This is a genomic window from Rhizobacter sp. SG703 (genome assembly GCF_012275445.1).
Lineage (GTDB): Bacteria > Pseudomonadota > Gammaproteobacteria > Burkholderiales > Burkholderiaceae_C > Rhizobacter.
Genome location: NZ_JAAZQK010000002.1, coordinates 564,279 through 613,912, shown reverse-complemented (window position 1 = coordinate 613,912; position 49,634 = coordinate 564,279). Strand labels below are relative to the sequence as shown.

The 49,634-nt window shown below is 70.1% G+C and carries 42 protein-coding genes (1 of these 42 only partly in view); 19 read left to right on the top strand and 23 right to left on the bottom strand.

Going from position 1 to position 49,634, the window contains the following annotated elements:
* The 4 genes from FHT26_RS05740 to FHT26_RS30285 all read right to left on the bottom strand — a co-directional run.
* Nucleotides 1-2,135 (bottom strand): cadherin repeat domain-containing protein (locus FHT26_RS05740; RefSeq protein WP_168559178.1); only part of this gene is annotated, 2,135 nt, incomplete at its 3' end.
* 52 nt (nucleotides 2,136-2,187) lie between these two features.
* The gene (locus tag FHT26_RS05735; RefSeq protein WP_246867720.1) at nucleotides 2,188-3,036 is read right to left on the bottom strand and encodes an efflux RND transporter periplasmic adaptor subunit; all 849 of its coding nucleotides are present in this window, start codon (nucleotides 3,034-3,036) and stop codon (nucleotides 2,188-2,190) included.
* 11 nt (nucleotides 3,037-3,047) lie between these two features.
* On the bottom strand, nucleotides 3,048-4,526 hold the full coding sequence (locus FHT26_RS05730) for a TolC family protein (RefSeq protein WP_168559177.1): 1,479 nt from the start codon (nucleotides 4,524-4,526) through the stop codon (nucleotides 3,048-3,050).
* Between the two features lie 188 nt (nucleotides 4,527-4,714).
* Nucleotides 4,715-6,580, bottom strand: coding sequence for a methyl-accepting chemotaxis protein (locus FHT26_RS30285; protein ID WP_282597139.1), 1,866 nt, complete (start codon nucleotides 6,578-6,580; stop codon nucleotides 4,715-4,717).
* Between FHT26_RS30285 and FHT26_RS05720 the strand changes: the two genes are divergently transcribed.
* From FHT26_RS05720 to FHT26_RS05705, 4 genes are all read left to right on the top strand, one after another.
* Nucleotides 6,575-7,780 carry a PQQ-dependent sugar dehydrogenase gene (locus FHT26_RS05720; protein WP_210427256.1) on the top strand — a complete coding sequence of 402 codons (1,206 nt, stop codon included), beginning with the start codon at nucleotides 6,575-6,577 and terminating at the stop codon, nucleotides 7,778-7,780. The genes FHT26_RS30285 and FHT26_RS05720 overlap by 6 nt on opposite strands.
* A complete protein-coding gene (locus FHT26_RS05715; protein ID WP_168559176.1) occupies nucleotides 7,767-8,468 on the top strand; it encodes a c-type cytochrome in 702 nt (233 codons plus the stop codon). Before FHT26_RS05720 ends, FHT26_RS05715 begins: the two co-directional genes overlap by 14 nt.
* Before the next feature lie 203 nt (nucleotides 8,469-8,671).
* Complete coding sequence (locus FHT26_RS05710; protein WP_349238094.1) at nucleotides 8,672-9,934, top strand: ATP-binding protein; 1,263 nt, start codon at nucleotides 8,672-8,674, stop codon at nucleotides 9,932-9,934.
* On the top strand, nucleotides 9,931-11,340 hold the full coding sequence (locus FHT26_RS05705; protein WP_168559174.1) for an ATP-binding protein: 1,410 nt from the start codon (nucleotides 9,931-9,933) through the stop codon (nucleotides 11,338-11,340). Before FHT26_RS05710 ends, FHT26_RS05705 begins: the two co-directional genes overlap by 4 nt.
* Nucleotides 11,341-11,395: 55 nt before the next feature.
* On the opposite strand, the gene ylqF is transcribed toward FHT26_RS05705, so the two are convergent.
* Both ylqF and FHT26_RS05695 read right to left on the bottom strand, forming a co-directional pair.
* On the bottom strand, nucleotides 11,396-12,304 hold the full coding sequence (gene ylqF, locus FHT26_RS05700) for a ribosome biogenesis GTPase YlqF (RefSeq protein ID WP_168559173.1): 909 nt from the start codon (nucleotides 12,302-12,304) through the stop codon (nucleotides 11,396-11,398).
* 111 nt (nucleotides 12,305-12,415) lie between these two features.
* Entirely contained in the window at nucleotides 12,416-13,330 is a 915-nt protein-coding gene (locus FHT26_RS05695) for an AraC family transcriptional regulator (protein ID WP_349238093.1), read from the bottom strand.
* Between the two features lie 103 nt (nucleotides 13,331-13,433).
* Here FHT26_RS05695 and FHT26_RS05690 point away from each other — a divergent pair, with 103 nt between their 5' ends.
* Nucleotides 13,434-14,183: an SDR family oxidoreductase gene (locus tag FHT26_RS05690; protein ID WP_168559171.1), complete on the top strand. Its 750-nt coding sequence runs from the start codon at nucleotides 13,434-13,436 to the stop codon at nucleotides 14,181-14,183.
* Between the two features lie 45 nt (nucleotides 14,184-14,228).
* On the opposite strand, the gene FHT26_RS05685 is transcribed toward FHT26_RS05690, so the two are convergent.
* From FHT26_RS05685 to FHT26_RS05660, 6 genes are all read right to left on the bottom strand, one after another.
* On the bottom strand, nucleotides 14,229-14,744 hold the full coding sequence (locus FHT26_RS05685) for a hypothetical protein (protein WP_168559170.1): 516 nt from the start codon (nucleotides 14,742-14,744) through the stop codon (nucleotides 14,229-14,231).
* A gap of 11 nt (nucleotides 14,745-14,755) precedes the next feature.
* Nucleotides 14,756-15,235 (bottom strand): hypothetical protein, encoded by a 480-nt coding sequence (locus FHT26_RS05680; RefSeq protein WP_168559169.1) that lies wholly within the window; start codon nucleotides 15,233-15,235, stop codon nucleotides 14,756-14,758.
* Between the two features lie 74 nt (nucleotides 15,236-15,309).
* Nucleotides 15,310-15,567, bottom strand: a complete 258-nt coding sequence (locus FHT26_RS05675) for a DUF378 domain-containing protein (RefSeq protein WP_168559168.1) — start codon at nucleotides 15,565-15,567, stop codon at nucleotides 15,310-15,312.
* Nucleotides 15,568-15,649: 82 nt separating this feature from the next.
* The gene (locus FHT26_RS05670; RefSeq protein ID WP_210427269.1) at nucleotides 15,650-16,144 is read right to left on the bottom strand and encodes a ZIP family metal transporter; all 495 of its coding nucleotides are present in this window, start codon (nucleotides 16,142-16,144) and stop codon (nucleotides 15,650-15,652) included.
* Nucleotides 16,145-16,149: 5 nt separating this feature from the next.
* Complete coding sequence (locus FHT26_RS05665) at nucleotides 16,150-17,094, bottom strand: manganese catalase family protein (protein WP_168559166.1); 945 nt, start codon at nucleotides 17,092-17,094, stop codon at nucleotides 16,150-16,152.
* A 258-nt stretch (nucleotides 17,095-17,352) separates the two neighbouring features.
* Entirely contained in the window at nucleotides 17,353-18,036 is a 684-nt protein-coding gene (locus FHT26_RS05660) for a glutathione S-transferase family protein (RefSeq protein ID WP_168559165.1), read from the bottom strand.
* 89 nt (nucleotides 18,037-18,125) lie between these two features.
* On the opposite strand from FHT26_RS05660, the gene FHT26_RS05655 reads away from it, so the two are divergent.
* Nucleotides 18,126-18,695: a cysteine dioxygenase family protein gene (locus FHT26_RS05655; RefSeq protein WP_168559164.1), complete on the top strand. Its 570-nt coding sequence runs from the start codon at nucleotides 18,126-18,128 to the stop codon at nucleotides 18,693-18,695.
* A gap of 12 nt (nucleotides 18,696-18,707) precedes the next feature.
* Here the strand turns inward: FHT26_RS05655 and FHT26_RS05650 are convergent, their stop codons facing one another.
* The 4 genes from FHT26_RS05650 to FHT26_RS05630 all read right to left on the bottom strand — a co-directional run bounded on the left by FHT26_RS05650 (nucleotide 18,708) and on the right by FHT26_RS05630 (nucleotide 24,256).
* The gene (locus FHT26_RS05650; RefSeq protein ID WP_168559163.1) at nucleotides 18,708-19,793 is read right to left on the bottom strand and encodes a lactonase family protein; all 1,086 of its coding nucleotides are present in this window, start codon (nucleotides 19,791-19,793) and stop codon (nucleotides 18,708-18,710) included.
* Between the two features lie 74 nt (nucleotides 19,794-19,867).
* On the bottom strand, nucleotides 19,868-21,277 hold the full coding sequence (locus FHT26_RS05645; RefSeq protein WP_210427255.1) for a pectate lyase family protein: 1,410 nt from the start codon (nucleotides 21,275-21,277) through the stop codon (nucleotides 19,868-19,870).
* A gap of 165 nt (nucleotides 21,278-21,442) precedes the next feature.
* Nucleotides 21,443-23,311, bottom strand: a complete 1,869-nt coding sequence (locus tag FHT26_RS05635) for a bifunctional diguanylate cyclase/phosphodiesterase (RefSeq protein ID WP_168559162.1) — start codon at nucleotides 23,309-23,311, stop codon at nucleotides 21,443-21,445.
* A 54-nt stretch (nucleotides 23,312-23,365) separates the two neighbouring features.
* A complete protein-coding gene (locus tag FHT26_RS05630; protein ID WP_168559161.1) occupies nucleotides 23,366-24,256 on the bottom strand; it encodes a LysR family transcriptional regulator in 891 nt (296 codons plus the stop codon).
* Nucleotides 24,257-24,393: 137 nt separating this feature from the next.
* On the opposite strand from FHT26_RS05630, the gene FHT26_RS05625 reads away from it, so the two are divergent.
* The gene (locus FHT26_RS05625) at nucleotides 24,394-25,644 is read left to right on the top strand and encodes an MFS transporter (protein WP_168559160.1); all 1,251 of its coding nucleotides are present in this window, start codon (nucleotides 24,394-24,396) and stop codon (nucleotides 25,642-25,644) included.
* On the opposite strand, the gene FHT26_RS05620 is transcribed toward FHT26_RS05625, so the two are convergent.
* Together FHT26_RS05620 and FHT26_RS05615 are read right to left on the bottom strand one after the other, a co-directional pair.
* Nucleotides 25,623-26,615 (bottom strand): MBL fold metallo-hydrolase, encoded by a 993-nt coding sequence (locus FHT26_RS05620; RefSeq protein ID WP_168559159.1) that lies wholly within the window; start codon nucleotides 26,613-26,615, stop codon nucleotides 25,623-25,625. The two genes, FHT26_RS05625 and FHT26_RS05620, sit on opposite strands and share 22 nt — an antisense overlap.
* Nucleotides 26,616-26,734: 119 nt before the next feature.
* Nucleotides 26,735-27,145, bottom strand: a complete 411-nt coding sequence (locus FHT26_RS05615) for a GlcG/HbpS family heme-binding protein (protein ID WP_246867719.1) — start codon at nucleotides 27,143-27,145, stop codon at nucleotides 26,735-26,737.
* A 106-nt stretch (nucleotides 27,146-27,251) separates the two neighbouring features.
* Between FHT26_RS05615 and FHT26_RS05610 the strand changes: the two genes are divergently transcribed.
* Genes FHT26_RS05610 through FHT26_RS05595 form a run of 4 tightly spaced genes read left to right on the top strand, consistent with a single transcriptional unit; the run spans nucleotide 27,252 to nucleotide 29,982 of the window.
* Nucleotides 27,252-28,208 carry a LysR family transcriptional regulator gene (locus FHT26_RS05610; protein WP_210427254.1) on the top strand — a complete coding sequence of 319 codons (957 nt, stop codon included), beginning with the start codon at nucleotides 27,252-27,254 and terminating at the stop codon, nucleotides 28,206-28,208.
* A gap of 57 nt (nucleotides 28,209-28,265) precedes the next feature.
* Nucleotides 28,266-29,171, top strand: coding sequence for a cysteine synthase CysM (gene cysM / locus FHT26_RS05605; protein ID WP_168559156.1), 906 nt, complete (start codon nucleotides 28,266-28,268; stop codon nucleotides 29,169-29,171).
* Nucleotides 29,172-29,188: 17 nt separating this feature from the next.
* A complete protein-coding gene (locus tag FHT26_RS05600) occupies nucleotides 29,189-29,743 on the top strand; it encodes an NUDIX domain-containing protein (protein ID WP_168559155.1) in 555 nt (184 codons plus the stop codon).
* 11 nt (nucleotides 29,744-29,754) lie between these two features.
* Entirely contained in the window at nucleotides 29,755-29,982 is a 228-nt protein-coding gene (locus FHT26_RS05595; protein ID WP_056810873.1) for a sulfurtransferase TusA family protein, read from the top strand.
* 79 nt (nucleotides 29,983-30,061) lie between these two features.
* On the opposite strand, the gene galU is transcribed toward FHT26_RS05595, so the two are convergent.
* On the bottom strand, nucleotides 30,062-30,928 hold the full coding sequence (gene galU, locus FHT26_RS05590) for a UTP--glucose-1-phosphate uridylyltransferase GalU (protein ID WP_168559154.1): 867 nt from the start codon (nucleotides 30,926-30,928) through the stop codon (nucleotides 30,062-30,064).
* Between the two features lie 100 nt (nucleotides 30,929-31,028).
* On the opposite strand from galU, the gene FHT26_RS05585 reads away from it, so the two are divergent.
* Nucleotides 31,029-32,006 carry an NAD(P)-dependent oxidoreductase gene (locus tag FHT26_RS05585; RefSeq protein ID WP_168559153.1) on the top strand — a complete coding sequence of 326 codons (978 nt, stop codon included), beginning with the start codon at nucleotides 31,029-31,031 and terminating at the stop codon, nucleotides 32,004-32,006.
* Here FHT26_RS05585 and FHT26_RS05580 read toward each other — a convergent pair.
* Complete coding sequence (locus tag FHT26_RS05580) at nucleotides 31,948-34,788, bottom strand: valine--tRNA ligase (protein WP_168559152.1); 2,841 nt, start codon at nucleotides 34,786-34,788, stop codon at nucleotides 31,948-31,950. The two genes, FHT26_RS05585 and FHT26_RS05580, sit on opposite strands and share 59 nt — an antisense overlap.
* A 121-nt stretch (nucleotides 34,789-34,909) precedes the next feature.
* On the opposite strand from FHT26_RS05580, the gene FHT26_RS05575 reads away from it, so the two are divergent.
* From FHT26_RS05575 to FHT26_RS05565, 3 genes are all read left to right on the top strand, one after another.
* The gene (locus FHT26_RS05575) at nucleotides 34,910-36,247 is read left to right on the top strand and encodes a S41 family peptidase (RefSeq protein ID WP_168559151.1); all 1,338 of its coding nucleotides are present in this window, start codon (nucleotides 34,910-34,912) and stop codon (nucleotides 36,245-36,247) included.
* 90 nt (nucleotides 36,248-36,337) lie between these two features.
* Nucleotides 36,338-37,051 (top strand): response regulator, encoded by a 714-nt coding sequence (locus FHT26_RS05570; protein WP_056810890.1) that lies wholly within the window; start codon nucleotides 36,338-36,340, stop codon nucleotides 37,049-37,051.
* On the top strand, nucleotides 37,051-38,385 hold the full coding sequence (locus FHT26_RS05565; RefSeq protein ID WP_168559150.1) for an ATP-binding protein: 1,335 nt from the start codon (nucleotides 37,051-37,053) through the stop codon (nucleotides 38,383-38,385). The genes FHT26_RS05570 and FHT26_RS05565 overlap by 1 nt, the downstream gene beginning before the upstream one ends.
* 1 nt (nucleotide 38,386) lies before the next feature.
* Here FHT26_RS05565 and FHT26_RS05560 read toward each other — a convergent pair whose 3' ends face one another.
* From FHT26_RS05560 to FHT26_RS05550, 3 genes are all read right to left on the bottom strand, one after another.
* Nucleotides 38,387-39,694, bottom strand: coding sequence for a DUF4397 domain-containing protein (locus FHT26_RS05560; RefSeq protein WP_168559149.1), 1,308 nt, complete (start codon nucleotides 39,692-39,694; stop codon nucleotides 38,387-38,389).
* 168 nt (nucleotides 39,695-39,862) lie between these two features.
* On the bottom strand, nucleotides 39,863-40,840 hold the full coding sequence (locus FHT26_RS05555; protein WP_168559148.1) for a GMP reductase: 978 nt from the start codon (nucleotides 40,838-40,840) through the stop codon (nucleotides 39,863-39,865).
* Nucleotides 40,841-40,968: 128 nt separating this feature from the next.
* Nucleotides 40,969-42,141, bottom strand: coding sequence for an acyltransferase family protein (locus FHT26_RS05550; protein ID WP_168559147.1), 1,173 nt, complete (start codon nucleotides 42,139-42,141; stop codon nucleotides 40,969-40,971).
* 68 nt (nucleotides 42,142-42,209) lie between these two features.
* Here FHT26_RS05550 and FHT26_RS05545 point away from each other — a divergent pair, with 68 nt between their 5' ends.
* The 4 genes from FHT26_RS05545 to FHT26_RS05530 form a co-directional block, all read left to right on the top strand.
* Nucleotides 42,210-44,576 carry a UvrD-helicase domain-containing protein gene (locus tag FHT26_RS05545; RefSeq protein ID WP_168559146.1) on the top strand — a complete coding sequence of 789 codons (2,367 nt, stop codon included), beginning with the start codon at nucleotides 42,210-42,212 and terminating at the stop codon, nucleotides 44,574-44,576.
* Nucleotides 44,577-44,810: 234 nt separating this feature from the next.
* Entirely contained in the window at nucleotides 44,811-47,792 is a 2,982-nt protein-coding gene (locus tag FHT26_RS05540) for an alpha-L-rhamnosidase-related protein (RefSeq protein ID WP_168559145.1), read from the top strand.
* Between the two features lie 80 nt (nucleotides 47,793-47,872).
* Nucleotides 47,873-48,358, top strand: coding sequence for a hypothetical protein (locus FHT26_RS05535; RefSeq protein WP_168559144.1), 486 nt, complete (start codon nucleotides 47,873-47,875; stop codon nucleotides 48,356-48,358).
* A protein-coding gene (locus FHT26_RS05530) for an alkaline phosphatase (protein WP_168559143.1) crosses the window boundary here: on the top strand, nucleotides 48,355-49,634 show its 5' portion. The gene runs 718 nt beyond the window's last position; the window shows 1,280 of its 1,998 coding nt (coding positions 1-1,280); it begins with the start codon at nucleotides 48,355-48,357; its stop codon lies beyond the right edge, outside the window. Before FHT26_RS05535 ends, FHT26_RS05530 begins: the two co-directional genes overlap by 4 nt.

Here is a 49,634-nt window from a genome sequence, read left to right as displayed (position 1 = left end):
GACCAGTTGCCCGCGGCATCCCGCGCCTGCACGCCATAGGTGAAGCTGTTCGGCAGCGTCTCGTAGTCGTTGGCGGCCGCCGCGGCGCCCGAGGAGGTCAGGCTGACCTGGCCGCTCGCATTGATGCTGTAGTAGCCGTCAATGCTGGTCGTCGTGCCAGTGCTGCTGAAGCGATATCCGGTCACGCCCACGGCATCGCTTGCCGACACCGTGCCCAGCGTCGTCCCGGCCACCTGGTTCTCGGCGTAGCTGAAGCTCTGGCTCGCTGCAACCACGGGCGCCGTGTCGTCCACGTCGGCGATGTTGAGCGTGACGTTGACCGCGCTCGACCAGTTGCCGGCTGCATCGCCCGCCTGGACGGCATGGGTGAAACCGTTGGGCAACGTCTCGTAGTCGTTGGCCGCCGCCGCCGCGCCGGCAGAGGTCAGGCTGACCTGCCCGCTGGCATTGATGCTGTAGTAGCCGTCGGCGCTGGTGCCCGTGCCGGTGCTGCCGAAGCGGTAGCCGGTGACGCCCACCGCGTCCGTCGCGGCCACGGTGGCGACCGTCGTACCCGCCGATTGGTTCTCCGCATAGCTGAACAACTGCCCCGCGCCGACCACCGGCGCCGTCGTGTCCGGGGCCTGGATCACCAGTTCGTTGACCGAGGCATCGGTGAGGGCGTAGCCCGCGCCGTTGACGATGGTCGCGGTGACCGAATAGGTGGTGCCCGCGGTCAGCGCGTTGCCGTTCGGAATCGTCAGCGACCAGCTGCCGCCGCCGACGCTCAGGCCGTTGCCGGTGTTGTAGGTGACGCCGTTGACCATCACGCTCAGGCTCTCGCCCCCGCCGAGGGTGGCCGAGCCGGTGAGGGTCGGCGTGGTATCGGTCGTCGTCAGCATGTCGACGGTGACCGGGCCGTTCGGATCGTTGGCCTGCACCGTGGCCAGGTAGCTGTTGAGCGCGGTCAGCAGCCCGTTGGTGGCCGCATTGCCGTTGATGCTGCTGTTGTCCGCGGCGCTGTAGTTCACTCCCACCAGTTCGAGTCCGAAATTGCTGGTGCTCGACAGCGTGAAGGTGCTGTTGCTGCCGTAGGTGAACGAGACCGGCGTGGTCGCCGGATCGGGAATGAAGCCGAAGCAGTACAGCGTGCTGCCCTGCGTCACGCGCCAGTTGATGGCCCCGGTCACCGTGATCACGCGGCCGGAGGCGAGCGTCAGGCGCAGGCCGCCCGGGATGTCGTTGCCTTGGGCGGTGAAGGCGTTGCCGCCGGCGTCCTGGTAGAACGAGGCGCGCACGATGCCCAGCGTGCCGAAGTTGAGGATCCCGTCGGCCGCGTTGTTGCTCGATCCGCGCGTGCCGATGAAGCCCTCGGCGAATGGAACCGACAGCTCGGCGAATTCCACGTCGACATGCGAGCCGTCGATCGTCAGCGTGCCCTGGTCGGCGTCGGCCAGCAGCGCCTTGTCGCGCAGATCGCCGACCGTCTCGCCGCGCACCAGCGCGGAGAACCGCTCGCCTTCGTCCCCCGGCGTGTCGACGCCGGCGTTGAGCCGCTGGTCGATCGCATGGCCGACTTCCTCCAGCAGCACGCGCGCGATGTCGGCTTGCGAAGCGCCGCGGGCGATCCAGTCGGCGTTGAGGTAGATGCGCTGGTTGCCGTCCGGCGCATGCGCGGCGTAGGCCGCATAGGCGCCCTGCAGCTCGGCCGGACTGCGCAGCTCGACCTTCAGGTCCAGGCCGCCGGCCGCGAGCGCGTTGGAAAGCTCGGCCAGCCGCTGGTTGAACGTTGCGGTATCGGTACCGGTGTGGCCGAACACGTCGGCGACGAGGCGGCTGAAATCCTGGCCGGCCGGCAGGCGGGCCAGCATGGCATTGACCTGCGCCAGCGCCTGGCCGAGTCCTTGCTGCGCCAGGCTGTCCAATGCCGCGGTGTGGGTGGCGACCAGCGAATCGCGGACGCGGGCGTCGGCGGGCACGTCCGCGGCAACCGCCTGCGGCGGCGGTGCGACGGCGCGCGCCGTGTCGACGACCGGGGTGTCGGTGGGGCGCGTCGCGTCCGCTGCGGCCGCCGCATCGAACATCAGGCGCGCTTCGAGCGGCATCACCCGGTGGGCGGCGCGACGAATGAGCAAGGGGTGCTTCGGATGCTTCATGGAGGTCTCGCGGTTGCCGGGGTGATGACGCGGGGCTGGGAAGGCTGGTCGGCTAGGGCGCGCGCTGCACGAGCACGCGGCCGCTCATGCCGGCCACGAGTTCGGGCGGCCGGCCGTCGATCGTCGCCACCACCTTGACGGACTGGCTCACCGGATCGACCCGCGCGCCCAGGCGCTGCACCTTGGCCGGGTATTCGCGTCCGGTCTCGTCGACCGCGATGCGCACCGCGCTGCCCGCGCGGACCTGCGACATCCAGCGCGACGGCATGATGAATTCCACCTCGAGCACGCTGTCGTCCAGCACTTCCAGCAACGGCTGACCGGGCTGCACGAACTGCTGCTCGCGCACCTTCTGCTCGGCCACGCGGCCGCCGAAAGGAGCGACCACGCGGCACTTGCCGAGCTGCACGCGGATCTGGCTCATCTCGGCGCGCGTCTTGCCGAGTTCGGCCTCGGCCTGGTCCTGCTCCTGGCGGCCGGTCGCGTTGAGTTCGACCAGGCGGCGCTGGATGGCGAGCTGCTTCTCGGCCGCGGTCAGCGTGGCCTGGGCGCGCTCCAGCTGGGCCTGCTGCAGGCTGCAGTCGAACTCGACCAGCAGCTCGCCGCTGCGGATGTTGCTGCCGTCGCGCACCGTCAGGCGCTGCACGCGCGCGCCGATCTCGGCCGCCAGCGTGGTGTAGCGGCGCGGGGTGAGCTGGGCGCGCAGTTCGGGCGCATCGACCAGCGCCGCGGGCCTGTCCGGCGCAGCGGGCTGGGCGGTGGCCGGCACCGGCCGCGGCACGGCGGCGGCGAGGTGTTGCGGAGGCTGGGCCGCGGCGAGCGATGCGGCCAGGCTGGCGAGCACGGCCAGGGCGGCCATACCGGCGGTAGCGGCACGCAGGAACGGGCTGTCGGCGTTCATCGGGCCTCTCCTCAGTTGTCCAGCAGGCGTTGCCGCACCTGCACGCGCACCGCGTCCAGGCTCAGGTCGTCGCTGCTGTCGGGCAGCGCATCGACGCCGATCGTCGCCTGCAGGCGGCCGACCGCCGCATGCCACTGCGCCAGCGCCTGGTAGCGACGCAGGCGGCTGATGATCGCGGTGGTCTGTGCGGCGACGCGGTCCAGCTTGCTGCCGGCGCGGGCTTCCTCGCGCTTCAGGGTCTGCGACAGGATGCGGTCGTCGAGCTGCCACAGGCTGTCGGCACGCTCGAACTGGCGGCGTGCGCCGGCCAGCTGGGCACGCGCCACGTGCACCTGCGTCACCACCGCGACGTGGGCCGCGAGGCGGCGCTGGTCGGCCAGCGCGACGGCGGCTTCGGCGCTGCGCTTCTGGGCCGGCAGCGCCAGCAGGTTGAAGAGGTTGGTGCTGATGTTGACGCCGGCTTCCGACCAGCCGGAATTCAGCAGGTAGCTGTCGGTGTCGTGCAGCCGGCCGTACGAGAACGTGAGGTTCGGGAAGGCGCGCACCAGCACCTTGCGCGCCTCGATGGCCGCGACGCGGCGCTGGTAGAGCTGCTCGCGCAGGTCGGCGTTCTGCGACAGCGCCTGGTCTTCCATGTCTTCGCCCGGCACGGCCAGCGGGTCCCTGGCGGAGGGCATCTCGTCAGCGACAAGCTCGACCTCCCGGTCGACCGGCGCGTTGATCAGGGCGGCCAGCTCGAAGCGGGCGGTGGCCAGGTCCTGCTCGATGTATTCGAGCAGGCGCATGTTCTCGGTCAGCTGGCGCTGGTAGCGCAGGGTGTCGAGCGGCGAGCGGAGCTTCTCCTGCTCGGCGGCGCGCGAGTCGGACATCGCGTCGTCGGCGAGCTTCAGGGCGTCCCGCACATCCTGGCGCAGCTTCTGCGCGCTGGCGGCGCGCCAGTAGGCGGCGCGTACGTCCTGGACCAGCAGGTGGGTGGCCTTGCGGCGGCGCTCGGTGGCGGCCAGCAGGCGGTCGCCGGCCTGGCGTGCGTTGTAGGAGGCGAGGCCGTAGTCGAGCAGGCTCCAGCTCAGCGTGAGCGAACTGAGCGTGTGGCTGCGGTCCTGCGAGATCGACGGGTTGGCCAGCGACGGCGCGCCGGTCACCGAATCGGTGCTGTTGGCGACGCGGTCCTTGTCGCGCGAGGTGTAGCCGGCGGCGGCCACGAGCTTGGGCAGGCGGTCGTGGCCGGCCTCCTCGAACTGGCGCAGCGCGAGGGCTTCCTCGAACTGGCGGGCGCGGCGGTCCAGGTTGTACTTGAGGGCGCGGGCGATGGCCTCGTCGAGTCCCAGGCGCGGACCGAGCGGCTCGACATCCTGTCGGATGGCCAGGCGGTCGGCGCCCGTGGTCTGGGCGAGGTCCAGCGGCTCCAGGCGGGCGGGCGGGGTCGAGCAGGCGCACAGCAGCCCGAGCTGCAGGACGAGGGCGGACAGGGAGCAGGTGCGGATGTTCATGCGGTTCGTGATGGTCGGGGCCCTGGTGGGAGGCCGCCGCACACGATCCCGTACCGCATGCAGCGTGACCGGCGAGGCAAGGCCACGACGTCCCGGCATATCGGCACTATGTCCCTGGGACTGGACACATGACCCGCAGAGGAACCGCGCTAAAGCGGCGCTTTTTCTCGCTGTCCGGCGCGCGGGCTTCAGGCGGCGGCAACCGCCGTCATGTCCAGGCGGAATTCGCCGACGACTTCCGTCAGGCGCCTGGCCTGCGTCCGCAGGCTTTCCGCGGCCGCCGCCGACTGCTCCACCAGCGCCGCGTTCTGCTGCGTCACCTGGTCGAGCTGGCTGACCGCATCGCTCACCTGGCTGATGCCGAGGGATTGCTCTTCGGAGGCGTTGCCGATCTCGTGGATGAGCTGGCTCACCCGCTGCACGTGCGAGACGATGTCCTGCATGGTCGTGCCGGCGTTGCCCACCAGCTGCGAGCCGGCTTCGACGCGCCCGACGCTTTCGCCGATCAAGGCCTTGATCTCCTTCGCCGCGGTCGCCGCGCGCTGGGCCAGCGAGCGGACCTCGCCGGCGACGACGGCGAAACCGCGGCCCTGTTCACCGGCGCGCGCCGCTTCGACCGCCGCGTTGAGCGCCAGGATGTTGGTCTGGAATGCGATGCCGTCGATCACGCCGGTGATGTCGGCGATCTTGCGCGAGCTGGCCGCGATGTCGTCCATCGTCGACACGACCTGCGCGACCACCGTGCCGCCCTTGGTTGCCACCGAGGTGGCAGATGCGACCAGCTCGGTGGCGGCGCGTGCCGCCCCAGCGCTGTTCTTCACCGTGGCAGTGATCTCCTCCATGGACGAGGCCGTCTGCTCCAGGTTGGCAGCCTGCTCCTCGGTGCGCTGCGAGAGGTCGGCGTTGCCGGTGGCAATCTGGCCGGTCCCGGTGGCGATCGAGTCGCTGCTCTGCCGCACCTGGTCGACGATGCGCACCAGGCTCTGGTTCATGGATTTCAGCGCGGTCAGCAGCTGGCCGGTCTCGTCGGTGCTCGTCACCTCGATGACCGAGGTCAGGTCGCCGGCCGCGACGGTCTGGGCGATCTTGACGGCGGTCGCGATCGGGACCGTGATCGAACGGGTCAGCAGGACCGCAACGCCGACCGCCACGAGGACCGCGAGCCCGGACAGGCCCACGGTGAGGATGCGCGCCGTGCTCGCCACTTCGGACGCCTCTGCGCCGAACTGCTCCATGCCGTCGACCTGCGTCTTCGTGAAGGCCTCGATCGACGCCAGGTACGCAGTCTGCAGCGGCAGGATGGCCGCGACCAGCAGGCTGCGTGCCTCTTCGCTCTTGCCCGCCTTGATCAGCTCGACGAGCTCTACCTCGCGCTGCTTGAACTTCGCGCGGTTGTCGATCACGTCGCGCAGCGCCGCGCTGCCTGTCTGGGTGTGCACGGTGGCCGAGAGGCGCTCGATCGCCGCGGCGACCACCGGCACGGAATCCTCGATCTTGCGCAGCTCGGACTGCGCGACGCCGGCGTCCGTGGCGATGATGGCCGTGCGGATGGCCCGCAGCTGCTTGTTGACCTCGTTCTCGACCGTCTGGGCCAGCGCGACCTTGGCGTAGCGGTCGTGAAGGATCGTCTCGGTACTGGCATGGACCGCATCGATCTTCGTGTAGCCGACGGCGGCCACGGCGATCAACAGGCCGATCACGATCGCGAAGGCGGCCGTCAGGCGCGTACCGATCTTCATGTTGGCAACAGTGTTCAAGGATTTCCTCGCTCGGTGAAGCGCAGGACAGCCTCGGGGCCGCCGGAAAGCGCGAATGCGCTTCTCTTCGGAGGCGAAGCCGTCTTCTTGAGCGACCAGTCGGATGCGGGCGGCCCCGACCGTGCAGCAATCCTCAATGGCGGCCTGTGGACAAGGCCGCTGCCATGACTCAAGATGCCCGGTCGCGACACCGATCGCTGCATCGAACTCCAGGCGTCGTCCCGGGCCCGCGAGGCCCAGGTGCTTCGCCACTCGGGTGACTTCCCCCAACAACCACATGAAGGGTGAGACATGCATCAGATTCGATTGCGTTCATTCATCGCCGCGCTGCCGCTGCTGGCCGCGGCCGCCGCGGCCAGCGGCCAGGAAGCCGAACCGGGCTGGGCCAAGGGCCGGCCCAAGACCGACACCGCGATGAAGATGGCGCCGGTGCCGGCCTATCCGATCCCCACCGCAGCCGACCAGCTGCCGATCAGGAAGCTCAAGCTGCCGCCCGGCTTCAAGGTCGAGACCTGGGCTTCGGGCGTGCTCGACGCGCGCGAGATGCGCCAGGGCGCCAAGGGCAACATCTTCGTCAGCACGCTGTTCGTCGGCAACAAGGTCTACGCGCTGCCCGAGAAGGCGGTCGACGGCAAGCGCGAGCCGAAGGTCATCATCGACAAGACCGAGCAGGCGACCGGCATCGAGTTCTACAAGGGCTCGCTGTTCTTCGCGACCCACAAGAAGATCGTCCGCTACGACGACGTCGAGGACAAGCTCGACAACCTCGGCGAACCGACCGCGGTGCTGAACGACAAGCTGCCGGGCGGCAGCGACCACAGCTGGAAGTTCCTGCGCGTCCACAACGACAGGCTCTTCTACAACATCGGCGCGCCCTGCAACATCTGCGACCCCGGCGAGTACGCGAAGATCTACAGCATGAAACTCGACGGCTCGGACATCGAGACGGTGGCCTCGGGCGTGCGCAACACGGTCGGCTTCGACTTCGACCCGAAGACCGGCGACCTCTGGTTCACCGACAACGGCCGCGACTGGCTCAGCGAGGAGATTCCGAACGACGAGCTGAACCACGTCACGCAACCCGGCAAGCAGCACTTCGGCTACCCGTATTGCCACCAGGGCAACATCCCCGACCCCGAATTCGGATGGGGCAAGTCGTGCGACGACTTCGTCAAGCCCGCCGCGTTGCTCGGCCCGCACGCCGGTTCGCTCGGCCTGAAGTTCTACACCGGCAAGATGTTTCCGCCGAAGTACCAGGGGGCGATGTTCATCGCGATCCACGGCCCGTGGAACCGCACCAGGAAGTACAACGGCGTCTACGTCGCGAGGCCGGACGGAAAGGGCGGCGCCAAGGTCGAACCGTTCATGACCGGCTTCGTCGAGAACAACACCTACCTCGGCCGGCCGGTGGACTTCCTCGTGATGAAGGACGGCTCGCTGCTCGTCAGCGACGACCACGCCGGTGCGATCTACCGCATCAGCTATGGCGGCAAGTGAGGTGGCGGCCTGGCGCCGCCACGCGGTGCTGGCGGTGCTGGCGTCGCTCGCGATCGCCGCCTCGCCTGTGCAGGCGCAGGTGCAGTCGAAGACACAGGCCAGGAAGCCCGCCGCCCGCGCGACTGCCGCCTCGCCCGCCGCCTCGGCCGCGTCATCCGTGGCGGCCGACTATTCCGAGCGCTTCCGCACCGTGTGCGCCGCCTGCCACGGCGCCAACGGCCGCAGCGACGTGGCGGGCGTGCCGGTGCTGGCAGGCCAGCAGTCGCTCTACACGGTCACGCAGCTGTTCCTGTTCCGCGAGGGCCGTCGCCGCAACGACGCGATGATCGCGCTGGCCAAGCCGATGAAGGACGCCGACCTGCGGGGCTTCTCCGACTTCATCGGCACGCTGCCGCCGGTGCCCGCGCCGGCGCCCGGCGCACCGCCCGATGCGGCGCGCATGGGCCAGGGGCAGGCGCTCGCGCAGCAGCACAAGTGCCTGTTCTGCCATGGCGACGACCTGGCCGGCGGCCAGGGGGTGCCGCGCATCGGCGGCCAGAAGGAGGACTACGTGCTCGCGACGCTGCAGGGCTTCAAGTCGGGCGAGCGACCGGGCTACACGCGGGCGATGACCGAGGCGCTGAGCCAGGTGCCGGTGCAGGACCTGGACCTGCTCGCCTACTACGTCGCGAACCTCGCGGGCAAATAGCGGTTCGTCGCGGTTCGTCGCGGTGCGTCCTGGAACACCGCCCGGGCGCCTCCGGCCGGGTCCTCAAGGACGGAATTGATCCGGCTTTGCCGCGCTCTTCGGGCGACCGGCGGGGCCGCGTCCGGCAGATCATGGCGGCCACAGAAGGCACTCGCAGTGCCAGGGAGCACTCCATGTCTTGCGTCATCCGTTCCAATCCCCCGGTGGATGTCGACGATCGCGATCTGTTGCGGGCGCTGTTGGACAACTCGCCGGACCACATCTATTTCAAGGACAGGCAGTCGCGCTTCATCAAGTCGAGTGCGGCCCAGGCCCTCCAGTTCGGGATGACGACGCCGGACGGGTTGATCGGCAAGTCGGATTTCGACGTGTTCTCCGAGGCGCACGCCCTGCCGGCTTTCGAGGACGAGCAGGAAATCATCCGCACCGGCCTGCCGATGGTCGGCAAGGTCGAGCGCGAGACCTGGATGGACGGGCGGCCCGACACCTGGGCCCTGACCACGAAGATGCCGCTGCGCAACCGCGACGGCGAGATCATCGGCACCTTCGGCATCACCAAGGACATCTCCGACCTGAAGGAGGCCGAGCGCCGGATCGGCGAGGTGCATCGGCAACTGCTCGAAGCGTCGCGGCTGGCCGGCATGGCCGAGATTGCCACCAACGTGCTGCACAACGTCGGCAACGTGCTCAACAGCGTCAACATCTCCGCCGGCCTGATCGGCGACCGGCTGCGCGCCTCCAAGCTCAAGGGCCTGGAGCGCGCGGTCGGCCTGATGGACGAGCATGCCGGCGACCTGGGCGCCTTCCTCACGCAGGACACCCGCGGCAAGCTGCTGCCGGGCTACCTGCGCGACCTGGCGCAGGTGCTGCTGGCGGAGCAGGCCGCCATCGCCGAAGAACTCGCGTTGCTGGCCAAGAGCGTCGACCACATCAAGGAGGTCGTCGCGACGCAGCAGTCGTATGCCGGCGCCTCGCGCGTCGTCGAGTTCCTGAAGTTCGACGAACTGCTGGACGACGCGCTGCGCATGAACGCGGGCGCGCTGACGCGCCACAAGGTCGAGGTCGTGAAGCAGATTCCCGAGCTGCCCGAGCTCCCGCTGGACCGGCACCGCCTGCTGCAGATCCTGGTGAACCTGATCAGCAATGCGAAGCAGGCGATGAGCGGCGCACCGGCCGGCCGGAGCCCGTGCATCACGCTGGGCGCGGCGCTGCTGACGGCGCCGGACGGACGTGTCTTGCGCATCACGGTGGCCGACAACGGCGAAGGCATCGTGTCGGAGAACCTGGTCCGCGTCTTCGCCCACGGCTTCACCACGCGCAGCAACGGCCACGGCTTCGGGCTGCACAGCTGCGCCATGGCGGCCCAGGAGATGGGTGGCACGCTGAGCGCGCACAGCCAGGGCGCCGGCTGCGGCGCCACCTTCGTGCTGGAGATCCCGCTCGGCGCGCAGGAGGACGCGCGATGACACCGGGGCAGAACCGCCGGATCCTGCTGGTCGACGACATGCCGGCGATCCACGAGGACTTCCGCAAGATCCTGGTGCCGCCGACGGCATGCGGCGCGCTGGGTGCCGTCGAGGCGGCGCTGTTCGGCGACGAACCGCCGGCGGCGGCGAGCGCCTTCGAACTCGACTCCGCCTACCAGGGGCAGGAAGCGCTGGCCCGCGTCGAGGCTTCGCTGGCGGCAGGCCTGCCCTATGCGCTGGCCTTCGTGGACATGCGCATGCCGCCGGGCTGGGACGGCGTGCAGACGATCGAGCGCCTGTGGCAGTCGGACCCGCGGCTGCAGGTCGTCATCTGCACCGCGTATGCCGACACCTCGTGGGACGAGGTGCTGGCCACGCTGGACGTGCGCGACCGGCTGCTGATCCTGAAGAAGCCCTTCGACGCGATCGAGGTGCGCCAGCTCGCGAACATGCTGACCGCCAAGTGGCAGATGACGCAGGACGCCGCGGTGCAACTCACGCGGCTGGAAGACGCGGTGCTCGAGCGCACGCGCGAGATCACCAGCAGCAACGAGGCGCTGCAGGCCGAGGTGGCCGAGCGCAAGCACCTGCAGGGGCAACTGGTGCAGTCGGAGAAGCTCGCCTCGATCGGCCAGCTGGCGGCCGGCGTGGCGCACGAGATCAACAACCCGATCGGCTACATCTTCTCGAACTTCGGCACGCTGGAGGACTACCTCGGCAAGCTGTTCGAGATGCTGGCCGCGTACGAGGCCGCCGAGGGCGGCGTCAGTCCGCCCGACGTCGCCGCGCGGCTGCGCACGCTGCGCGACGAGATCGAGCTGGCGTTCCTGAAGGAGGACATTCCGGTGCTGATGCGCGAGTCCCGGCAGGGCATCGTGCGCGTGCGCCAGATCGTGCAGGACCTCAAGGATTTCTCGCGCGTGGATTCTTCGCAGGATTTCCAGCTGGCAGACCTGCACCAGGGCATCGACTCGACGCTGAACGTGGTGGCCAACGAGGTCAAGTACAAGGCCGACCTGGTCAAGGAGTACGGCGTGATTCCGGATGTCGAGTGCCTGCCGTCGCAGATCAACCAGGTGGTGATGAACCTGGTGGTCAACGCGGCGCAGGCGATGGGCGACGAACGCGGCCGCATCGTGATCCGCACCGGCGTGGCGGCCGACAACACCGACGTCTGGATGGAAGTGGCCGACACCGGATCGGGCATCCCGCCGGACACGCTGAAGCGCATCTTCGAGCCCTTCTTCACCACCAAGCCGGTTGGCAAGGGAACGGGCCTCGGGCTCTCGCTGTCGTACGGGATCGTGCAGAAGCACCACGGCCGCATCGATGTCGACAGTGTCCTGGGCCAGGGCACCACGTTCCGCGTGACGCTGCCGGTGCACCGGCCGGCGACGAACGCCTGACGGCCGCTTCGCGGCAGGCCGACGAACCCCGGCCGTCCATCGAAACGACGTGCCGTCACGCCTTCGCGCGTGCTTCCTTCTTCGCCTTCCGCGCCTCTTCGGCCGCCAGGCCGGCCGCCTGCCAGTGCGCGAACTCATCGGGCGTCTCGAGCGTGACGCGGCCCCAGGCACCGCTGCGGAAATCGTTCAACGTCACCTCGGCAGCTTTCTGCATGTTCACGCGGCCGCCGGGCAGCAGGCCGCCGCGCTTGCGGCCCACCTCGGCCAGCAAGTCCTCGTCGGTCATCGCCGAGATGTCGGCCAGCTTGTAGCGCGCCACCAGCCGGTCCGCGTAGCGATGGCGCACGCGGGCCAGCAGCGCCATCGACACCTCTTCCTCGTCGTAGGCATTGCGGCCGATGCCGCCGCTGGCCGCCAGGTTGTACCCGCCCTGCTCGATGAGGATTCGCGGCCACAGCATGCCCGGTGTGTCGAACAGGTGGAAGTCGTCGGCCAGCAGGATCCTCTGCTCCAGCTTGGTGATGCCCGGTTCATCGCCTGTCTTGGCGGTTCGCTGGCCGTTCAGCGTGTTCACCAGCGTCGACTTGCCCACGTTGGGAATGCCGCAGATCAACGCCCGCACCGGCTTGACCATGCCGCCGCGGTGCGGTGCCAGTTCCCGGCACGCCGCGATCAGCGCGCGTGCCGGCGCGCTGGCGCCGGCGTCCAGCGCGAGCGATCGGGTGCCTGGCAGGGCCTGGTAATGCGCCAGCCACAACGCGGTGATCTCCGGGTCGGCCAGGTCCTGCTTGTTCAATACCTTCAGCGCTGGCTTGCCTGCCGTCAGCAGGGCCAGCAACGGATTGGTGCTCGAGCCCGGCAGCCGCGCGTCGAGCAACTCGATCACCACGTCGATCTCCGGCAGGCGATCGGCGATGGCCTTGCGGGTCGTGTGCATGTGGCCTGGGAACCACTGGATGGCCATGGCGTGCTGCTTTCTGTGTCTCGCGGCGGGCCGCGTCGGAGGGTGTCGGGGCGATCGTTGCCGATCGTTCTGGTGGCATTTTCCGTCGGCAAGCGCCTCGTGGACCCCGTTTCACGCGCCGACGCGCTGAAAGCCCGCTTGCTCGCGCGCATAGTGCGTCGGCGGCCGTCCGACGTGGCGGGTGAAGGCGACGCTGAACGTGCTCGCCGAGCTGTAGCCGACGCGCTCGGCGATGTCGGCGATGCTGCCGTCGTCGCGGCGCAGCAGGTCCTTCGCGAGCGCCATGCGCCACGCGAGCAGGTACGCCATCGGGGCCAGGCCGACCGCGCGCTGGAAGCGTTCGAAGAACGTCGAGCGCGAGAGCGCGGCTTCCCGGGCCAGCTGCGCGACCGTCCACGCCCGCGTCGGCTGCTCGTGCATCGCGCGGATCGCCACCGCCAGGCGCGCATCGGCAAGCCCGCGTGCCAGGCCGGGCGAGGCGGCCGTGCCGGTCGTCGACCGCAGCGCCTCGATCAGCAACACCTCCAGCAGACGCGCGAGCACCAGCTCGCGCGCGGGCCGCTGCTCGATCGATTCCTGGCCCACCCACTGCACGAGCGTCGCGAGCCGCGGCTCGCCGCGCACGTGAACGACTTGCGGCAGCAGCGAGACCAGCAGTGCCGCATCCGGCGAGCCGAAGCTGCAATGGCCGGCCAGGATGCGCAGGTCCGTCGGGCCCTCCTGCGCGCCGATCCGGAACCTGCCCGGTCCCAGGGCGACCGGCATCGAGTCGGCCGCGCCGGCAGGCAATTCGAGGCTGGACATGGCGACCCCGAAGACGGCGGGAACGAGCAGGAAGTCGCCGGCCTGCAGCACGATCGGCGCGTGCCCGTCGAGCGTCAGGCGGCAACCGCCTTCGAGGACGGCGCAGTAGAACGGCTGCCCGGCGTCCGAGCGGCGAATCTGCCACGCGCCCGCACCGACGATGTTCTTGGAGAACCGGGCCGTCGGCTGCAGCAGCGTGACCACCTCGGCGAGCGGATCCACCACGGCCGGACTCTCGCAAATGATTCATGGACTTCGGAGTGTAGCGAGTACGGTTCCGGCGGCCTATCGTGCGGTCATCGCCATCCACGTTGAAAGACCTCCAATGAAGACCGTCCTGATCACCGGCTGCTCCTCCGGCTTCGGCCTCGAGACCGCACGCCATTTCCTCGAGCGCGACTGGCGGGTGATCGCCACGATGCGCACGCCGCGCGAGGACCTGCTGCCGCCGTCCGCCCGCCTGCGCGTGCTGCAGCTCGACGTCACCAACGCGCAGAGCATCCGCCGCGCAGTGGATGCCGCGGGCCCGATCGACGTGCTGGTCAACAACGCCGGCTTCGGCGCGCCGGCGCCGTTCGAGCTCACCCGCATGGAGACGGTGCGCGAGCTGTTCGAGACCAACACCTTCGGCACGGTCGCGGTCACGCAGGCGGTGTTGCCGCAGATGCGCGAGCGCCGGTCCGGCGTCATCGTGAACGTGACGTCGAGCGCGACGCTGAAGCCGCTGCCGCTGGTGGGCCTCTACCGCGCGGCGAAGGCGGCGGTGAACGCGCTGACCGAATCGCTCGCGAGCGAGGTCGAGCCGTTCGGCGTGCGCGTGCGCATCGTGCTGCCCGGATCGTCCGGCGAGACGCGCTTTCGCGACACCGCCCGGGCCCACCTGCGCGGCCTCGACGACGAGGTCTACGGCGAGTTCATGCGGCAGGCGATCGCCCGCATGCAGGCGTCGACGGGTCCGGGAACGCGTTCGGCGGACGTGGCCGAGGCGGTGTGGCGTGCGGCGACCGATCCGTTCGCGCCGATGCGCATTCCGGCCGGCGCCGACGCGGTGCAGTGGGCCGCCGAAGCCAGCTGATGCCGTCCTTCGGCCGGTCGGGCCGTCGGCCGGCGGCCGGGCCGATCACCGGGCCCGGTGCGCCGGCTGATCGACCCGGATGCCGACGCGGGTGTTCTGCAGTTCGAAGAGGTAGGCGGCGCCGCATGCCCTGCCACGCTCGGTCGAGCGGAGGGCGGCATCGGCGTCGATCGCCTGCATCCGGCGCCGCAGCTCGCGTGCCGTCTGCGTCATCGTCCATGACGACGCGGCAGCGCAGATCTTCGGCACCTCGGCCAGCGAGAGAAGCGAGAGGACGTTCTCGGTGCAGGTGCCGACGGCGATGCGAAGTGCTTCTCGGTGGGCCTCGGTGGTCTTGACGCTCTTGCCGCGGCTCAGCTTCACGGTGAGCGCGATGGCCTGGGTGTCGCAGTCCGCGGTTCGTTGGCCCAGGTCAGCCAGCGCGGACGATTGCCCGCCCAGGTAGTTGTTGACACTGTCGACGCCCTCGGTCCGCAGGCGCTGCTCGAGCAGGGCGACCGGCTCGCCGGACGGCATGGCCGCCGCCGGAAGCATCGCCAGGGCGAGGACGATCGCGCGCATGTCGAATGACGCTAGCGTCTGGCATGAGGGCCGTGCCCGGGTCGGCCGGAGCGAGACCGCTCGGTCGCAGCGTGGGCGCGCTGTGGCCCGAAGGCACGGACCATCGCCTGCAGGCTCGCCCGCTCGACCTCGGGAAGACTCTGCCGCAGCGATGGGTCAGCCAGGACCCCCTGGGCCACCGCGGATTCATCGTGGTTGCGAAGGGCCCCGCGCTTCAGCATCGCGGCATACCGGCCCCAGACCCGCGACCGCACGAACGACAGGCTGAGCACGCCTGTGGCGTGCATCTCTGCGTCGAGTGCGATGACCTGCGACAACGGCCAGGGAGACGAGATCTCCAGGCAGTTGTTCACCGCCATGCGCAGCGCCGATTCGGCCCGGCTCGCGGATTCCTGTTCATGCCGTTCGAGCACGACCATCGGTCGATCGTTCGTGGAGTGGCAGCGCTGATCCAGAAAGCGCGAAGAGAAGAAGCGCAGGAACGCCTTCATCTCGGGGTACCCAGGGTTCGATTTCATCGTGGGTACTCTAACGTTTGGATGGCGACCGAGGCCGCCGTGCCCGCTTACTGCGGCCTGCCCGCCTGCACCGCGCGCACCATGGCGTACAGCGCCGAGCAGCCGACGAGGCCGTGCAGCAGGCGCGACGAGAGCCCGTTGCCGCCGAACGCGGCGCCCACCTCCTCGATGCCGAACACGGCATACAGGCCGAGGTTCAAGCCGCCGATCACCAGCAGCAGGAAGGCCACCCAGTCGAGCAGCGTGATCCGTCGTCCGGTCGACGACGACAACTTGGGTTCGTGCAGCGGATTGACGTACGGCATGGAGCTCTCCTTGGTCGACGCCCGAATCGGGCAATCGACGTTCCGCAGAGGAGGCATCGAGCGCGGCGCAGCGGTCCTGGCGTCAGGCGAGCGCGTTGTCCAGCACCATCATCAGCACGAAGCCGACCACCAGCGCCGCGGTGGCACTGGTCGCGTGGCCCTTCTCGTGCGATCCGGGAATGACCTCATGGCTGCCGGCGATCGTCACCGCGACGGCGCCGAGCACCGATGCGGCCGGCTCGACCAGGCCCGAGGCCGCGCCGAGCTCGTGCGCGGCCGCCAGCGCCGGGACGATCAGCGAGAACGACGTGGCCGCGAGCATCACGCCGGCGCCGAAGCCGGGCAGCGCGTTGCTGCAGCGCTGCGAGATGCGCTGCGACAGCAGCACCGGCAGCGTTCCCGCTGCGATGGCCGCGGCGGCCACCGCGCCGCCCAGCAAGGCCCCGGCGATGCGCGCATCGAGCAGCGTGAACTGGCGCGCCGCTGCGAGCGCCAGCACGCACAGCCCGCCGGCTGCGACGGACGCGCCGACGCAGCGGCGCGTCCACCGCCACACCGGCAGGCGCGCGGCGGGCAGCGAACTCACGGCGCGCTGCGGGCGCTGCCCGACGGGTCGCTGCCATCGGCGCCATCGCTGCCGTCGAGCAGGCTGCCGTCGACCTGCCCACCGAGCCGCGCCAGGTCGACGCCGGTGGCCGGGTTCGACGCCGGGTCCGACGCCGTGCGCAGCGCGAGCTGCGAGACGATGCCGGCCTCGTCGTCGGTCAGCCGCGGTTCCGGCAGGCCGGAGCCGCCGTCGACCGCCGCCGTCGCTTCGCGGTACTCGAACACCGGCTCGTTGTTCCACGGGCCGCGCGTGTCGCCGTCGCCCTGCGACATGTTGAAGTAGACGTTGCTGAACGCCTTCATGCCCGGCAGCTTGCCCGGCGGGAAGCTGGCCGACATCGAGTACAGCGCCTTCTCGAACGATTGCTGGTGCGAGATCTCGCGCGTCATCAGGAAGCCGAGCGCCTCCTTGACGCCGGGGTCGTCGGTCAGGTTGATCAGCCGCTCGTAGACGATCTTCGCGCGCGCTTCGGCCGCGATGTTCGAACGCAGGTCGCAGCTCGGGTCGCCGATGCTGTCGACGTACGCCGCGCTCCACGGCACGCCGGCGGAATTGATGAAGGCCGGCCCGCCGCCGTACAGCACCTGCGTCACGTGCGAATCGTTGCCGGCGCCGTGGATGCTGCGGTACAGCTCGGCCTCGTTGTCCATCGCCTCGGCGAGCTTGCCCTTGGCCCCCTTGTTGAGCATCGCGACGATGGTGCCGATCACCTCCAGGTGGCTCAGCTCCTCGGTGGCGATGTCGATCAGCATGTCGCGGCGGCCGGGGTCGTCTTCGGCCAGGTGCTGAGAGAAGTAGCGGCACGCGGCGGCCAGCTCGCCCTGCGGTCCGCCGAACTGTTCCAGCATCAGGTTGGCCAGGCCGGGGTTCGTCTCGTTGACCCGCACGGTGTACTGGAGGCGCTTGTTGTGGGAGAACATGGAATTCCTTTCAGCCGGCATCGCTGCACGGCACTGCGTTGGGTTGAAGAGGGCGGCGGCTTCGAACGGTGCGCGCCTGACGCCCTTGCGGCATACCGCGTTCCCGACCGTCCCGGCGCTGTGCGAGGCCATGCGATGCAGCCGGCGCCGCGTTGCACGTTGCAGCACGGTTTGCCGATGCGCGGCAGCCGGCGGCACGGCCGACGCCGGACATTCGCGGTACGAGGATTGCCGGCGCCAGTCCGGCAAACCGTTGCCTTACGCCGGGTCGTAGAAGCGCCGGGACAGCCCGTCGCGACCGGGGTAGAACTGGAACCAGGGCCGCGCCGCGTCGACGGTGCGTGCCACCGACGGGTGGTCCATCAGGCGTTGGAAGTAGGCCGACAGCCGCGCATGCTGCGGCAGCAGCGGAACGTAGGTGATCGCGTAGAACAAGGACGGCGCAGCCGCGCAGTCGGCCATGCTGAACGCATCGCCGGCCAGCCAGATCCGGCCGTCGAGCTGGTGGTCGATCAACGCATAGGCGGTCAGCAAGGTGTCGCGGGCCCGCGCCACGGCCTGCGCATCGCGTTCGCCCTCGGCCCGCAGGCGGTCGGCGGTGAAGGCCTGCATCGGCGTCATCACGTAGAGGTCGCAGAGGCGATCCCAGCGGCGCACGTCGAGCGCCTGGTCCGGGTCCTGCGGGACCAGCATGCGGCCGGGGCGCGCATGGTGGCGCTGCAGGTGCTCGATGATGATGCTCGTCTCGGGCACCGGCCGGCCCTGGTCCACCAGCAGCGGCATCTTGCCGAGCGGCCACAGCGCCAGGTGGGCGGCGCGTTCCGCCGGGTCGCCCAGGTTCAGCAGGCGCTTGTCGACCTCGGTCTGCAGCACGTCGATCGCGATCAGCACCTTGTGGCAGCAGGAGGACAGCGGGTGGTAGTAGAGGATCGGCGCGTTCATGGGGCGTCCCGTGGGTTCGTCGTGCGAAAGCGTCGGCCCAACCGGGTGGCGAGTCAAGTGCGGTCCGCCGTTGGCGCGACAATCCGCCGATGACCTCTGCCGCCCTCGACGCCTTCATCGCCGAAGCCACCGCCCGCAGCTGCCGCCAGCCGGACCCGGCCGACTGCGTGCTGGCGCTGGCGCCGCTGATGCTCGACCTGATCGACCACGCCGGCAGCTTCCTGGCGCCGCAGCACTACCGCAGCAGTGCGTCGGGCTATGCGCGCAACCTGATCTACGACGCCCCCGACGCGAGCCTGTCGCTGTATTCGATCGTCTGGCTGCCGGGCCAGTGGACGCCGGTGCACGATCACGGCAGCTGGGGCGTCGTCGGCGTGGTCGAAGGCGTGCTGGAAGAGCGCAGCTACGTGCGGCTGTCGCCCGACCGCGGCGCCGACGACGAGATCGACCTCGCGCGCGGCGGCACCATCCTGCTGCGGCACGGCGCCGTCACCAGCTTCGTGCCGAACCCGGACCACATCCACGTGACCGGCGTGCCGGCGGAGCGTCCCCGCGCCGTCAGCCTGCACCTCTACGGCCGGACGATGAGCGACTTCAACATCTACGACGTGCCGGCCCGCAGCCGTCGGCGCATCCAGGTGGCGCACAACGAGAGCTGACGCGCCGGTCGCTCACGGCAGGTCGACGATCTCGACCCAGTTCGGGTTCTTGCCGACCGGCAGCCGCGTGACCTCGCCGAGTGCGCCGCTTCGGGCGTCGATCGCGTGCACCGACAGCGCATGCGATTCCTGCCCCGCGGCGATCAGGTAGCGGCCGGACGAATCGATCGTGAAGCCGCGCGGGGTCTTCTCGGTGGGCGTGCTGCCCGCGGCTTCCAGCGTGCCGGTCCCGGCATCGACACGGAAGTGCGCGATGGTGCTGGACGTGCGCTCCGAGGCATAGAGCTGCCGGCCGTCGGGGCTGAGGTGCAGGTCGGCGGCCCACGGCTTGCCGGTGAAACCCGGCGGCAGCGTGCTGGTGCGCTGCAGTTCGCGCAGCGTGCCGTGCACGCCGTCCCAAGCGAACACCACCAGCGACGCGTCCACCTCGTTAAGCAGGTACAGGTGCTTCTGCGCCTTGTCCCACACGAAGTGGCGGGCGCCGGATTTCGCGTCCAACTGCACGATCGGCGGATCGTTCGGCGTCAGCTGGCCCTTGGCCGCATCGAAGCGCCACACCGACAGGTGGTCGCCGCCGAGGCTGGTGGCCAGCACGAAGCGGTTGGTCGCATCGGCGTGGATCGCATGCGCGTTCGGCGCGGTCGGGACCAGCTGCTGGATCGCCGTGACCGCGCCGTTGCCGTCGATGCTGTTGACGGTGATCTTGTGCCCCGGGTACGAGGCCGCGAACAGCCACTTGCCGCTGGCATCGACGTCGATGTTGGCCATGCTGTCGGCCAGCGGCGCCTCGCCCAGCTTCTTCAGGCGGCCGCTGGCCGGGTCGACGGCGAAGCTGAGCACGCGAAACGGCTGCGAACGCAGCGCGGCGTACAGGAAGCGCTTGTCGGGGCTGAGCGCCAGCGGCATCACCGTGCCGCCGACTGCCACCGTCTCGACCGGGCTCAGCCGGCCCGACGCGCGGTCGAAGGCCAGCACCGACAGCTCCTGGCTGTCCGCGTTGGACACGTAGACGACCGTGCCGGCCATCGCGGTGGCGGCAGCCAGCAGGCTGCCGGCCACCAGGACCGCGCGCAGCGGGATTGCGAAGGGACGTGTCATGCGTGTCTCCTGCCGCGCCGCGGCTTGTCGTTCTGTCGTCCGTGCCGTCGTCCGCTCTGTCGTCCGCTCTGTCGTCAGTTGCAGCTCAGCACCGCCAGCCCCTTGCCTGCCCCTGCCACCGCAGGCAGCTTCTGCTTCACGCAGGCCGGGTCGTGGGCAGTGTAGGCGTACGGGATGCCGACCGGGAAGCTGCTGGTGCTGACCCAGTCGCTTGCATCGCGCGACGGCGACGACTCGCTGGCCACCCAGGTGATGCCGTAGCGGGCGAAGTCGGCCGGGCTCTTCACGTTGTTGTTGCGCAGGTCCCAGTAGCCGACGGCCGAGCTGTCGCGCGAGGTCACCGGGTTCTGCGCGTTCTCGAACCAGTTGGCCTCGATCAGCGAGAAGCCGCCCATGCGGATGTTGGCGCCCGAGGTGTGCACGCCGCTGTACAGGTTGTTGTAGAGGTGGGTGTACCCGCCGCGCTGCAGCGGCAGCCGCGACTTCACGTTTTCGTAGAAGTTGTGGTGGTAGGTGATGAAGCGGTCGCTGGCGTCGCTGTCGCTCGACCCGATCAGCCCGACCTTCTGGTGGTCGTGGAGGTGGTTGTACGAGTAGGTGATGTGGTGCGCGCCGGCCTTGTTGTCGACCAGGCCGTCGAACTCCATGTCGCCGGCGCCGGCGCATTCCTTGAGGCTGCTGAACAGCGTGTTGTGGTCGACCCAGACGTAGCCGGGGAACTTGCCGCCCTGGCCCTCGATGCCGATCGCGTCGATCGAGCCGGGCAGCAGGCCGATCGTCATGTTGCGGATGATCACGTTGGTGGCGCCGCCCTTGACCGCCAGCCCGAAGTTCGCGGACGAGCCGTCGGCGCCTTCGATCGTGACGTTGCTCTTGTTCTTGACCTCGACGATGGCGCCGGCCGGCTTCGTCCGCTGCGCGCACGAGTCGGCGATCGACGCGAAGTCGAAGCTGCCGGTGTAGCGGATCACCAGGCCGCCGGTGCCGCTGTAGGCATCGATGGCGGCCTGCATCGCGGCGGCCGTGCTCACCGTCACCGCGGTCAGCTTGCCGCCGCCGGTCACGGTGCCGGCGAACCCGGCGGTCAGGCCGCTCGGGGCGGGTGCGGGGGCTGGAGCGGGAGCCGGTGCGGGCGAGGGAGCGGGCGCAGGGGCAGGTGCAGGCGAGGGCGACGGTGCGGGAGCCGGAGCGGGCGCAGGCGTCGCCGCCGGTCCGACCGCGCACTTCTCCTTCTTGTCCGCATTCGGGTTCGCGCCGCCGAAGGTCGCGCTGGTGCAGGCGATGGTGCCCGACAGCGTCTTGACCACCCACTTGTTCTTCACGCCGAACGACACCTGGTGCGCCGTCGAGCCGACTTTGCAGTTCTCGCCTTCGTCCGCGCACTTCGAGAAGCCGGCCGGCCAGTCGACGGCGAAGGCGGGCGTCGCGGCAGCGCAGGCGAGCGCGATGAGGGACAGGCGAAGCGGCTTCATTCCGGTTTTCATGGGGAGCTCTCTCGGGGATTTGAATGGCCCGCAGGCTACCCGGTGAGCTGCGAAAACAAGCCGTGTTCGCATACTCTGAAACACTGCTTGCAACGACGAGACTTGCATGTCGGAGCTCTCGCCGATCCATGACCGGCCGTTGACCGCACGCTCAGGCGCCCTGGTCTACGCGGCCCACAGGCAGACGCGGTGCTTGCCGGACCGCTTGGCGACGTACATCGCCTGGTCGGCACGCCCCATCAGCGTGGCCGAATCGTCGCCGTGCTCCGGCCCGATCGCCACGCCGATGCTCGCGCCCACCGTTGCGGTCTCGCCGCCGGCCAGGTGGATCGGCTGCTCGATCGCGTGCAACACGCGCTGCAGCACCCGCTCGACCTCGCGCGCATCCTGGATGTTGCTGAGGATCAACGCGAACTCGTCGCCGCCGAAACGCGCGACCACGTCGTTGGTGCGGATGCAGACCAGCAGCCGCTTCGCGACCTCGCGCAGCGCCGCGTCGCCGGCGTCGTGCCCGAAGGCGTCGTTGACGGCCTTGAAGCCGTCCAGGTCGAGGTAGCACACGCCGGTCAGCTGGTGGCGCCGCTGCGCGTCGGCCAGGATGTAGAGCAGCCGCTCGGCGAACAGCCGGCGGTTGGGCAGCCCGGTCATCGCATCGTGCAGCGCCAGGTGCTGCGCATGCGCCTCGCTGTCCTTCAGCGCGGTGATGTCGGTCAGCGACCACAGCGATTCGTTGGCCGACACCGCCGCGCCGCTCAGCTCGATCCAGATCGCGTGGCCCTGCTTGTGGCGCATGCGCAGCTGCGTGCTGAAGCGGCCGCCGGTCGCGAGGATCGGGTAGGCCACTTTGCCGATCTCGTCGAAGGTCTCGTCGTCGAGGTACAGCGTGCGCACCGGCGCGCCGACCAGTTCGTGCGGCTCGTAGCCGAAGATCCGGTCCAGCGCGCGGTTCTTCCACAGCGAGGTGCGGTTCTTCAGCTTCAGCATGCCGACGACCTCGTTGTCGAGCATCACGCTCTGTTCCTGCGCCAGCCGCGCGATCTCGGCGCGTGCGGTCACCTGGCGCCGCTGCTGCGCGAACAGCAGCGCCGAGAAGCCGGCGATCGTCGCGATCGCGACCGCCAGCAGCGCCGCCATCTGCGCCGCCTCGCGCCGCCAGCCGGCGAGGAAGTCGCTGGTGCCGAGCCCGACGAACACCCGCAGCGTGCAGCCGGGCACGCGCTGGTACGCGGTGTAGCGCTCGATGCCGTCGAGCGCCGTCGGGGTCAGGTAGGAGCCGCGCTCCGGGTCGCCCGCGAGGTGGCGGGTCATCTCGTCGGAGATGGTCGAGGTGCCGATGTTCTTCTCCTGCGCGCCGTCGATCACCGAGTAGCGCGTGATCAGCCGCAATCCACCCGAGCGGAGCGCGACGGCGCCGGCGCTGCCCAGTGCGATGCGCCTGAACCGGTCGAGGAAGTGGTCGCTCGACAGGTTGGTGTACACCACGCCGGCGAACGAACCGTCGGCATGCTGCAGTCGCCGCGCCACCGCGACGCCCCACTTGCGGACGATGCGGCCCTGGATCGGCTCCGACACCACCATGCCCTCGTGCGCCTTCGCATCGTGGAAGTAGGCGCGGTCGGCGATGCTGGTCGTCGCGCCGCCGGCGTCGAGGCCGAAGCGCACGCTGCCGGTCTCGTCGGCAATGCGGATCGCATCGACCTGCGGCAGCAGCGAGCGCTGCTCGGCGAGGCTGCGCTCGATCTGGGCGCGGCCGTCGGGCTGCGTCGCGTCGACCGCATGAACGCGCATCGCGACCGTCGCCAACGCGTTGTCGAGCTGCTTGAGTTCGGCGCCGAGTTCGATCGCCAGGCCGTTCGCCAGGTTCTCGACCGATTCGCGGGCGCGCACTTCCTCGGAGGCGCGGCCGGCCTGCAGGGCCACGCCGGCCGCGAGCAGCAGCACCGCGATGATCGCGACGTTGCCCGCCACCAGCGCGAGCGCCAGGCGGCGAAGCGGCAATGCGGCGGAGCGGGCGAAGAGCGAGTCGTCGGTCATGGGTCGGCTGGGGCGCATCGTAAGGCACGGCGCCCGGTTCACGTCCTCATGTCCTCAGGGGTTGCAGGCTGCGCGCACCAGCTCGCGCAGCCAGCGGTGGGCCGGGTCGGCGTCGAGCCGCGGGTGCCACAGCAGGGCGACCGCGAAGCCGGGCGTGGCCACCGGCAGCGCGAAGCTGTGCAGGCCGGTGCGCAGCGCGGCGGTGTGCCGCTCGGGCACGCAGGCGACCAGGTCGCAGGCGCGGGCCAGCGCGAGCGCGGTCGCGAAGCTGTCGACGACTGCGCCGACCTCGCGCTGCAGCCCGAGCGCGCGCAAGGCCTCGTCGACCGGTCCCTGCTCGCGGCCGCGGCGCGACACGACGACGTGCCGGGCAGCCGCGTAGCGCGCCGGCGTGACCTCGCCCTCGCCGAGCGGATGCCCGTGCCGCACGACACCGATGTGGCGGTCGCGGAACAGCGACTGCGCGCGCAGCTCCGGGCCGGTCTCCGGCCCGACGACGCCGGTCTCGAGGTCGACCGAGCCGTCGCGCAGCGGCGTGCTGTCCTTGTCCGGCTTCTGCACGAAGCGCAGCCGCACGCCGGGCGCCTCGCTGGCGATGCGCGCCAGCAGCGCCGGGGCGAAGCTTTCGGCAAAGCCCTCGCGGGTGCGCAGCGTGAAGCTGCGCGCCAGCCGGGCGAGATCGAGCGTATCCGCCGGGCGCAGCACCGCCTGCGCGTCCTGCACGAGCACGGCGACGCGCTCGCGCAGTTCGAGCGCGCGCGGCGTGGGCACGAGATCGCGGCCGGCGCGCACCAGCAGCGGGTCGCCGGTGGTGTCGCGCAGCCGCGCCAGTGCCCGGCTCATCGCCGACGGGCTGAGCTGCAGCCGCCGGGCGGCGCGCGCGACGCTGCCTTCGGCCAGCAAGGCGTCGAGGGTCAGCAGCAGGTTCAGATCGGGTGTGGCCATGCGCCCACCATAGCCGACGAAGGGGCATGCGTCGCGTGCACGGACTCAGTGCAGGCGGCGCGCCTTCCGCCGGACGGCGCCGGCCCCTACGCTTGCAGGCATCGAGCCGCCCCGCGGCGCCACGACCCGGAGCCCCCATGAAAACCACCGTCGCACTGCCCCACGGCCCGGCCCGCTGGGCCCTCGTCAGCCTGTCGCTGTCGATGCTGCTGGCCTCGCTGGGCATCAGCATCGCCACCGTCGGCCTGCCGGCGATGGCGCAGGCCTTCGACGTGTCGTTCGAGCGGGTGCGGTGGATCGTGCTCGCGTACCTGATCGCCAACACGGCGCTGCTCGTCGTCGTCGGGCGGCTCGGCGACCGCGTCGGCGCGCGCCGCCTGCTGCTGGCAGGCATCGGCGTCGTCACGGTGGCCTCGGCGCTGTGCGGCCTCGCGCCCGGCTTCCGGCTGCTGCTGGCGGCTCGCGTGATGCAGGGGCTGGGCGCGGCGATCCTGGTGGTGCTGGCGCTGGCGCTGGTCGGCGACGCGGTGCCGAAGGCGCGTGCCGGCATGGCGATGGGCGTGCTCGGCACGATGTCCGCGGTCGGCACCGCGCTCGGACCGTCGCTCGGCGGTTTGCTGATCGCGGGGTTCGGCTGGCGCGCGATCTTCCTGGCGCAGGTGCCGCTGGGGGTGGGGGCGTGGCTGCTGGCACGCCGTCACCTGCCGGCGCAACCGACGGCGGCGCGGACGGCGCCGGCATGGATCTCCTCGGCGATGTGGCGCGATCCCGCGCTGCGGGCCGGCCTCGCGATGAGTGCGCTGGTGTCGACGGTGATGATGACGACGCTGGTGGTCGGGCCCTTCCACCTGGCGCGGGCGCTCGGGCTCGATGCCGCGGCGGTCGGGCTGGCGATGTCGGTCGGCCCGGCGGTCGCGGCGCTGGCCGGCGTGCCGGCCGGCCGTCTGGTCGACCGCTTCGACGCATCGCGCATGACGCTCGCCGGGTTGGTCGGGATGGTGCTCGGGGCGCTGGCGTTGTCGCTGCTGCCGCTGTCGCTCGGCGTCGTCGGCTACATCGCTGCACTGGCGGTCGTCACCGCCGGCTATGCGCTGTTCCAGGCGGCCAACAACACCGCGGTGATGGCGGCCGCCGGGGCGTCGGGCCGACGCGGCATGGTCTCCGGGCTGCTGAACCTGTCGCGCAACCTCGGCTTCATCGCCGGGGCCGCGGCGATGGGCGCGTTGTTCGCCCATGCGAGCGCGGCGGTGGATGTCGCGCTGGCCCCGGCGCACGCCGTCGCCCGCGGCATGCACGCCACGTTCGCGGTGGCCACCGCCCTGCTCGGCGTCGCGATCGCCATCGCCGCGGCAGGCCGCGCGAGGCGCTACTTCAGCTGGGTGGTGTAGTCCACCGGCAGCCAGCGGTACGCGCTGCCGGCCTGGCGCAGGCGGCCGAGGCCGGGGAAGGGCAGGTGGGCCGCGCCGATCAGCAGGTTCTCTTTCGCCGCCTGCGCGAACACCGTGCGGCGCGTGGCGGCGGCGGCGGGCTCGTCGCTGTCGTATGCGATCGTGACCCGCGGGTCCTCGAGCTGCACCGCGCCGACGTGGACCAGGTCGCCGATCAGCAGCATCCGCTGCCCCTGGCTCTCCACCGCATAGACGGTGTGCCCGGCACTGTGGCCGCGCGCCGCGATGGCGCGGATGCCGGGCAGCAACTCGGCGCCCGCCGCGAAGGGCTTCAGCCGGCCGGCCTCGGCATACGGGTTCAGCGACGCCATCGCGCCCTGGAAGAAGCCCTTGCCCTGCGCCGGCGCGGCGTCCATCCGCGCGGTCGACAGCCAGTACTGCGCGTCGGCGTCGTCGAGGCGCACCGTGGCGTTCGCGAACGCGACGCCGCCCGGGCCCATCAAGCCGCCGACGTGGTCCGGATGGGGGTGGGTGAGCAGCACCTCGTCGACCTGCTCCGGCTGGTAGCCGGCGGCGCGCAGGCTGGCGTCGAGCTTGCCGAGCGTCGGGCCGAACAGCGCACCGGCGCCGGTGTCGATCAGCACCAGCCTGTCGCCGGTGTTGACCAGGAAGCCGATGACCGAGGTCTCGACCGGGTCGGTCAGGTGCGCGGCCGCGAGCTTCGCCGCGACGCTGCCGGCCGGGGCGTGCAGCAGCGTGGCGGCCGGCACGTCGACCGTGCCGTCGCTCAGCGCGGTCACCTCGAAGGCGCCGAGCATCATGCGGTAGAAGCCGGGCGCCTGGGTCTTGACCATCGGCGCGGCGGCCACCGCGGCCGACGGCATCACGGCGGCACCGAGTGCGGCCAGCGCGAGCGCGGTGGAAGCGAGCACGCCGGCGGTGGCGCGCAGGGAGAACGGGGAGGAAGACATGGGAGGCACTCTTTCGGTCGAGGAATGAGGGAGGGGAACGCCGCGGTGGGCGAAAGTGTTCACTGGAGTACCTTCGTGCTGCGCACTCCGGCATTCGCCCTGGGGGCGGCCCGGCGGGCTCATGCCGACGCGGCGAGGCCCAGCGCAGCCAACGCCCGCTCGGCCACCTGGTGGTCCTGCTCGGCGTCGCCGCCGGAAACGCCGATGCCGCCGACCAGCTGCGCGCCGTCGAAGATCGGGCAGCCGCCGCCGACCGCGACGAAGCGCGGCCGGTGCGCCAGCTGCGCCGCCATCGGGCGCTGCAGGATCGCGGTCCATTGGCGCGTCGAGACGCCGTACGACGTGGCCGTCCAGGCCTTGTCGACCGCGATCGTTGCCGTCAGGAAGCGGGCGCCGTCGTCGCGCTCGAAGGCCTTCAGTTCGCCGGTCGCGTCGGTGACCGCGATGGTCACCTCGATGCCGAGCGAACGGGCGGCGGCCCGGGCGTGGCCGACCAGCGCGGCGGCGGCCTCGCGGGTGATCGAGGCCATCGGGCGGGTGTGGGGTGAAGAAATCGCCGAAGAAGTCATGGGGCAGTGCTCCGTTGAAGGGTGGCCCATGATTCAATCGAAGTCTCCATCACGCAAATCGATTGAAATGATCGGCACTATCAGAGAGCGCGATTTTCGGGGCGTCGACCTCAACCTGCTGGTGACGCTGCTGGTGCTGCTGCGCGAGCGCAGCGTGTCGAAGGCGGCAGGGTGCCTGCACCTCGGGCAGCCGGCGGTCAGCGGGGCATTGGCGCGCCTGCGCGAGCTGTTCCACGACGAGCTGCTGGTGCGCGGCAAGGGCGGCATGCAGCCGACGCAGCGCGGGCTCGAGCTGCAGGCGGCGCTCGCGCCGGCGCTGGCCGAAGTGCAGGCCGTGGTGTCCGATGCGCCGGCCTTCGATCCGGCGCGCAGCGACCGCAGCTTCGTGGTCGGCCTGCCGGACTGGATCGACACCTGGCTGCTGCCCGGTCTGCTCGCACGGCTGGCGGTGGAGGCACCGCAGGCGCGCCTCGCCATCGTCGCGACCGATCGCTTCCGCGTCGCCGACATGCTGCTGCAGGAACAGCTCGACCTCGCGATCGGCGCCTTTCCGGCCGGCCCGGCCTGGCAGCGCAGCCGGCCGCTCGCGACGGTGCCGTACTGCTGCGTCGCGCGGCCCGGCGTGATCGGCGCGCGGGGCCGGCTGACGCTGAAGCAGTTCGTCGCGCTGCCGCACCTGATGGTGACCTACCGCGGCGCCTTCCACGGCACGGTGGACGACGCGCTCGATGCGCTCGGGCTGAAGCGCCGCGTCGTCTGCACCAGCCCGCGTTTCTCGTCGCTGCCGCGGGTGCTGCAGCAGGTGCCGGCGATCGCGACCGTGCCGCAGGTGCTGGCCGCCGGCTGGCAACGAGACTTCGGGCTGGTGCGCGCGCCGGTGCCGCTGCCGCTGCCGGCGAGCCCGGTGGCCATCGTCCACCATGCGAGCCGCGACAAGGACCCGGCGCTGCGCTGGCTGTGCGGGGTGATCGAAGCGCTGGTGGCCGAAGACGGCGCGCACGCCCCCGGCCGGCGCGGCGGCTGAAGCCCTCGCGCGCGCCGCGCCATGCACTCCCCTGCGACAATCGTGCGAGGAGACCCCATGACGCCGTACAAGACCCTCGAAGACGTGATCGGACAGACGCCGCTGGTGCGGCTGCAGCGCCTGCCGGGTGCCGACAACGACCGGCGCGGCAACGTGATCCTCGCCAAGCTCGAAGGCAACAATCCGGCCGGCTCGGTGAAGGACCGGCCCGCCATCAGCATGATCCGTCGCGCCGAAGAACGCGGCGACATCCGCCCCGGCGACACGCTGATCGAGGCCACCTCGGGCAACACCGGCATCGCGCTCGCGATGGCCGCCGCGATCCGCGGCTACCGCATGCTGCTGATCATGCCGGAGGACCTGAGCATCGAGCGGGCGCAGACGATGAAGGCCTTCGGCGCCGAGCTGATCCTGACGCCGCGCAGCGGCGGCATGGAATACGCCCGCGACCTGGCCGAGCAGATGCAGCGCGACGGCAAGGGCCGGGTGCTCGACCAGTTCGCGAATGCCGACAACCCGCGCATCCACTACGAGACCACCGGCCCCGAGATCTGGGCCGACACCGGCGGACACATCACGCACTTCGTCAGCGCGATGGGCACCACCGGCACCATCACCGGCACCTCGCGCTTCCTGAAGGAGAAGAACCCGGCGGTGCGCATCATCGGCGCGCAGCCGGCCGAAGGCTCGCGCATTCCCGGCATCCGCAAGTGGCCCGAGGCCTACCTGCCGAAGATCTACGACCCGCGCTGCATCGACGAGACGGTGAACGTCGGCCAGGATGCGGCCGAAGAGATGGCCCGCCGGCTGGCACGCGAAGAGGGCCTGTTCGGCGGCATCTCGGCGGCCGGCGCCTGCTGGGTGGCGCTCGAGACCGCGAAACGGGTCGAGAACGCGACCATCGTGTTCGTCGTCTGCGACCGCGGCGACCGCTACCTCTCCACCGGCGTCTTCCCCGCCTGAACCGACCGAGCGCGCCCATGACCCACGAGACCCGCTTCTGCACGAACTGCGCGACCGGCCTGCAGCCGGTGACGCTCGATGAAGACGGCGGCCCGAAGACGCGGCTGCGCTGCCCGGCCTGCGGCTGGACGCACTGGAACAACCCGACGCCGGTGCTGGCCGCGGTGATCGAGCTGGCCGACCGCGACGGGCAGCTGCTGCTGGCCCGCAATGCCGCGTGGCCGGGCCGGTACTTCGGGCTGATCACCGGCTTCATGGAAGCGGGCGAGACGCCGCAGGAGGGCATCGCCCGCGAGGTGATGGAAGAAACCTCGCTGACCGTCGACCGACTGCAGATCATCGGCGCCTACGATTTCCAGCGGATGAACCAGGTGATCATCGCGTACCACGCGGTGGCCCGCGGCGAGATCCGCCTGTCGCCCGAGCTCGTCGAGTACAAGCTCTTCGCGCCCGAGGCAGTGCAATGCTGGCCGGCCGGTACCGGCTATGCGCTGGCCGACTGGCTGACCGCGCGCGGCATCACGCCGCAATGGCGCGAGCTGATGCCGCGGCCGGTCGTCGACCCGAACTGAAAGGACACGCGATGGATGTGCAGAAAGAAGTCGACGCCCGCGGCATGAACTGCCCGCTGCCGATCCTGAAGGCGAAGAAGGCGCTGGCCGACATGAACAGCGGCGAGCTGCTGAAGGTGATCGCGACCGACCCGGGGTCGATGCGCGATTTCCAGGCCTTTGCGCGGCAGACCGGCAACGAGCTGGTGCAGCAGCAGGCGGTGAACGAGGAATTCATCCACCTGCTGCGGCGGAGATGACCACCCCTCGGCCCCCGCCAGTCGCGTCCCGCGACTGGCGGGGGCCGGCTTGGGGCGGCCCGGCGCTCGGCCCGCGGCTCTAGAACTCCAGGTTCTTGAGGTATCTGCGGAAATCCGCCCCCAGCACCGGATGCGCCAGCGCCAGCTCCACGTTGGCCTCCAGGAAGCCTTCCTTGCTGCCGCAGTCGTAGCGCCGGCCTTCGTAGCGGTACGCGAACACCTTCTCGCGGCGCAGCAGCCCGGCGATGCCGTCGGTCAGCTGGATCTCGCCGCCGACGCCGCGCTGCTGGTTCGCGATCTCGGTGAACACGCCCGGCGTCAGGATGTAGCGCCCGGCCACGCCGAGCCGCGACGGCGCTTCTTCCGGCGCCGGCTTCTCGACGATGCGGGTGATGTCGATCAGCCGGTCGTTGACTGCTCGGCCGTCGACGATGCCGTAGCGCTTCGTCTGCTCCGGCGGCACTTCCTGCACCGCCAGCATCGACACCCGCCATTCGGCGAACTGCTCGACCATCTGCTGCAGCACCGGCGTCTGGCCGACCATCAGGTCGTCGGCCAGCAGCACCGCGAACGGCTCGTTGCCGATCAGCCGCTGCCCGCACAGCACCGCATGGCCCAGACCCAGTGCCTGCGGCTGGCGCACGTAGACGCACTCCATGTCGTCCGGCTTCACGCTGTGCACGACATCCAGTAACTCTTGCTTACCCGCCTGTTCGAGGGCTACCTCCAACTCGAAGGTCATGTCAAAGTGATCTTCGATGGGGCGCTTGTGCCGGCCGGTCACGAAGATCATTTCGCGCACGCCGGCCGCATAGGCCTCTTCGACCGCGTATTGGATCAGGGGCTTGTCGACCACCGGCAGCATTTCCTTCGGTTGGGCTTTGGTCGCGGGAAGAAAGCGCGTGCCGAGGCCCGCCACCGGAAAGATCGCCTTGTTGACAAACATTTAGTTACAATTCCCTGTGTGAATTAATCGACGAAAAACCATTGTGTCATGGGCTTCCGGAAGGGCTTGTGACACTCGGGCAGAAGCCTCTCGAAGCCGCATGGACTTGCTGATCATCGAACCGCTGGAAGCAGAAGTCATGCAGTGGCTCGATGCGCGCTATTCGCTGCGGCATGCGCCGGAGCTGGCGCGCGACACCCGGGCCTTCCGCCAGGCGCTGTACAACGTGCGGGCGCTGATCCTGCCGCCCACCGTGGCGCTCGATGCGCAGGCGCTGCACTACGCGCCGGTGCTGCGCGCGGTCGGCCGGGTCAGTGCCGGCGCCGAGAACATCGACCTCGACGCCTGTGCGCGCGCCGGCATCGAGGTGGTGCGCAGCCAGACCGCCACCGCGCAGGCCGAGGCCGAGTTCATGATCGGCGCCTTGCTGTCATTGCTGCGCCGCGTGCCGGTGGTCGGCTCCGACGGCATGCTGGTCGGCCGCGAACTGGGGGCGTGCACGGTCGGGCTGATCGGCATGCCGCCGGCCGCGAAGGCGATGGCGCAGATGCTGAGCGGCTTCGGCTCCAAGCTCGTCGGCTACGACCCGTCGCTGCATGCGAGCGACAGCGTCTGGAACCGCTGGCATGTCGCGCCGCTGGGCTTGCGCGAGCTGCTGGAGCAGTCCGATGCGGTGTGCGTGCAGCTGAACTACTTCAGTCGCTACCACGGCCTGCTCGGCGAGCGCTTCCTGCCGTTCTGCAAGCCGAACCAGGTGATCGTCAGCATCGCGCACTCGGGCCTGTTCGACGAGAAGACGCTGGCCGACGTGCTGACCAGCGGCCGCGTCTCGGCCGTCTGGCTCGACAGCCTGGAGCCGGGCGCCACCGAACCGGGCCGCCCGCTGAGCGGCATGGACACGCTGCAGGTCACGCCGCGCGTGGCGAGCACCACGCGCGAATCGCGGCTGCGAAGTTCGTGGGCGGTGGCCCGGCGGATCGACGAGCTGCTCGCGATCACGCCCGGCGCACCGCGCGAGTTCAGGACGACGGACCCAGGCGTGCCGCTTGATGTCGAACCCGATCCAGCTCTGCCGTGAAGTCGGCGACGCGCTGCTTCTCCTGGTCGACCACCGCCTGGGGCGCTCGCGCGACGAAGCTCTCGCTGGACAGCTTGCCCTGGGCCTTCGCGATCTCGGCTGACAGGCGCTTGTCTTCCTTGGCCAGGCGCTCGCGCTCGGCGGCGACGTCGATCTCGACGTGCAGCGCGAGCCGCGACTCGCCCTGCACCGCCACCGGCAGCTGGCCGGTCGCCGCGTGGAACGCGGCTTCATCGTCGAACACCTGCACGGTTTCCAGCTTCGCGAGCGACTGCAGCAGCGGCGCGGCCTCGCGCAGGTAGTCGCTGCCGCCGCAGGCGTACAGCGGCACGCGCTTCGTCAGCTGCATCTCGCTGCGCAGGTTGCGCACCGCGCCGACCATGCCCTTCAGCCGCGCCACCCAGGCATCGGCCTGCGGGTCGACGCGTTCGAGCTGTGCCTTCGGGTAGGGCGCCGTCACGATGCCCTGGTCCGATCCCGCCGGCTTGCGGCCGGCGATCGGCGCGACGGCCTCCCACAGCTCGGCGGTGATGAACGGCATGATCGGGTGCATCAGCCGCAGCACGGTTTCCAGCGTGCGGATCAGCGTGCGACGCGTCGCGCGCTTGACGGCGTCGTCGCCGTTCTGCATCTGCGCCTTCGCGATCTCGATGTACCAGTCGCAGTACTCGTCCCAGACGAACTGGTAGATCGCATTGGCCACGTTGTCGATGCGGTAGTCGTCGAAGCCCTGCCCGACCGCCGCTTCCACGCGCTGCAGCTCGCCGGTGATCCAGCGGTCGGCCTGCGAGAAGCTCAGGTAGCCGGCGAATTCGCCGCCCGGCGCGCACTGCGCCTTCGTGTGCTCGGCAAGGCCGCAGTCCTGGCCCTCGCAGTTCATCAGCACGAACTTGGTCGCGTTCCAGAGCTTGTTGCAGAAGTTGCGGTACCCCTCGCAGCGCTTGGTGTCGAAGTTGATGTTGCGACCCAGGCTGGCGTACGACGCCATCGTGAAGCGCAGCGCATCGGCGCCATAGGCCGGCATGCCGTCGGGGAACTCCTTCTTCACGCGCGCCGCCACCTTGGGTGCGGTCTCGGGCTTGCGCAGGCCGACGGTCGACTTCTGCACCAGCGTGTCGAGGTCGCGGCCTTCGATCAGGTCGACCGGGTCGAGCACGTTCCCTTCGGACTTGCTCATCTTCTTGCCTTCGCTGTCGCGCACCATGCCGTGGATGTAGACGGTGCGGAACGGCACGCGGCCGGTGAAGTGCGTGGTCATCATGATCATGCGCGCCACCCAGAAGAAGATGATCTCGTAGCCGGTCACCAGCACGCTGGACGGCAGGAAGAGATCCATCTCCTTCGTCTTCTCGGGCCAGCCGAGCGTCGAGAACGGCACCAGCGCCGACGAGTACCAGGTGTCGAGCACGTCCTCGTCGCGGCGCAGTTCGCCGGTGTAGCCGGCGGCCTCGGCCTTGGCGCGCGCGCCGGCCTCGCTGCGGGCGACGAAGATCTCGCCGCCGCTGCCGTACCACGCCGGGATCTGGTGGCCCCACCACAGCTGGCGCGAGATGCACCAGTCCTGGATGTTCTTCATCCACTGGTCGTAGGTGTTGACCCAGTTCTCGGGCACGAACCTGACCTCGCCCGACGCCACCGCATCGACCGCCTTCTGCGCGATCGACTTGCCGTCGGGACCCGGCTTGCTGACGGCGACGAACCACTGGTCGGTCAGCATCGGCTCGACGATCGCGCCGGTGCGGGCGCAGCGCGGCACCATCAGCTTGTGCTTCTTGACCTCGACCAGCAGGCCGAGCGCTTCCAGGTCGGCGACGACCTGCTTGCGGGCGACGAAGCGGTCGAGGCCGCGGTACTTCGCCGGCGCGTTGTCGTTGACCTTCGCATCGAGGTCGAGCACGCCGATCATCGGCAGCTGGTGGCGCAGCCCGACCGCGTAGTCGTTCACGTCATGGGCCGGCGTGACCTTCACGACGCCGGTGCCGAACTCGCGGTCGACGTAGTCGTCGGCGATCACCGGGATCGTGCGGTCGCACAGCGGCAGCGCGACCTGCCGGCCGATCAGCGCCTGGTAGCGCGCGTCGTCGGGGTGCACCATCACCGCGGTGTCGCCGAGCATGGTTTCGGGGCGGGTGGTGGCGACGACCAGGTCGCCGCTGCCGTCTGCCAACGGATACCGGATGTGCCACAGCGAGCCTTCTTCCTCCTCGCTCTCGACCTCCAGGTCGGACACGGCCGACTTCAGCACCGGGTCCCAGCTCACCAGTCGCTTGCCGCGGTAGATCAGGCCCTGCTCGAACAGCTGCACGAAGGTGTCGGTGACGATCGGCGAGAGCTTCTCGTCCATCGTGAAGTACTCGTGCTGCCAGGCCACCGAGGCGCCCATGCGGCGCATCTGCTGCGTGATCGTCGAGCCCGACTGCTCCTTCCATTCCCACACGCGGGCGACGAAGTTCTTGCGGCCGAGTTCGTGGCGGTTCTTGCCCTGCTGCTCCAGCTGTCGTTCGACGACGATCTGCGTCGCGATGCCGGCATGGTCGGTGCCCGGTACCCACAGCGTGTTGTCGCCCTTCATGCGGTGCCAGCGGGTCAACGAGTCCATGATGGTCTGGTTGAACGCGTGCCCCATGTGCAGCGTGCCGGTGACGTTGGGCGGCGGCAGCTGGATGCTGAACGACGGCTTGCCGGTATCCAGCGTGGGTTCGTAGACGCCGGCCTGCTCCCACAGCGGCGCCCAGCGGGCTTCGATGGCGGCAGGTTCGAACGATTTGGCGAGCTCGGTCATGGTGGGGTCGGGTCGTGTCGGATCGGCAGGCAGGCAGGGCCGGGGGAAGGCGGAATTGTAGGCGGGGGCCCCCGTGCTGCTATGGTGGCGGATCACGCCGATCCTGGAACGGGAGCTCCCCATGCGACGACTGCCCACGAAGCTGATCGCGTCCGCCACGCTGGCGCTGCTGACCGTGCTGGCCGGCTGCGGCGGCAGCGACGACGGCCTGCCGCTGAACGGCGGCGCGCCGAGTTGCGACCTCGGCACCCAGAAGAGCTGGCTGCGCGGCTACATGGCCGACTGGTACTACTGGAGCGGCCGCTCGCCGAACCCCGAGCCCGGCCCGTACGCGAGCGTGCCGGACTACTTCGACGCGCTGCTGTTCACCGGCGCCGCGCCGGTACCGGCCGACCGCTGGAGCTATATCGAGAACAGCGCGTCGTACAACCAGTTCTTCGGCGCCGGGCGCACGCTCGGCTACGGCGTCTCGGTCAACGGGCTGGAGCTGCAGCTGCAGCTGAAGGTGCGGTATGTCGAGCCGCTGTCGCCGGCCGCCGCGGCCGGGCTGGCGCGCGGCGACACGATCAGCTCGGTCAATGGCCGGAGCGCCGCCGAGCTGGTCGCGGCCGACGATTTCTCGATGCTGACGCCCGCGCAGGCCGGCGACGTGCTGACCCTCGTGATCGACGCCGCCGGCGGCCCGAAGACCGTCACGCTGACGGCTTCGAACCATGCGCTGACGCCGGTGCCGACGACGCGGCTGCTGACGCTGTCGAGCGGCGCGAAGGCCGGCTACCTGGTGCTGAAGGATTTCATCACGCAGGCCGAGCAGCCGCTGGACGATGCGTTCGCGCAGTTCCGCGCCGCCGGCGCGACCGAGCTGATCCTCGACCTGCGCTACAACGGCGGCGGCCGCGTCTCGACCGCCGCGCTGCTGGGCACCGAGGTGGTCGGCTCGGCGCGGCTCGACCAGGTGTTCGCGCGCCTGACCTTCAACGCGCGCCAGTCGGCATCGAACGGCCGCTATGTGTTCGGCTCGGTGCCGGGCGCCGCGTTCGGCCGCATCGTCGTGCTGACCGGCGCGCGCACCTGCTCGGCCAGCGAGCTGGTGATCAACGGGCTGAAACCCTATGCCACCGTCGTGACGATCGGCGACGCCACCTGCGGCAAGCCGGTCGGCTTCCAGCCGCGCGAATCGTGCGGCAACACCTACAGCGCGGTCAACTTCGAGAGCACCAATGCGCTCGGCGAAGGCGGCTACTACGACGGGATTGCGCCGACCTGCAGCGTGGCGGACACCTTCAGCGGCGCGCTCGGCGACCCGGCGGAAGCGTTGACCGGCGCGGCCGTTGCGTACCTGCAGAGCGGCAGCTGCCCGGTGGCGGGGGCGGCGGCGCGCGAACGCACGGCGCGCTTCACGCAGCGGGCGGCACAACGGGCCGAACCCGGCGAGCGCAGCGGCATGTGGGCGGATTGAGCCCGCCGGGCATGTCATTGACATGAATCGACATGTGGAGACACGCGACAGAAGCAACGCGGCAGCGCGGTCCCACTAAGCTTGGCGCCCATGAGCAAGCCCTACCACCTCTACGTCGTCGAGGACGACAACCCGCTGCGCACGATGCTGTGCGACTACCTGGAGAAGCAGGGCCTGGTCGTCACCGGCATGGCCACCGCCGAAGACCTGCTGCGCCGCATCCACCGGCTGCGGCCCGACCTGGTGGTGCTCGACGTCAGCCTGCCCGGCATGAGCGGGCTGCAGGCCTGCCAGAAGCTGCGCTCCGAAGGCGACCGCGTGCCGATCATCATCCTGACCGCGCGCAGCGAAGAGATCGACCGGGTGCTGGGGCTGGAAATGGGTGCAGACGATTTCCTCGGCAAGCCGTTCTCGGCGCGCGAGCTGCTGGCGCGGGTGCATGCGGTGCTGCGGCGCGCGATCGTGCCGCCGGGGCTGTCGCAGATGAACCAGGCGCCGGTCAAGTTCGGCGGCAGCGTGTTCGACGTCAGCGCGCGCTGCCTGTTCCGCAACGGCGCTACCCGCGTGCTGAGCACCGTCGAGTTCTCGGTGCTGGCCGAGCTGGTGGCCAACCCGGGCGTCGCGGTGTCGCGCGAGCGGCTGCTGGCGGTCTCGCACTCGCGCAGCGAATCGCTGTTGCTGCGCGCGATCGACGTCACCGTGATGCGGCTGCGCAAGCTCGTCGAATCCGATCCCGGCACCCCGCGCTTCATCCAGACGGTGCGCGGCCACGGCTACATGTTCGTGCCTGAAACCTCGCGCTGATGCACTGGCTGCCCCGCTCGCTGGCCGGCCGCGTCACCTGGCTGGTGGGGCTGATCAGCGTCGCGTCGCTGATCGCGCAACTGCTGCTGCTGCGCGCGCTGTTGTTCGAACCGTTCAGCGAAGGCATGCTGGTCGCGGTGGTCGGCGAGGCGCACCAGGCGCAGCAGAACCTGCTGACGACGCCGCCCGACGAGCGCGACCGGGTGGCCGTCGAGCTGTCGTACGGTCCGTTCTGGGTCGGCCGCAGCGGCGCACCGGACGGCGGCGCCGACATCGTCGGGCCGCTGCGCCGGCCGTCGATCGAGCTGCCCAGCGGATTGCAGGACATCGTCACCCGATCGCTCGGCCATGACGCGGTGCTCGACATCAGCGACCGCAACGGGCTGGTGCTGCGCATCGAGGCGGACATCGACGGCGAGCGCTGGAACTTCGTGCACCGCCATGCGTCGCCGCGCAACGCGCCGACGATCACCTTGCTGGCGCTGCTGGCGCTGTTGTTCGGCACCGCGGCGCTGAGCCTGTGGATCGGCTTTCGCGTGATCGCGCTGCCGCTGAAGCGCCTGGCGCACGAGATCGCGACGCGGCGCGGCGCGTTGCGTGCGATCGAGCTGCCGGCCGGCGCGAGCGACGAGTTGCAGCAGATCGCGCGCGCGTTCAACTCGCTGGCGCGCAGCCTCGACGAAGCCGACCGCACGCGCGGCCAGCTGCTGGCCGGCGTGTCGCACGACCTGCGCACGCCGCTGTCGCGGCTGCGGCTGCGCATCGAGACGCAGTGCGACGAATCGGTGGGCGACGCGCTGCTGCACGACCTGGGCTCGGTGCAGCGCATCGTCGACCAGTTCCTCGCCTACGTGCAGGGCGGTGCCGACATCCAGCTCGGCCGCCTGCAGCCGCTGTGGGACACCGGCCGCGCGGTGGTCGCGATGTATGCCGACCCCGGTGTCACCTTGCGCGGCGACGGCGTCGACGAACTGCTGCCCGACATCGCGGTGCAGCGGCTGCTGAGCAACCTGATCGACAACGCGCTGGCCTACGGGGTGCGGCCGGTGACGGTCGACCTGTGCCGCTGCGAAGGCGGCGTGTCGATCGCGGTGTTCGACCACGGCCCGGGCCTGAACGCCGCCGAATTCGCCCAGGCGCTGCAGCCCTTCGTGCGGCTGGACCGCCAGCGCAGCTCGCTGGGCCATTGCGGCCTGGGCCTCGCGATCGTGTCGCAGATCGCGCGCCAGCTCGGTGGGACGCTGAACTTGGCGCGCGCCGCCGACGGTGCCTTCGGCATTGCGCTGACGATCAGGACGACATCCGCGATGGCGGATCCCGCCCTGGCCCCGTAGATCACCGATCCAGGCGCAGCACCGCCGACGGCGTCGCGGCATCTCCCAGCATGAACAGCGTGTACACCCCCGGCGTCAGCAGCGCGACGTTCGCGGCGTACAGCGCGCTCGACGAGGTGGCCGAATCAACCTCCAGAGGCGTCGGGCTGGCCGTCGTGCTGCCGATCACTTGCGTCGACTCGGCGGCGGCGCCGAACGCGATGTTCGAGCTCTTCGTCAGCACGCCGTTGTTGGCCTGCAGCGTCAGCGTCGAGTTCAGCCCGTTGACGCCGTTGACCAGCCGCAGCTTCACATACCCGCTGGTCAGCGCCGGGCTGTTGTCGTCGCTGATCAGCGAGACCTGCGGTGCCGCGGCGGTGCCCAGCACCAGCAGCGTCAGGTCGGCGCCCGGTGCGGCGCTCAGGCCGCTCGGGCTCACATCGGTGCCGTTGATCGACACGCTGGCGGTCAGCGCGCCGGCCGGCACCTGCAGGTAGGTGCCGATCGCCGGCGGCTTGCCGGTCGACACCGTGCCGCTGGACAGGTTGACGCCGTTGACGGTCGCCGCCACCGTGCCCGAGGCCGAGGCGCCTGCGACCAGCCGCACGCGTGCATAGCCGTTGACCTGGGCCTGCAGCGAGCCTTGCTGGTTGAGCAGCAGCCCGTTGACCAGCACGCCGCCCGGCGTCGAGGTCAGCACCAGCGTCAGGATCTGCTGGTCGGTCAGCACGACCGACGGGATGTCGAGCCGCAGGTCGGTCTTGTCGCCGGCGGCGGTCACGCGGATCCTGTAGGTGCCGGCGGTGATCTCGCCATAGGTCGAGAAGCGTTCGCCGCCGATCGTCAGCGCGTTCGCGGTCGCGTTGGCCAACGTGTCGGTCGGCGCGGTGACGTAGATGTCGACATTGCCGGCTTCGTACGATGTGTTGAAGACGCGGAACTTCGCGGTGCCCGAGGTCGGTGCCGCTTCGTTGTCGCTCAGGTAGCGGGTGCGCAGGCTGCCGGCGGTGGTGTAGGCGACCAGCGTGTTGTGCACGCCGTCGCTCACCGACTGCGCCACTGCGGCCACCGCGGTGCTGGAGCCGGCCGGCTTCAGGTAGAAGGTGTATGAGCCCGCGCCGATGGTCGCGTAGTCGCCGACGGCGTTGCTCGCGACCGCCGCGCTGGCCTTCACGTCGTTGTCGTACAGGTCCAGCGACGCGTAGCTGGCGGTGGCATTGACGAGGCGGACATAGCCCGGGCCGTCGTCGCTGCTGCCGCCGCAGCCGGTCAACAGGAGGGGCGCGGCCACCACGGCCGCGAGCAGGGGCGCGAACAATCTCAGCTTCACAGGATTTCCTTTGGATCGAGGGGACGGCGGCACCCGCCCGCTGCTGCGGGCACGGCGCTGCCGCACCGATCGATTGAAGCGAAACCGTGTTGCGCGCAGGTTGCGTCTTCATGGAGCCGGGTGTCGCCGCGTGTCCGGGTTGACACACGGGGCGCGCCGGCCTGCGAGCTACATCAAAAGGTGCTCTCCCGCGTTGTCCCCGCCGAGGATCACGTAGTTCACCTTGCGGATGTCGTTCAGCCGCGTGCCGCCGGCGTAGCTGATCGAGCTCTGCACGTCTTCGCGCATCTCGCGCAGCGTGTCGGCCAGCCGGCCCTTCACCGGCTCGAGGATGCGCTTGCCTTCGACGTGCTTGTACTCGCCCTTGTTGAAGTCGCTGGCCGAGCCGTAGTACTCCTTGAAGACCTTGCCGTCGACCTCGACCGTCTTGCCGGGCGACTCTTCATGGCCGGCGAACAGCGAGCCGATCATCACCATCGCGGCGCCGAAGCGCACGCTCTTCGCGATGTCGCCATGGTCGCGGATGCCGCCGTCGGCAATGATCGGCTTGGTCGCGACGCGGGCACACCACTTCAGCGCGCTCAGCTGCCAGCCGCCGGTGCCGAAGCCGGTCTTCAGCCGCGTGATGCAGACCTTGCCCGGGCCGATGCCGACCTTGGTCGCGTCGGCACCCCAGTTCTCCAGGTCGATCACCGCCTCGGGCGTGCCGACGTTGCCGGCGATGATGAAGGTGGCCGGCAGGCGCTGGCGGATGTGCTCGATCATCTTGCGAACGCTCTCGGCATGGCCGTGCGCGATGTCGATCGTGATGTAGTCGGCGCCGACGCCCTCGGCCGCGAGCCGGTCGATCACCGCGTAGTCGTCGGGCTTGACGCCCGAGCTGACCGAGACGAACAGGCCGCGGTCGCGCATGCGCTTCGCATAGGCCACGGTGTCGAGGTCGAAGCGGTGCATCACGTAGAAGTAGCCGTTGGCGGCCAGCCACTGCGTGATCGGCTCGTCGACCACCGTCTTCATGTTGGCCGGCACCACCGGCAGCTTGAAGCTGCGGCCGCCGAGTTCGGTCGATGCGTCGCATTCGGCGCGGCTCTCGACGCGGCACTTGCGCGGCAGCAACAGGACGTTGTCGTAGTCGAAGATTTCCATGGTCAGGCTCCAAAGGGTGAGGAAGAGCGCTTGACTTGGAACCCGGTCGGCCGGCGGAAGGCCTCGAAGCGATGCGAGGGCGCCGAAACGAAAAACCGGGCGCCAAAATTTGGGCCCGGTGACGAATTCTACGCGGCGGGGCTTGCCCCCTCGGCCGGTCCTGTTTCTGTCGATGTTCCTGTCGACGTTCCTGTCGACGTTCCTGTCGCCGAGGCCGCCGCGGGCGGGCGGGATTTGCCGATGAACTGCGGCACGAACCGGTTCAGCAGCGCCACCAGCGGCACGCACGCCACCAGCGACGCCGCGCTGATGGCCGCGGCATAGGCTGTGACCGCCAGCGGCGTGTCGGCGAGCGCAATGCTCTCGGCCAGCTTCGGGTTGAAGAAGTGGAAGAACACGCCGTTCAGGCCCATCAGCGGCAGGCTGTTGCGGCCGATCCAGGCCGCCGCCCGCGTGGCCGGCAGCAGCATCGCGAGGCCGATCACCGCCAGCGTGCCGGCCAGTGCGCTGAACGCGAAGCCGAGCGCATCGCCGTGCTGTGCCGCCGCCATCATCACCGCCTGCGCATCGTGCGGATGGTTCAACCGGTAGGTCGCCAGCAGCGCGCTGCTGCAGGCGAGCGTCACCACCAGCGCAATGCCGCGGTGCGTCGCGAGCTGCTGCAGGAAGGGCCGCAGCACCTGGCCGATCGTGTAGAAGCCGAGCGCGACGATCGCCTCGCGCAGGAACCAGATCCGGCTGACCTGCGCGACCCAGCCGCCGAGCGCATCGCCGTGGTTGCACAGGAACACGCCGCCGACGATGCAGGCGGCCGCGAACGCCAGCCGCGCCGCGACGTGCTGCAACCGCGGCAGCAGCACCAGCGCCATCGCCTCGCAGACGAACATGCAGACGAGGAACCAGGTCACCCAGTTCAGCTCCGGCATGCCGCGCAGGTAGGCCGCGCCGAGCGGCTGGGCGTAGTACCACCACGCGAAGTGGTGCTTGACCGCACTGAGCGACCACAGCGGCAGCAGCAGCAGCCCGAAGAACAGCACCGGCACCAGGCGCAGCCGCGCAAGCGTGCGCAGCCGTGGCAGCAGCGCCGCCACCGGGTGGAAGAACAGCCCGGCCAGCACGAAGAACAGCGGCATGTGGAACGCATAGATCAGCCGCAGCTGGTCGATGGCCGACGCGTTGTCGCCGCCGGCTCGGCTTTGCACCACATGCCCGTAGAACATCAGCACGATGCCCACGGCCTTGGCGGTGTCGACCCAGGGCAGGCGACGCGAGGCCCCCTGCAGGGCGAAGCCAGAATCCATCTCGGCCCTCCGACCAAAGCGCCATCGTAGGAAACGGCCATGCCGGCGTCCATCCCTACAATCGACGGATGCATGACGACGGCTCCAGCGAGCACTTCTCTTCGCCACAGCGCGACCCCGGCGCCGACGGCCGCCTCCTCGACAACCTGAACCCCGAGCAGCTCGCCGCGGTGACGCTGCCGGCCCGGCCGGCGCTGATCCTGGCCGGTGCCGGTTCCGGCAAGACGCGCGTGCTGACCACCCGCATCGCATGGCTGCTGCAGACCGGCCAGCTGACGCCCGGCGGCGTGATGGCGGTCACCTTCACGAACAAGGCCGCCAAGGAAATGCTGACGCGCCTCGGCGCGATGCTGCCGGTGCCGGTGCGCGGCATGTGGATCGGCACCTTCCACGGGCTGTGCAACCGCTTCCTGCGTGCGCACTGGAAGCTCGCCGGGCTGCCGCAGGGCTTCCAGATCCTCGACTCGGCCGACCAGCTGTCGGCGGTCAAGCGGGTGATCAAGGCGATGAACCTCGACGAAGAGCGCTTCGTTCCGAAGCAGGTCACCTGGTTCATCGCCGGCGCCAAGGAAGAAGGCCGCCGCCCGAAGGATGTGGAGCAGCGCGACGAGCAGGAGCGCACGCTGGCGCGGGTGTACGAGGCCTACGAGGCGCAGTGCCAGCGCGAGGGCGTGGTCGATTTCGCCGAGTTGATGCTGCGCACCTACGAGCTGATGCGCGACAACCCCGCGCTGCGCGAGCACTACCAGCGGCGCTTCCGGCACATCCTGGTCGACGAATTCCAGGACACCAACAAGCTGCAGTACGCCTGGCTGAAGATGTTCGCCGGCCCGCACACCGCGGTGCTGGCGGTCGGCGACGACGACCAGAGCATCTATGCGTTCCGCGGCGCGCAGGTCGGCAACATGGCCGATTTCGAGCGCGAATTCCATGTCGAGCAGGTGATCAAGCTGGAGCGCAACTACCGCTCGTTCGGCAACATCCTCGATGCGGCCAACGAGCTGATCTCGCGCAACTCGCGGCGGCTCGGCAAGAACCTGCGCACCGAGGCAGGCCCGGGCGAGCCGGTGCGCGTCTACGAAGCCACCAGCGATTTCGCCGAGGCGCAGTGGTTCGTCGACGAGGCGCGGCAACTGCACCGCGACGGCATCGCGCGCCGCGACATCGCGATCCTGTACCGCAGCAATGCGCAGAGCCGGGTCATCGAGAGCGCGCTCTTCAATGCCGCGATCCCGTACAAGGTGTATGGCGGCCTGCGCTTCTTCGAGCGCGCCGAAGTGAAGCATGCGCTGAGCTACCTGCGGCTGATCGAGAACGCGAACGACGACACCAGCTTCCTGCGCGTCGTCAATTTCCCGACGCGCGGCATCGGCGCGCGCTCGATCGAGCAGCTGCAGGATGCGGCGCGCCAGAGCGGGCGCAGCCTGTACCAGAGCGTCGGCGCGTTGAGCGGCAAGGCGGGCGGCAACCTGCAGGCCTTCACCGCGCTGGTCGATGCGATGCGCGAGGCCACGCGCGGGCAGACGCTGCGCGAGATCATCGAGCACATGCTGCAGGCGTCGGGCCTGGTCGATTTCTACAAGACCGACAAGGAAGGCAAGGACCGGCTCGAGAACCTGGACGAACTCGTCAACGCGGCCGAGGCCTTCGTCACGCAGGAGGGCTTCGGCAAGAACGCGGTGGCGCTGCCGGTGGACGAGCATGGCGGCGCCGAAACGATCGCCGCGCTCGAGCAGACGCCCGATGCCGAGACCGGCGAGATCATGTCGCCGCTGGCCGCCTTCCTGACCCATGCCTCGCTGGAGGCCGGCGACAACCAGGCGCAGGCCGGCCAGGACGCGCTGCAGCTGATGACGGTGCACTCGGCCAAGGGGCTGGAGTTCGACGCGGTCTTCATCACCGGGCTGGAGGAGGGGCTGTTCCCGCACGAGAACAGCGTCTCCGACCTCGACGGTCTGGAAGAAGAGCGGCGGCTGATGTACGTCGCGATCACGCGGGCGCGCAAGCGGCTGTACCTGAGCTTCAGCCAGACGCGCATGCTGCACGGGCAGACGCGCTACAACGTCAAGAGCCGCTTCTTCGACGAGCTGCCCGAGGCGGCGCTGAAGTGGATCACGCCGCGCAACCAGGGCTTCGGCTCGGGCTATGCGCGCGAGTACCAGGCGGCCTGGGCCCGGGGCTCGGGGCTGAACTCGATCGTCGGCGCCGGCCGTGTCGAGCCGCGGCCGTCGTCGGTGGTGCAGCCCGGCGGCCCCAAGACCACCTCGAGCCACGGCCTGCGCACCGGCCAGAGCGTGTTCCACACCAAGTTCGGCGAGGGCGTGATCGTCACGCTCGAAGGCGCCGGCGACGATGCGCGGGCGCAGATCAACTTCGGCCGGCACGGCATGAAGTGGCTGGCCTTGTCGGTCGCGAAGCTGACGCCGGTGAACTGAAGACGCCGGCTCATGGAGAACCCGCAGGCGGCTGCCGGCCCCTCGGGTCGGCGGTCGTCGCATCACTCGGGTTCTACCCGCGATTCCGTCGCCGCGCCTGTCCTGGTAGCGCTTTCAGAAGCCCGCGGCCCGGGACGTCGGCATAAGCCTCTCTTATCCCGCCGATCAGCTTTCGTCGTTTGATCGGCACATCGACACTCCGTAGAGTCCCGCTCCACCACAGGAGGCAAGACCATGCAGGGACGCAACGGAGCGAGATTCTTCATTGTCGCGTGGGCGACGGCCTGGGGCGCGCTGCTCGGCGCCTGCGGTGGGGGCGGCGACCCGGGCGGCACGACGCCGGCGCCCCGCGATGCGACCGCATCGGCCGGCGCGTCGGAGAAAGCCGCCGCCGACGCGACGCCATGGAGCCACTACATGCTGTCCCCGTCGTCGCGCACCGTGACGCCGGTCGCGGTCTTCAAGACCGTCGGCACGGTGCAGAACCCGAACAACCTGCTGACCGGCAACACCGCGATGATGGCGGGCCGCGGCAGCTACGTGGTGCTGGATTTCGGCAAGGAGGTCGGCGGCTTCGTCTCACTGGACTTCCCCGCCGCCGGCAGCAGTGCCGAATCGGTCGGCCTGGCCTTCACCGAGTCGAGCGAGTACGTCGGCCCGGTCAGCGACGGCTCCAACGCCGGCCTGAACCACGGCGCCGGCAGCTCCACCGATGGCGCGATCTACGCGAGCGTCGACAGCACCGACGGCACGACCTACACGATGCCGCCCGCCAGCCTGCGCGGCGGCTTCCGCTACCTGACGCTGTTCATGAACTCCGATGGCTGGGTGCACCTCGCCAACATCCGGCTGCGTTTCACGCCGGCGCCGACGATGGCCGACCCGAGCGCCTACCCGAACTACTTCTACAGCAACGACGACCTGCTGAACAAGCTCTGGTATGCCGGCGCGTACACGGTGCAGACCAACACCATCGCGCCCGACCAGGGCCGCAAGCTGCTCGCCACCGGCTGGGACAACACCGCGGTGGTCAGCGGCGGCACGACGGTGCTGACCGATGCCGCCAAGCGCGACCGCACGGTGTGGTCGGGCGACCTCGGCATCTCGGCCGCGGTCGGCTATGTGTCGACGGCCGACACGCTGTCGGTGAAGAACGCGCTGCAGCGCCTGTACGACAGCCAGAAGGCGAGCGGCGAGCTGCCGTACTCCGGGCCGCCGTTCGACTTGTACGGCTCCGATACCTACCACCTGTGGACGCTGATCGGCACCGAGACCTATCACCTCTACAGCGGCGACATCGACTGGGTGCGCTCGATCTGGCCGAAATACCGGCAGGGCATGGCCTTCATCCAGGCGAAGGTGAACGGCGCCCATGGCCTGCTGAACGTGACCGGCACCAACGACTGGGCGCGCGGCGGCCAGGGCGGCGAGAACATCGCGGCGAATGCGATGCTGTACCGCGCACTCGCCACCGGCACCACGCTGGCCGGCGCGCTGGGCGACGGCGCGACGGCCACGGCTTACGCGACGGCGGCCGCGACGCTGAAGGCGCGCATCAACGCGACGCTGTGGGACGCCGCCGCCGGCGCCTACCGCGACAACCCGGACAGCACGCTGCTGCCGCAGGACGGCAACTCGCTCGCGGTCTGGTACGGCGTGACCGACAGCGCCGACAAGCCGGCCGCCATCGCCCGCTACCTGAATTCCAACCTTGGCACGCTGGGGGCGCCGACGCCGGAGTGGGGCGGCAACATCTCCGGCTTTGCGGGCTCGATGCAGCTGATGGCGATGTCGGTGGCCTCGCGCGATGCCGATGCGCTGGACCTGATGCGCCGCCAGTGGGGCTTCATGCTGAACCACCCGACGCGCGGCACCGGGACCTTCTGGGAAGGCTATGGCGCGGACGGCGGCAGCGGCGGCTATGCGCCGTGGTTCGTCAGCCACGCGCACGGCTGGTCGACCGGGCCGACCTCGGCGCTGACCTTCTACACGCTGGGCATCGGCCCGATCACCGCGAAGGGGCAGCAGTACGGCGTGATCCCGCACCCCGGCGACCTGACCCACGTCGAGGGCCAGCTGACGTTCGACGGCAGCAAGCGCGTGAAGAACCGCTGGGACCGCGGCAGCGACGGCAGCTTCACGATGACGGTGGACAGCAGCGCGCACACCGGTTCCGTCGGCGTGATCGGCATCCCGCGTTTCGGCATCGACCGGCGCGTCAGCATCGACGGCGTGGAGGTGTGGAACGGCAGTGCCTTCTCCGGCGCGGCCGGCATCGCGAGCGCCGACCAGGACGGCCGCTACATCTACTTCCGCGGCGTCCAGCCGGGTGTGCGCGTGTTCCGCGCCGCCGGAACGGGCGCGGCCTGGGCGACCTGCGCGGCGGAGGCCGGGCAGTGCGTCTTCGAGGGCGTGCGCGGCGTGCGCTATGGCAGCGGCAGCAACTTCGTCTACGGCAGCTTCAACGGCGGTGCCGCGTGCAACAACGCGACCTTCGGCGACCCGCTGCCGAATGTCGTGAAGCACTGCGAGCTGAGCGACACCGAGCGGCCGCCGGCGATCGGCATCTGGACGCCTTGTGCCGCCGAGAACCAGAGCTGCGCGTTCGACCGCAGCCGGACCGTGGCCTACGGCGCGCAGTCGTCGTACCGCCTGCTGACGCGCAGCGGCCCGGTGGCCTGCGACAACGCGACCTTCGGCGATCCGGTCTTCGGCGTGGCCAAGCGCTGCTGGACGGGCCTGCTGCCGCAGAACCCGGGCTTCGAGTCGCCGGCGGTGGCCACCGGCAACGGCGTGCAGTACGGTGCGGCGAACGCGGGTTGGACCTTCACGCCGGAGAGCGGCACCAGCGGCTCAGGCCTGCAGAAGAACGGCAGCGCGTTCGGCGCGGTGGCTGCGCCGGAGGGCCTGCAGACGGCGTTCGTGCAAAGCGGCGGCGCGATCAGCCAGGGCCTGTCCGACCTCGCGGCAGGCCGGTACGCGGTGCGCTTCAAGGCGGCACGGCGGGGATGGAGTTTCGGCGGCCTGCAGGCCGTCGGCGTCTACCTCGACGGGACCTTGCTGGGCAGCTTCACGCCCGGCTCGACGCAGTTCGAGTCGTTCACGACCCCGCCGATCGCGCTCGCTGCCGGTGCGCACACGCTGCGCTTCGCGGGGCTGAACACCACCGGCGACAACACCGCCTTCGTCGACGAGGTCGTGCTGCTGGCCGATTGAGCCCGAGCCGACGGCGTCATGCCGCTGTCACGGCGCCCCGCGATCATCCGGCCAGCTCGGGGAATCGTGGAGGGAGACCCATGCGTCGTTGTTGGAAAGCGTGGCTGCTGTGTGCGGCCACGCTGCTGGGTGCTGCCGCGGCCCAGGCCGCGCCGGTGGGCGCCGACCTGAAGTTCCGCGAGTTCTTCGAGCTGCCGATCGGCCCGCGCGGCCTGGCGCCGAGCGCCCGCCTGTTGTCGCTCGACGGCCAGCCGGTGCGCATCACCGGCTACCTCGCGCACCAGGACGCCGCGTCGGCCGCGCCCGGCATCGCGCTGCTGGCGCCGCTGCCGGTGTCGCTCGGCGACGAAGACGACAGCTTCGCCGACGACCTGCCCGCGTCGACGCTCTACCTCCACCTCGCCGGCCCGCTGGCCGCGCGGACCATCCCGTACCGGCCCGGCCTCGTCTCGCTCGGCGGCACGCTGCAGGTCGGCGCGCAGCGCGAGGCCGATGGCCGCAACTCGTTCGTGCGCCTCGTGCTCGATCCCGAATCCGCATCCGTTCTCCTGGAGTCCCCGAAATGATCCGCCTTGCTGTTGCCGCTCTCCTGCTCGCTGCCGCGTCGGCCCAGGCCGCCCCGGGCGTCACGCGCCTCGTGCCGCCGAGCGAACTGTTCACGTCGAACGACCCGAACCCGCCGGTGATCGCGCGCTTCCTGCCCGGCCAGCGCTTCGACCTGCAGGCCACCGTGCGGCTCGATGCCGGCACCACGCTCGCCGCGTTCGAGTTCGCGGTCGACGGCGTGGCGCTGAAGCCGGCCAAGGCCGTCACCAGCGTCGTGACCAGCGGGCTGAGCCTGCCGGCCGGCACCAACGCCGCGGTGGTCTCGCAACGCGCCTACTCCAACGCGAAGCCCGGCATCCACCGGCTGACGGTCAACGCGACGCAGAGCGACGGCCAGCGGGTCAGCGCCACCGGCAACTTCGAGGTGGTCGCGCTCGCCGGGGCCGGCCGCAAGGCGAAGAACATCATCATCCTGCTCGGCGACGGCATGGGCGCGGCGCATCGCACCGCGGCGCGCATCATGGCCAAGGGCTATGCGCAAGGCAAGGCGCATGCGGCGCTCGCGATGGACACCTTCCCGAACACCGGCATGGTGATGACCTCGTCGCTCGACGCGATCGTCACCGACTCGTCGCCCGGCATGTCGAACTACGTGACCGGCAACAAGGCCGCGAACAACCAGGAAGGCGTGTTCCCGGACGACACGCTGGATGCGTTCGACAACCCGCGCGTCGAGTACTTGTCGGAGTACCTGCACCGCACGCAGGGCAAGGCGCTCGGCGTCGTGACCACCGCCGACGTGTTCGACGCGACGCCGGCCGCCAACGCGGTGCACACCGCGAACCGCGGCAACGGCACCGGCATCGTCGACCAGTTCCTCGACGACCGCGGGCTCACCGGGCTGTCGGTGCTGATGGGCGGCGGGCGCAAGTGGTTCCTGCCGAACGGCGATGCGCTGAAGGCCGACGGTTCGCGCAACGGCCAGGCCCTCAACGGCTCGCAGCGCGACGCGAAGACCGACTACGTGCTGCCGTCGGACCTGGTGGCCGGCTGGGGCGCGGCGGTGGGGGCGAAGGACCCGTCGCGCGACCTGATCGCCGACTTCCAGGGGGCCGGCTTCGCTTATGCACCGGACCGCCTCGGGCTGGCCGCGGCGGCCGGCGCCGACAAGCTGCTCGGGCTGTTCGCATACTCGAACATGAACGTCGCGTTCGACAAGATCAACAAGCGCCGCGGCGTCTCGACCATCGTCGACGACTACGGCTTCCCCGACCAGCCGATGCTCGACGAGATGGC

Excerpts from the sequence above, each read along its gene's own strand:
- FHT26_RS05735 (WP_246867720.1), bottom strand. The coding sequence starts at position 3,036 with ATGAACGCCGACAGCCCGTTCCTGCGTGCCGCTACCGCCGGTATGGCC.
- FHT26_RS05730 (WP_168559177.1), bottom strand. The coding sequence starts at position 4,526 with ATGAACATCCGCACCTGCTCCCTGTCCGCCCTCGTCCTGCAGCTCGGG.
- FHT26_RS05720 (WP_210427256.1), top strand. The coding sequence starts at position 6,575 with ATGCATCAGATTCGATTGCGTTCATTCATCGCCGCGCTGCCGCTGCTG.
- FHT26_RS30285 (WP_282597139.1), bottom strand. The coding sequence starts at position 6,580 with ATGCATGTCTCACCCTTCATGTGGTTGTTGGGGGAAGTCACCCGAGTG.
- FHT26_RS05715 (WP_168559176.1), top strand. The coding sequence starts at position 7,767 with ATGGCGGCAAGTGAGGTGGCGGCCTGGCGCCGCCACGCGGTGCTGGCG.
- FHT26_RS05705 (WP_168559174.1), top strand. The coding sequence starts at position 9,931 with ATGACACCGGGGCAGAACCGCCGGATCCTGCTGGTCGACGACATGCCG.
- ylqF (WP_168559173.1), bottom strand. The coding sequence starts at position 12,304 with ATGGCCATCCAGTGGTTCCCAGGCCACATGCACACGACCCGCAAGGCC.
- FHT26_RS05690 (WP_168559171.1), top strand. The coding sequence starts at position 13,434 with ATGAAGACCGTCCTGATCACCGGCTGCTCCTCCGGCTTCGGCCTCGAG.
- FHT26_RS05685 (WP_168559170.1), bottom strand. The coding sequence starts at position 14,744 with ATGCGCGCGATCGTCCTCGCCCTGGCGATGCTTCCGGCGGCGGCCATG.
- FHT26_RS05680 (WP_168559169.1), bottom strand. The coding sequence starts at position 15,235 with ATGAAGGCGTTCCTGCGCTTCTTCTCTTCGCGCTTTCTGGATCAGCGC.
- FHT26_RS05675 (WP_168559168.1), bottom strand. The coding sequence starts at position 15,567 with ATGCCGTACGTCAATCCGCTGCACGAACCCAAGTTGTCGTCGTCGACC.
- FHT26_RS05665 (WP_168559166.1), bottom strand. The coding sequence starts at position 17,094 with ATGTTCTCCCACAACAAGCGCCTCCAGTACACCGTGCGGGTCAACGAG.
- FHT26_RS05660 (WP_168559165.1), bottom strand. The coding sequence starts at position 18,036 with ATGAACGCGCCGATCCTCTACTACCACCCGCTGTCCTCCTGCTGCCAC.
- FHT26_RS05655 (WP_168559164.1), top strand. The coding sequence starts at position 18,126 with ATGACCTCTGCCGCCCTCGACGCCTTCATCGCCGAAGCCACCGCCCGC.
- FHT26_RS05650 (WP_168559163.1), bottom strand. The coding sequence starts at position 19,793 with ATGACACGTCCCTTCGCAATCCCGCTGCGCGCGGTCCTGGTGGCCGGC.
- FHT26_RS05645 (WP_210427255.1), bottom strand. The coding sequence starts at position 21,277 with ATGAAAACCGGAATGAAGCCGCTTCGCCTGTCCCTCATCGCGCTCGCC.
- FHT26_RS05635 (WP_168559162.1), bottom strand. The coding sequence starts at position 23,311 with ATGACCGACGACTCGCTCTTCGCCCGCTCCGCCGCATTGCCGCTTCGC.
- FHT26_RS05630 (WP_168559161.1), bottom strand. The coding sequence starts at position 24,256 with ATGGCCACACCCGATCTGAACCTGCTGCTGACCCTCGACGCCTTGCTG.
- FHT26_RS05625 (WP_168559160.1), top strand. The coding sequence starts at position 24,394 with ATGAAAACCACCGTCGCACTGCCCCACGGCCCGGCCCGCTGGGCCCTC.
- FHT26_RS05620 (WP_168559159.1), bottom strand. The coding sequence starts at position 26,615 with ATGTCTTCCTCCCCGTTCTCCCTGCGCGCCACCGCCGGCGTGCTCGCT.
- FHT26_RS05615 (WP_246867719.1), bottom strand. The coding sequence starts at position 27,145 with ATGGCCTCGATCACCCGCGAGGCCGCCGCCGCGCTGGTCGGCCACGCC.
- FHT26_RS05610 (WP_210427254.1), top strand. The coding sequence starts at position 27,252 with ATGATCGGCACTATCAGAGAGCGCGATTTTCGGGGCGTCGACCTCAAC.
- cysM (WP_168559156.1), top strand. The coding sequence starts at position 28,266 with ATGACGCCGTACAAGACCCTCGAAGACGTGATCGGACAGACGCCGCTG.
- FHT26_RS05600 (WP_168559155.1), top strand. The coding sequence starts at position 29,189 with ATGACCCACGAGACCCGCTTCTGCACGAACTGCGCGACCGGCCTGCAG.
- FHT26_RS05595 (WP_056810873.1), top strand. The coding sequence starts at position 29,755 with ATGGATGTGCAGAAAGAAGTCGACGCCCGCGGCATGAACTGCCCGCTG.
- galU (WP_168559154.1), bottom strand. The coding sequence starts at position 30,928 with ATGTTTGTCAACAAGGCGATCTTTCCGGTGGCGGGCCTCGGCACGCGC.
- FHT26_RS05585 (WP_168559153.1), top strand. The coding sequence starts at position 31,029 with ATGGACTTGCTGATCATCGAACCGCTGGAAGCAGAAGTCATGCAGTGG.
- FHT26_RS05580 (WP_168559152.1), bottom strand. The coding sequence starts at position 34,788 with ATGACCGAGCTCGCCAAATCGTTCGAACCTGCCGCCATCGAAGCCCGC.
- FHT26_RS05575 (WP_168559151.1), top strand. The coding sequence starts at position 34,910 with ATGCGACGACTGCCCACGAAGCTGATCGCGTCCGCCACGCTGGCGCTG.
- FHT26_RS05570 (WP_056810890.1), top strand. The coding sequence starts at position 36,338 with ATGAGCAAGCCCTACCACCTCTACGTCGTCGAGGACGACAACCCGCTG.
- FHT26_RS05565 (WP_168559150.1), top strand. The coding sequence starts at position 37,051 with ATGCACTGGCTGCCCCGCTCGCTGGCCGGCCGCGTCACCTGGCTGGTG.
- FHT26_RS05555 (WP_168559148.1), bottom strand. The coding sequence starts at position 40,840 with ATGGAAATCTTCGACTACGACAACGTCCTGTTGCTGCCGCGCAAGTGC.
- FHT26_RS05550 (WP_168559147.1), bottom strand. The coding sequence starts at position 42,141 with ATGGATTCTGGCTTCGCCCTGCAGGGGGCCTCGCGTCGCCTGCCCTGG.
- FHT26_RS05545 (WP_168559146.1), top strand. The coding sequence starts at position 42,210 with ATGCATGACGACGGCTCCAGCGAGCACTTCTCTTCGCCACAGCGCGAC.
- FHT26_RS05540 (WP_168559145.1), top strand. The coding sequence starts at position 44,811 with ATGCAGGGACGCAACGGAGCGAGATTCTTCATTGTCGCGTGGGCGACG.
- FHT26_RS05535 (WP_168559144.1), top strand. The coding sequence starts at position 47,873 with ATGCGTCGTTGTTGGAAAGCGTGGCTGCTGTGTGCGGCCACGCTGCTG.